The organism is Pseudomonas sp. ES3-33 (assembly GCF_000952175.1).
GTDB classification, from domain to species: Bacteria; Pseudomonadota; Gammaproteobacteria; order Pseudomonadales; family Pseudomonadaceae; genus Aquipseudomonas; species Aquipseudomonas gregormendelii.
Genome location: NZ_JZRI01000044.1, coordinates 287,937 through 345,607, shown reverse-complemented (window position 1 = coordinate 345,607; position 57,671 = coordinate 287,937). Strand labels below are relative to the sequence as shown.

Genomic DNA, 57,671 nt, shown 5'->3' with positions numbered 1-57,671 from the left:
AAGAAGCAAGTCTGGTTTTCGATGCGAACGGTCATGGCGGAGTCCTTATTTCTGCGGGGTCTGCAGCATTAGGCTATGGCCGGCCAGCATCGTTCGGTGCAACCGATTAATGGTTGGCGTGGTCCATCTTCCAGAACAATCACAAGGACAGCAGCATGAAAGCCTGGTGGCATGAAGTATGGGAAACCCTGCAAGCGGAATTCGCCGATATCGGCGATGCAGCACAATTGACACGAATCACTGTGAGACTGGTGATCGCCGCGATCCTGGGCGGCATTTTGGGGTTCGAACGGGAGCACAAAGGCAAGGCCGCCGGGGTGCGTACCCACATGCTGGTGGCATTGGGTGCCGCATTGTTTGTGCTGGTGCCGCAAATGTCCGGGTCGCAGGCAGATGCCATGAGCCGGGTGGTGCAGGGGGTAATTGCCGGCATCGGTTTTCTTGGCGCCGGGACCATTCTGAAAAATACCGGAGGCGAAGAGGGCCACGTGAAGGGATTGACCACCGCAGCCGGGTTGTGGATGACCGCTGCGATCGGAGTGTCGGCAGGCATGGGGCGTGAGTCGACTGCAGTGCTGAGTACGTTGCTGGCACTGGCGATTTTCAGCGTGATGCCGAGGATTTTGAAGTTGCTGGATAAAGATCGGGGTGATGCACCGTAACCATTGCCGAACCAGCAGACTCGGCCACCTGTTGTAACGGCTCACTGCTCGGCCATCAGCGACGATTACGGCCTACTGCTTTGCCATCGTCTACGATCGCGCGTCTACGATCGCTGCCAACTGTAGGAGCGAGCTTGCTCGCGAAGAACCTGAGAGCGCCGTTGGGTGTCAGGCTACCCTCGTCATCGTTAGCGCCCATCGCGAGCAAGCTCGCTCCTACAGGGTTTTCAGGGTTCGCGGGGCAGGGCTACACGACCACCGGCGGCATGGTATCTGGCGGGTCTTCCCGTGGCGGTGGGACCGTTCCAGGCGGCTCCTGCTCTGGCACCGGCTGCGGATCGGTTGGCGGAATAACGGGATTGTCGATATTTGGATCCGGCGTTTCAACAGGGTTGGGAATCGTCATCGCTGCATCTCCTGTGGCACATGGCTTGAGTCGTGCTTAAGTCTGTCGACCCTGGCTCTAATGAAATGATTCCCGTGATCGAAACAACGTGATCGAACTGAACAATCAGCGTGAACTTTACCTGCGCCGGTCGCTCGGAACCTAAGTGAGTTCATTCCGGGGCCGAGCGCTTTGCGATTGTCGGCCCAGTACAAGAGCGTCCATGGGGCGTAAAGGAGAGATGCTCGATGACGTCTGAAAAGCCTACAGAGTTGAGCTACAACCCTCATATACCGTTGTCGCAGGCACTTTTGCTGCCGCGAATCGCGATTGAAGACACCATGCCGATCCTCGATGGCGGGCAGTTCGCTGTCAAAGCAGTGGTGGGTCAGGACGTCGTGGTCACCAGCAAGGTGTTTGCCGACGGCCATGACAAGCTGGCGGTGCGGGTGCGTTGGCGCTCCGAGGGCGATGACAGCTGGCACAGCGCGGTGATGGGCGAACTGGGCAATAACGGCTTTCAGGGCCAGTTCCGCGTCGAGCGCCAGGGCCGATACGTGTTCTGCGTGGAGGCCTGGATCGATCAGTTCGCCAGCTTCTGTTATGAACTGGAGAAAAAGCACAGCGCACGGGTGCCGGTCAGCCTGGAACTGCAGGAAGGTCGTACTCAGGTCCAGCACGCCGCCGAGCGTGCCGAAGGGCCTCTGAGCGAAGCACTGGCGGCTTTGCACCATGAGCTGTCCGGGCTGCTCGAAACCGAGCAGGTTGCACTGTTTCTGCACCAACGTAGCGCCGACCTGATGGCTCAGGCCGACCATCGGGCCTTTGTCAGTTTCAGCCCCGAGTACCCGGTGGACGTTGAGCGTGAACTGTCGCAGTTTGCCAGCTGGTACGAACTCTTTCCCCGTTCCGTCACCGACGATCCAGCCCGGCATGGCACGTTCAACGACGTACACTCGCGCTTGCCGATGATCCAGGACATGGGCTTCGACGTCCTGTATTTCCCGCCGATTCATCCCATCGGTCGCAGCCATCGCAAAGGCCCGAACAATTCCCTGACCGCCGGTCCCGATGACCCGGGCAGCCCCTATGCCATTGGCAGTGCCGAGGGGGGGCATGAGGCCATTCACTCGCAGCTGGGCACCCGCGAGGACTTCCGTCGCCTGGTGGCGGCAGCGGCCGACCATGGCCTGGAGATCGCCCTGGATTTCGCGATCCAGTGTTCCCAGGACCATCCATGGCTGCAACAGCATCCGGGCTGGTTCAACTGGCGTCCGGACGGCACGATCAAATACGCCGAAAACCCGCCGAAGAAATACCAGGACATCGTTAACGTCGACTTCTATGCCGTTGATGCGATTCCGAGTCTCTGGGTCGAACTGCGCGACATCGTGGTGGGCTGGGTCGAGGAGGGCGTGAAGATCTTCCGCGTCGATAACCCGCACACCAAGCCCCTGCCTTTCTGGCAGTGGCTGATCGCCGACGTGCGTGCGCTGTATCCGGAAGTGATCTTTCTCGCGGAAGCCTTCACCACGCCCGCGATGATGGCGCGCCTGGGCAAGGTCGGTTACTCCCAGAGCTACACCTACTTCACCTGGCGCAACACCAAGTACGAGCTGTCGACTTATCTGGCCGAACTCAACGAATCGCCATGGCGGGAATGTTATCGCCCGAATTTCTTCGTCAATACACCGGACATCAACCCGGCGTTCCTGCACGAGTCCGGGCGTGCCGGGTTCCTGATCCGCGCGGCCCTGGCAACCATGGGATCAGGCCTGTGGGGCATGTATTCGGGCTTTGAGTTATGCGAAGCGGCGCCGGTGCCGGGCAAGGAGGAATACCTCAACTCGGAGAAGTACGAGATCCGCCCGAGGGATTACAACGCGCCGGGCAACATCATCGCCGAGATCGCCCAGCTCAACCGCATTCGCCGGCAAAACCCGGCCTTGCACTCGCACCTTGGCTTGAAGATCTACAACGCCTGGAACGACAACATCCTGTATTTCGGTAAGCGTAGCGTCGATGGCAGCAACTTCATTCTGGTAGCGGTCAACCTTGATCCGCACAACCCCCAGGAAGCGAATTTCGAGCTGCCGCTGTGGGAAATGGGTTTGCCGGACGACGCGCACACCCAGGGTGAGGACTTGATGAACGGGCACCGCTGGACCTGGCACGGCAAGTACCAGTTCATGCGCCTGGACCCGGCTCAGCAATCGTTCGGCATCTGGCGGATTTCCGTGTCCTGACCAACCGAGCCTGACGCCGGCCCCTACAGGGGTGATTTGCGAGATGCATCGCTTTATCGAATTCAACAGGAGTTTCAAATGGCGAAGAAACCCAAGGCTGCCACCTTTATCAAAGACCCGCTCTGGTACAAGGACGCGGTGATCTATCAGGTTCACGTCAAGTCATTTTTCGACTCCAACAACGACGGGATCGGCGACTTTCCCGGCCTGATCTCGAAACTCGATTACATTGCCGACCTCGGCGTCAACACCATCTGGCTGCTGCCGTTCTATCCGTCGCCGCGTCGCGACGACGGTTACGACATTGCCGAATACCGCGGTGTACACCCTGACTACGGGACAATGGCCGATGCCAGGCGGTTCATCTCCGAGGCCCATGATCGTGGCCTGCGGGTGATCACCGAGCTCGTTATCAACCACACCTCCGACCAGCACGCCTGGTTCCAGCGGGCGCGCAAGGCCAAGAAAGGCTCGGCCGCCCGGGACTTCTACGTGTGGTCCGATGACGACCAGAAATACGACGGCACGCGCATCATCTTTCTCGATACCGAGAAATCCAACTGGACCTGGGATCCGGTGGCCGGGCAGTACTTCTGGCACCGCTTTTATTCGCACCAGCCGGACCTGAACTTCGACAACCCGCAAGTCATGAAAGCCGTGCTGTCGGTGATGCGCTACTGGCTGGACATGGGCATCGACGGCCTTCGCCTGGATGCTATTCCGTACCTGATCGAACGTGACGGCACCAACAACGAGAATCTGCCGGAGACCCACGACGTCCTCAAGCAGATCCGTGCCGAGATCGATGCCAACTACCCAGACCGCATGCTGCTCGCCGAAGCCAATCAATGGCCCGAAGACACTCAACTGTATTTTGGCGACACCGATGCCCAGGGCCAAAACGGCGATGAATGCCACATGGCGTTCCATTTCCCGCTGATGCCGCGCATGTACATGGCGCTGGCCCAGGAAGACCGCTTCCCGATCACCGACATCCTGCGGCAGACCCCGGAGATTCCCGCCAACTGCCAGTGGGCGATTTTCCTGCGTAACCATGATGAGCTGACGCTGGAGATGGTCACCGACAAGGAGCGCGACTACCTGTGGAACTACTACGCCGCTGATCGCCGCGCACGCATTAACCTGGGCATCCGCCGGCGTCTGGCACCCTTGATGGAGCGTGACCGCCGCCGCGTGGAACTGCTCAACAGCCTGCTGTTGTCGATGCCCGGCACGCCGACCCTGTACTACGGTGACGAAATCGGTATGGGCGACAACATCTACCTGGGTGACCGGGATGGCGTGCGTACGCCCATGCAGTGGTCGATTGACCGCAATGGCGGCTTCTCGCGCGCCGACCCGGCCAGCCTGGTGTTGCCGCCGATCATGGACCCGCAATACGGTTACCTGTCGGTGAACGTCGAGACCCAGGCCGGCGACCCGCACTCGCTGCTCAACTGGACCCGGCGCATGCTTGCCGTGCGCAAGCAATCCAAGGCATTCGGGCGCGGCACCCTGAAAATGCTTTCGCCAAGCAATCGCCGAATCCTGGCGTATACCCGTGAATTCACCGGCGAGGACGGTAAACACGAGATCATTCTGTGCGTGGCCAACGTATCGCGCAGTGCCCAGGCGGCCGAGCTCGACCTGTCGGCCTACACCGGCATGGTGCCGGTGGAAATGCTCGGTGGGAACGCGTTCCCACCGATCGGCCAGCTTAACTTCCTCCTGACCTTGGCGCCGTATGGCTTTTACTGGTTTGGCCTGGCGGCTGAGAACCAGATGCCCAGCTGGCATGTGGAACCGGCGCAGAGCTTGCCGGACTTCACCACCCTGGTGCTCAAGCACCGCTTGGAAGAACTCCTGGAAGCGCCGTCTCGCGCCACGATGGAGCAGGGCATTTTGCCCAACTGGCTGCAAAATCGCCGCTGGTTTGCCGGCAAGGACGCCACCATCGAACAGGTAAAACTGGCCTATGGCGTGCGCTTTGGCGACGCAGAGCATCCGGTGTTGCTGAGCGAAATCGACGTCACCAGCAATGGCCAGACCAGTCGGTATCAGCTGCCTTTCGGCTTTATCGCCGAGGATCAGGTCGGTCCGGCGCTGCCGCAGCAACTGGCACTGTCCCGAGTTCGCCGCGGTCGTCAGGTCGGCATCATTACCGATGCATTTGCCCTGGAAAACTTCATTCGTGCGGTGTTGGAGGGTATGCACAACAACACCGTACTGGCGTCTGACGAAGGTGATATCCGCTTTGAACCGACCCCCGCGCTGGCTCAACTGGGCCTCAACGCGGAGTCGGAGGTGCGCTATCTGTCGGCCGAGCAGTCCAACAGTTCGGTCGTGGTCGGCAAAAGCCTGGTGCTGAAACTGATCCGCAAGATCGCCTCCGGGGTCCACCCTGAACTGGAAATGAGTGCGTACCTGACCAACGCCGGGTTCGCCAATATCTCCCCATTGCTGGGCTCGGTGATTCGTCGTGACGCCGAAGGCGAGGACACGCTGCTGATGATCGCCCAAGGCTTCCTGAGCAATCAGGGCGATGCCTGGGAATGGACGCAGAACAACCTCGAACGCGCATTACGTGACGAACTGGCGCAAGCCATTTCGGAACAGGAACAGCACTACAACGCCTTGGGCGAGCTGAAGGATTTTGCCGGCATGCTCGGCCAGCGCCTGGGTGAAATGCATCAGGTTCTCGCCGCGCCCACCGATGACCCGGACTTCGCGCCGCAGGTCACCACGCAAAAAGAAGCCCTGGCCTCGGCCAAGGACGTCGCCGCGCAAGTGGAACATGCTTTGAAGTTGCTCAAGCAGCATCAAACCGAACTGAACCCGGCCGACCAGGCGCTGGTCAGTCGCTTGGTGGACAACAAAAAGGCGATCCTGAGCCATGTTCAGGAGCTGGGCAAAAAGGCGGCAGGTGGCCTGCGGATTCGTGTACACGGCGACTTGCACCTGGGCCAGGTGCTGGTGATCAAGGGCGATGCCTATCTGATCGACTTTGAAGGTGAACCGGCCCGGCCACTGCATGAGCGACGGGGCAAGCACAGTCCGTACAAGGATGTGAGCGGGGTATTGCGCTCGTTTGATTACGCGGCAGCCATGACCATCAATGTGCACAATGTCGATAACACCGAAGCGGCACAGGCGGCGCGAGTCAGGGTCGCAGAGCGCTATTTAAATGAGGCTCGCCAGGCATTTGTCGACGCTTATCGGCTGGCGGCAGCTAGTCTTGGACATGCGTGGCAAGATCCGGCAGGCGAGGACGCTGCGCTGGCGTTGTTCGGTCTGGAAAAGGCCGCGTACGAGGTGGCCTACGAGGCTGAGAATCGCCCAACCTGGCTGCCTGTGCCGTTACATGGTTTGTATGGATTATTGAGTGGGCTTAAACCCTTTTCCGATCTTGGTGGAGAGTAGTCATGAGTTTCCAGAACAAGGAACTGGGTCACGCTAAAGAAGCGCTGCTGCCCGGATCGCAGGACCTCGACGCGCTGGTGCGCGCCGCACATCCCGACCCTTTTGCAATTCTCGGTCCCCATGCCGATAACGCCGGCGGGCAATTCATTCGGGCCTATCTGCCGGATGCCCTGAGCGTGCAAGTACTGGCGAAGGATTCCGGTGAGGAACTGGGCAATCTTGAGGCCACCCAGATCCCAGGCTTGTTCGTCGGGCATTTCGATCGCGCCCAGCCTTACCTGTTGCGCACCCGCTGGGCCGGAGGCGAGCAGGTTTCCGAGGATCCCTACAGCTTCGGTCCCTTGTTGGGCGAGATGGACCTGTACCTGTTTGCCGAGGGCAACCATCGGGATTTGAGCAGTTGCCTCGGTGCACAGTTGAAAACGGTAGACGGGGTCGATGGCGTGCGGTTTGCCGTCTGGGCGCCGAATGCCAAGCGGGTTTCGGTGGTGGGTGATTTCAACAACTGGGACGGCCGCCGTCATCCGATGCGCCTGCGGCATCCGACGGGTGTCTGGGAGCTGTTCATCCCGCGCATGCAGGCGGGCGAAACCTACAAATACGAAATCCTCGGCGCCAACGGTATCTTGCCGCTGAAGGCCGACCCGATGGCCCTGGCGACCACCTTGCCTCCAGACACGGCGTCCAAGGTCGCCTCGCCCCTGAGCATCGAATGGCAGGACCAGGCGTGGATGCAGTCGCGCATCGAGCGCCAGCACCCCAGTGCGCCGCTATCGATCTACGAGCTGCACGCCGGCTCCTGGCAGTGTGAGCTGGATGACCTGGGCGAAGTCGCCCGCCAGTACACCTGGCACGAACTGGGCGAGCGGTTGATTCCTTACGTGAAGGAACTGGGTTTCACCCACATCGAGCTGATGCCGATCATGGAACACCCGTTCGGTGGATCATGGGGTTATCAGCTGCTGTCGCAGTTCGCTCCAAGTGCCCGCTACGGTTCGCCGGATGATTTTGCCGCCTTCGTCAACGCCTGCCACCTGGCGGATATTGGTGTGATCCTTGACTGGGTACCGGCGCATTTCCCGACCGACACCCACGGCCTGGCGCAATTCGACGGCACCGCGTTGTACGAATATGGCAACCCGCAGGAAGGTTTTCACCAGGATTGGGACACGCTGATCTACAACCTCGGCCGCACCGAAGTGCACGGCTACATGCTGGCCTCGGGGCTGCATTGGCTCAAGCATTTCCACGTCGACGGCCTGCGCGTCGATGCGGTGGCCTCGATGCTCTATCGCGACTACTCGCGCAAGGCCGGCGAATGGGTGCCCAACCGCCACGGCGGGCGGGAGAACCTGGAAGCGATCGACTTCCTGCGCCACCTCAATGACGTGGTCAACCTTGAGGCCCCAGGTGCCCTGGTGATCGCCGAGGAATCCACCGCGTGGCCCGGCGTCAGCCAGAGCACGCAACAGGGCGGCCTGGGTTTCGACTACAAATGGAACATGGGCTGGATGCACGATTCGTTGCACTACATCCAGCAGGACCCGGTGTACCGTGGGCATCATCACAACGAGCTGAGCTTTGGCCTGGTGTATGCCTGGTCCGAGCGCTTCATCCTGCCGATTTCCCATGACGAAGTGGTGCATGGCAAGCATTCGCTGATCGACAAGATGCCCGGCGACCGCTGGCAGAAATTTGCCAACTTGCGGGCTTACCTGAGCTTCATGTGGTCGCACCCGGGCAAGAAACTGCTGTTCATGGGCTGCGAGTTCGGCCAGTGGCGCGAGTGGAATCACGACCAGCAACTGGATTGGTACCTGCTGCAGTACTCGGAACACAAGGGTGTGCAAAAGCTGGTGGGCGACCTCAACCGGTTCTACCGCGAAGAACCGGCGATGCACGACCAGGACGACGCGCCACAGGGCTTCCAGTGGTTGATTGGCGACGATGCGATCAACAGCGTCTATGCCTTCCTGCGCTGGAGCAAGGATGGCAGCCCGGTTCTGGTGGTTGCCAACTTCACGCCTGTGCCGCGCCAGGGTTATCGAGTGGGCGTGCCGTTTGCCGGTCGCTGGACCGAGGTCATCAACAGCGACGCGGCGATGTACGCCGGGTCCAATTATGGCAATGGGGGCGGGGCGTTTACCGAGGAAGAACCCAGCCACGGACAGCCGCTGTCACTGTCGCTGAATTTGCCGCCGTTGGCGGTGTTGATTCTGCGGCCTGAGGCGTAGGTCAGAAGGTAGATCAAAAGATCGTCCGATCGCGGCCCGAGCCTGCGGCAGCTCCTACACGCAATGCCCTGTAGGAGCTGCCGCAGGCTCGGGCCGCGTTCGGACGATCTTTTGCTGTTAAAAAAACCTCACCAACGCATCCGCACGCCTAGACTGCCGATCAACCCGTTCAAATCGTTGTCATCCACATCACTGCTGTAATCGGCACTGACATACAGGCTCACCGCCGGTGTCACCTTCGCCACCAATCCCAGCCCCAAATCCACGGTTGACGACTTGCGGCTGCTGCTGATTTTGTCGACCTGATCCAGCGATACCGTGTTGCCGGTATAAACCGTGTGCCACAAGTTGGTCCGCACATACGGCTCGACCCCCAGGCCATTGATGTCGTAACTCCCTTTCAACCGCGCTCCGACCCGGCCGCTCCATGAGTTGAGGTCGCTCGCCGAAGCATTGCCTGAACCCGAGTAGGGCGTGTCGAGGGTGATACGTTGATTGATCAGTTGCGCCTGGGGTTCAACCACCCAGTTATCGCTTAACCCAATGGGGAATCCGCCTTCCACCGAGAGTGTCAACGCGCTGCCTTCAGTCACTTGCCTCACGCCCTGTTCGTTGCGGCTGAAGCCGTTGACCCGGCCACCACTGGCCGTCAGGTCGACGTGCCAGCCTTGCGCTCCGGTGAGGCTCCAGTAGGCGCCAAGGCTCTGGCCTTGCAGGTTGAGGGTGTCCGTGGCGGGGTCGGCCTGGGCGCGACTGGTCAGCAGGCCATTGCCGTTACTCTGGAACTGGCTGACGCCGCCGATCAGCCCAACGCGCTGGGTATGCCCGCCGGCACTTTGCAACGTCAGTAGCGCCGGGCCCCAGGACTCGCTGGCACCGGGCCCGGAAAAGCCTTGCGCCAGCACGTCGTCCTGGGCCTGGCGCGAAGGCTTGCCGTAGAGCTGGTCCCAGGTCGAGGGTGCGGCGTCTTCGATGGTCAGGCGTGAACTGTGGGCGTCGGATGCTGCGCTGACATGCCCGGGGTAGGGGGCCGTGATATTGATTGCAGGTAGTGACATCGTTGGGACGTCCTGGCGATACCAGGGCAAGGTCTCATCTTCCGCCGGCCCGGCCTGTGCTCCCACCGATGAGCACAACAGCAGCGAACTCGAAAGGGTGTAGAAAGTGGCTTTGATCTCAAGCGGGGGGAGTGATGTTCTCATGGCGGTCTACCTTGCAATCGCATGCGCTGTCTCGCTTTGGCGTCTCTCCTACCCCGAATGAGGGGCGACCGAATGGAGTAGGCCAAACCTGCACCGGCCCCTGCATGAGCGGTGTGAGGCTTGTTCCTGGTAGTGTTCCGGGGGTAGTAACCTGTAGCTAAGAAGACCCTTGACATTGCGTCAAGAAAATGGCCGATAAATGGTAGGGCTAATTTAAGCCCCATAAGTGACTGATTTCCGCCGCGCTTGCAAGTGGTTGTTTGTACGAGGCATCGTCAAAAAACCGCGCGCCAGAGCCTTTATATGACGGCTACCAGCTAATTCTCACGCCGAAATTTCCAAACAGTCCGCGCAAGTCCTGGCTGTCGATATTGGTGCTGTAGTCGGCACCGGCGTAGACGCTGACGGATGAAGCCAGGCTCACATTCACGCCCACACCGATGTCGGCAGAGGAGGCTTTTTGTTCAGTGGTGACCCTGTCGACGTCGTCAAAGGTCACCGTGTCTGTCCCTGACAACGTATGCCACAGGTTCGCCCGCAGGTAAGGTTCGAGCGGGCGACCGCCGACCTGATAGTTGCCTTTGAGCCTTGCCCCCAGGCGCCCGGTCCATGCGCCGTTGGAGTCGAAGGAAACCCGGGAAATCCCGTCGTCCTGGCTGTCCAGCGAGATCTTCTGATGAATGATTTGCGCCTGGGGCTCGAGCACCCAGGTGTCATTGAGGGCAATGGGATAACCGGCTTCACTGGACACTGTGAGCCCGTGGCCACGGGTATCCAGTTTCAGGCCACGCTCTGAGCGGTTGTCGCCATCAAAGCGGGTCGACATGATCACGTTATCGAAGTACCAGCCGCTGTTGCCCACCAATGTCCAGTACAAGCCGACATGGTCGCCACGCAGGTCGATCTTGCCGGCGCGTTTGTCTTCAAAGCCCTCGTTGAAGCCGTCGACATTGCCCTTCATGCCGGTGTGCCCCACGAAGAACCCGATTCGCTGCGTGTGCCCGCCCGAGGTTTGGGAACCGTAGAGGTCATTGCCCACTTGAAAGCCCTTGAGCGAACCATCGAAGCGCGGCGTTACGGTGCCTGACCAGGTCTGGTCGAGATTCTTTCCGTAAGCCCGGCCCCAGCCCGCACCAAACGCCCCGGTTTCGGTGAGCAGGCGTTGATCGCCCTGGCGATCGTGGAAAGTGCCGAGCGCTGTCAGGGTCAACTGGGCCGCAGCAGGGGGCAGCACTGACCAGGTGGCGACTTCGGGACGGTAAAGGGGAATCGGCGCGGCACCCGCAACGGCTTCGGGCAACGGCGGCAGCGGTGCCGGTGCTGGTAGCGGCGGGCTTCCCGGTTCAGGAGTGGGAGCCGGAGGGGCGGGCGCGGCGACCGGTATCGCAACGACGGGTACCGTAATAGGCGGCAACGCCGGATCCGGATTGGGGATGGTCGTCACCGCAGGGGCGACCACCGCCGAGCGCAGGTACCAGCTGTTTTCCGTACCGGCGGTTACCCCGCCCTTGAACAGACGGTAATCGAAAGCGCCTGCGGAAATCAGGCCGCCGTTAAGGGCGAAGGCTCCGTTGCTGGCCACGGCCGAGCCTTGTGCCTCAACCAGCTGGATGCCGTTCTGTTGAGTGACCCCGCCGACTCCGCCCAGGTTCTGCACGGTAATGACGGTGCTGCCGGTCAAGGTACCGTTATTGACCACCAGTTTATCGCTGGGGGAGCTGTCATCGCCCAGCACGCTTTGCAGCAGCAGCTTGCCACCGTTACCGGCGTAATTGCCCTGTACCGTCAGTGTGTCGTTGCTGCGCGAATTGGCGCTGGTAAGGTCGATGGTCCCGGCATTGTTCAAGGTCGCGAGCTGGCCCGCAGTGAACGGCGCGATGCTGCCTTGCACCGAGGTGAGGGTGCTGCTGGCGTCGACGTTGATCACGCCGGTGCCACTGGCACTGTCACCCAGGATCAGCGAATCGCTGGCCAGGTCAAGGCGCGAATTATTGCTCAGGTTCAGCGACTCCCAGTTGATGTAGCGGGAGGCGCCGGCTGTGGTGGTCTGATTGAAATTCAGGGTGTCGGTGCCGGGACCACCGTCGATGCTCGGCGTCGGTGCCAGGCTGGTTTCAGTGAGGTTGGAAAGGGTGGCGAGGTCATTGCCTTCGCCCATCAGGATCGCCGAACGGATGATCCCGCCGCCGTTCCAGTTGAGGATGTCATCACCGACGCTGGCGCGAATCCCCCCGACGATTTCGCCGCCGGTGACAGTGATGCTGTCATTGCCACCGCTGACGCTGACGTTGCCGCCGATTTTGCCGCCGGAGATGATGATGGTGTCGAGGCCGAAGCCGGTCACCAGATTGCCGATGATCTCGCCGCCAGACATGTCGAAGATGTTGTTGTCGAGCTTCATGTCGACCCGACCGATAGTGCCGCCGGACATCCTCGCCACGTCCCCGTCCTCGAAGGCCCCGACTATGGTGCCATTGGTCATCAGGAAGGTGTCGCGGCCGTCGCCTTGGGCCAGGGACTGGATCCGCCCGCCACTCATGACGAAGTCATCGATCTGATTGCCCTGATTCACCGCGCCGGTGATCACGCCGTTGGTGATCAACACTGTGTCTGAACCATCACCCTGGTTCAGGGTGCCAGTCAATGTCCCGGAATTCATGACCAGGCCATCATTGCCCGCACCAAAATTCACGTTGCCGATGATTTGGCCCGTGCCGCTGGTGGGAAAGCTCAGGGTGTTGTTGCCGTTGAGATCGGTCAGTGCGCCGCCGATGCCGCTGTCGCAGACATGGTTATCGTTGCCGGCGGTGGGCGTGAAGGTACAGCTGGCTTGAGCGAATTGTGGCGATCCAAGGCTTAGACAAATGGAAACGGCGAGGGCACTGAAACGGTAGTCACTGATACGGTACTTAGGCAAACCTGTCGCAATGTCCATGCATATCTCCAGGTGTGTAAAGGCGTCCAACGCTTCAATTGTTACCGCACCAACAGAACTCGCCGATAACCACTGACACAAATGACAGCGGGTCGGATTTATTTATAGCTTACAGATGCACTTCCACCGCCAACGGCAAGTGATCAGAAAGGTGCGTCCAGGGTTTGTTTCCCAGTATTCGCGGGTCATGGCTGCTGGCATTGCGCAGGTAAATGCGGTCCAGGCGCAACAGGGGGAACCGCGCCGGGTAGGTCTTGGCGGGACGACCGTGATGACGTTCAAAGGCTTCATGCAGATAGTCGCGCCGGGCGAGGGCGGCGTTGCCTTGCAGCTGCCAGTCGTTGAAGTCCCCGGCGATGATCAGCGGTGCATCATCGGGGAGGGACTCAAGCAGTTGGCACAGCAGCTGGAGCTGCAGCTGGCGATGACTTTCCAGCAGGCTCAGGTGGACGCAGATCGCATGGACTTCGGCATGCCCCGGAACATCGAGCACGCAGTGCAACAGGCCCCGTCGTTCGGGGCCGGTGATCGACACGTCGAGGTTGCGGTATTCGCGAATGGGGTACTTGGACAGCAATGCGTTGCCATGATGACCGTCGGGGTAGACGGCATTGCGACCGTAGGCGAAGTCACTCCACATGCTGTCGGCGAGGAATTCGTACTGGGAAGTCTGTGGCCAGTCGTTGAAGCGTGAAGAATGACGCTCGTGTTCGCCCACCACTTCCTGGAGAAATACCAGGTCGGCCGAGGTACTGCGTACCGCTTCGCGCAATTCCGGAAGGATGAAGCGCCGATTGAGTGCGGTGAAGCCCTTGTGGGTGTTGACCGTCAGCACTCTGAGGCGGTGGATGGCCGGTGGCGTAGTCAGCGGCATGTCTTCAAGTGCCTGCTGCGTTGGATCACTGGTCACGTTGACTCCTGGTAGGCGGTTCCATATCTATGCGACTGATGGGGGCGCGCGCAGTTCAGCGAAAATCGGCGATCGATTGTTGTCCAGGCCCTTGGCTGTGGAAACAGGCTTTTGGTGGAGCATTTGCCGCCGTCATCGCGGGCAAGCCTTGCTCCCACAGGGATCGGTGTTCGGAGGGATTAGCCTTTCCCACAGGGATTGGTGTCAGACGAAGACGATTTCGTAAGGCAGGCGCATTCGTTCCAGCAGCACCCGGGGTAGCAGGGGGGCGAGGCCCAAGGCGGGCTCGCCATCGAGCTGGCTGGCATAGGCATGGGTGGCGTGGCTCTTGCGCGCCACGGTCCAGGTGTCGAGGCGCACCTTGCGCGCACGGTGCCAGGGGATTTGCTCGCGGTCGCGGATCGGTCGGTGCCAGGCGCGAATGGGTACTTCGTTGAAGGCCGCGCCGACTCTTTTCGCGGCCTTGGCCGCCGCACGGCCCACGGCATCGTGATCCAGATGGCGGTCCTCGCTCCAGGTGCTGAATACCACGTCGCCGGGACGCAGGTAGCGGGCGATGAAATCGGCCAGCTGGGCTTCGTGTTCTGCCAGGGCGTTATCGGTAAAGCCGCCACGAATCCATTTCAGGCTGTGCATCGGCATGCCCAGGCGGCGCAAGGCCTCGACGCTTTCCTGGGAGCGAAACACGCTCAGGCGTTTCTCCGACCACTGTTGCGAGCCCGGATAACTGGCACTGCCGTCGGTCATGGAAAGTAATTGCAGGGGATGGCCCAGGGCGCTGAGGAGTTGCAGCAGGCCCCCGCACATCATCACTTCGTCGCCAGGATGGGGCGAGATCACCACCGCGCGAGCGCCCGGTGGAACGAGGGTCTGGGTGTTGATGACGGGGATATTGTCCAGTTGCGCCGCGCTGTTCCAGATCTGCGCAGGCAGGCTGCTTTCGCTGAAGGAAACGGTTTTCATCGGGCTACGTCCTTGTTCCGGGTGTATGAGCGTGGGTGCGCACGCTCCAAACCATGGATTGCCGCGCAAGGAGTATTGCTCATGTATTGCGATTCGTCGCGTGCATGTTCTATCTGGTACGTATTTTTTGCCGATGTCGATCTCCCATGCAGGAGCGAGCGTGTTTGTGAATGGCCTGAGAGCGCCGCGTTACCGTTCAAGACCTTCGCGAGCGAGCTCGCTCCTACAGGTGGGGGCGTCGTCAGGTGCTGCTTCGCAGGCCTTCCAGGGTGGCCACCGAACGCGGTTCGCGACTCCATAGTTCCAGCAGGAAGTCGGCTTCCTGATGCAACACCAGGCGCGGCAGGTGCAGGTGCTCGTGCAGCAGGTCATGCACCTGGCGGGCATTCAGGGGACAACCTTCGATAGGCGGGCGCCAGTGGCATGCCAACAGTTGACCGTCGGCCGTGAGGGAATGGGAGGCTTGTTCGATCAGGCGCTTGAGGTCTTCGGCGTCCAGGTAGTAGCCAAGCTCGCTGATCACGATCAGGTCGAATTTCTCACTCGGCCATTGCTCGGGCAAACGTGCCTGATGCACCTGCGCATGGTTGAACGGACTCAAACGCGTACGCGCGAGGGCGACGGCGGCACTGGCGGTATCGCAACACAGCAGGCGGTCGCAGCGGGTGGCGAGGTCGGCGCTCAATTCGCCGTTGGCGCACCCCGGTTCGAAAATGGCGCGGTAGCGCGGACGGGGCAGCGCAGCCAGGGTAATGGCCCGTTTGCGTTGTTCGTACCAGCGCTGGCGGAATGCCCAGGGATCGTCACTGTTGGCAAACAAGCCGTCAAAATATCGATCATCGACGCTCATACGAACACCACCTCAAAGGGTTGTAGCAGCCGCTCCAGCACGTAGGGCGCGAGCACCGGTGGCAAACCGATCTGTGGGTCGCCCTCGAGCTGACTGGCGAAGGCATGGATCGCGTGGCGTTTGCGGGCAATCAACGGCGGCGACAACAGGATCTTGCGCGCTCGATGCCAGGGAACACTGCGGTCTTCAGGCGTTGCCCAGTGCCAGGTCCACACCGGCAGTTCATGCAAAGTCGCCCCGACACGCTGCACCGCTTCGGCACTGGCACGCCCCACCGCTTCGTGATCGCAGTGCCCGTCTTCGCGCCAGGTGGTGAACACCACATCACTGGCGCGCAGATGACGCTCGATAAATGTGCTCAATTCGTCCTCCCTGGCCGCCACCTGGCTGTCGGCAAAACCACCGCGCAACCACCTCAGGCTGTGCAATGGCAACCCGAGCCGCCGCAGCGCTTCCACCGACTCCTGGGGGCGGACGGTGCTCAGGCGTTCCACCGGCCAGCGTTTTGAACCCGGATGACTGGCGCTGCCATCGGTCACCGAAATCAACTGCAGGTCACGGCCCGCCTCGGCCAGCAGCTGCAGGAAACCGCCGCAGCCGAGGATCTCGTCGTCCGGGTGTGGTGCAATGATCACCGCGCGAGAGCCCTCGGGGACCAATTGCAGAACATCGATCACCGGCAGCTGCGCCAGTTGACTGGAGGCTTGCCACTGATACAGCGGCGTGCCCTGGCCGACAATTGGATTGGTTTTCATAACGTCCATGTCCCTTCACGCATTAAGTGGCCCAGACCCGCGAGATCGCGCTCGGCGTGACTCTGGCGCAGAAAAACCGGCAGGTCGGCGCTCAGTTGCGCGAACTGTCGGTCTTTGCAATAAGGGCCGGCGCCCAGCGCGCGGCCGACATGATGAATGACTTGCTCGGCAGCGTTTTCAACCACTGCACGGGCGCGTCGGGCGAGCAATTCGGCGTCTTTGAGAGGGGCGGCATCTATCGCCAGGGCGCTGGCACGCAACACCGCGGCAGCGCCTTGCAAGGCACTGTCGACGGCGCCCAGATGGGCCAGGGCGTGGGGTTCAGCGCGCTGCGCACAATGCTCGCGCAACCGCTCGGCAATGCTGCAGGCCGCGCCATACCAGCAGGCGGCAATGCCGATCCCGCCTTGCCAGAATCCGGGGCGTTGCAGGTAATCGCCGGGGTTACCGATGGCGGTCGCCTGGGCGTCGTCGAAGAGGACCTCGACGCTGCCGGTTGCACCCATGCCGACCGCTTGCCAGCCCACATCGGTCACGGTGACTCCTGGCTGATCAAGGGCGACTGCCACCAGTTGTTGACGGTCCTGTTCGTCCCAGGCAGTCAATAGCGCATGACTGAGCACGGCGGCGCCGGAGCACCAGGCCTTGCGACCATTGAGCGCGACGGCCTGCGCTGAATGAGTCAGCCGAACCCGGGCATTCGGCGGTTCGGCCGCCCACATGCCCCAGGTACTGCCAGGCGGCGGCGCAAACGCACCGAGTTGCTGGAAAATCGCCAGCGCGTCAGTGTGCCCTTCATACAATTTGCACAACCGCAGATCATGCCCGCCCACCTCGGCCAACCGCTGGAATCGCTCCAGCGTGTGGCCTTGCCCCGGTAGCGGCAGTCGATCCAGACCTGCCTCCACCAGTTGCTCCAGGCACTGTCCTAGTGCCCGGGTGCCGTCGTAGTCCGTCGACTGGCGATCAAGACAGGTCTTGAGCTCCATTTCACTCGTCTTCCTCACGCTGCAGTTCGAACAACAGCAGCGAGCGGCCAGTCACGGAATATTCATGGCCAAACTCGAAGCGTTCCTGACCACGGATCGAGGGTTGATTGGTGTCGACCATGCACGTCCAGAACACGCCCTCAGGGACTTCCGGCAAGGTGAAGTTGACGATGTCGTGATGCGCATTCACCACCAGCAGCAGGGTGGCATCTGCTCCCTTGCGGCGAATCCCGGTTTCCTGGGCGCGGCCGTCCAGCAGCATGCCGAGGCAGCGTCCATGGGCGTCTTCCCATTGCTCGATGGACATCTCGTTGCCATCCGGGGCCAGCCAGGTGACGTCCTTGACGCCGATGTCCTCGTTGTAGTTGCCCACCAGGAAGCGTCCGCGACGCAGGATCGGGTAGGCCAGGCGCAACTTGATCAAGCGCTTGACGAATTTCAGGAGGGCCTTGCCGTCTTCGCTCAGGTCCCAGTTGACCCAGCCGATTTCGCTGTCCTGGCAATAGGCGTTGTTGTTGCCGTCCTGGGTGCGCGCGAACTCGTCACCGGCAACCAGCATCGGCGTGCCTTGGGACAGCAGCAGCGTGGCGAAGAAGTTGCGCATCTGCCGCTGGCGCAGCGCGTTGATTTCCGGATCGTCGGTCGGTCCTTCGACGCCGTGGTTCCAGGACAGGTTGTTGTTGCTGCCGTCCTGGTTGTTCTCGTCGTTGGCCTCGTTGTGCTTGTCGTTGTACGACACCAGGTCGTTGAGGGTGAAGCCGTCGTGGGCGGTGATGAAGTTCACCGACGAATATGGGCGTCTGCCGCGCTGGTTGAACATCTCGCCGGATGCCGTCATGCGACTGGCGAAATCCGCCAGCTGGCCGTCATCGCCTTTCCAGAACGAGCGCACCGTGTCGCGGAATTTGTCGTTCCACTCGACCCAACCCGGCGGGAAGCCACCGACCTGATAACCACCGGGGCCGCAATCCCATGGCTCGGCGATCATTTTCACCTGGCGCAGTACCGGGTCCTGGCGGCAGGCGACCAGGAAGCTGTGGCGCTCGTCGAAACCGTCGTGGTAGCGCCCGAGGATGGTCGCCAGGTCGAAGCGGAAACCGTCCACGTGCATTTCCGTGGCCCAGTAACGCAAAGAGTCAGTGACCATCTGCAGGACGCAGGGGTGGCTCAGGTCCAGGGTGTTACCGGTGCCGGAGTCGTTGATGTAGTAGCGCTTGTCGTCGGGCATCAGGCGGTAGTACGACGCGTTGTCGATGCCGCGCATGGACAGGGTCGGGCCTTGCTCGTTGCCCTCGGCGGTGTGGTTGTAGACCACATCGAGTATGACTTCCAGATTGGCTTCGTGCAGGTGCGCAACCATCTCCTTGAACTCGGCGATCTTGCCACTGGCCAGGTAGCGCGGGTCCGGGGCGAAAAACGCAATACTGTTGTAGCCCCAGTAGTTGGTCATGCCCTTGTGCAGCAGATGCTGATCGTTGACGAAGGCGTGGATCGGCAGCAGTTCGACCGACGACACACCCAGTTTGCGGATGTGCTCCAGCACGTCGTCCACCATCAGGCCGGCAAAGGTGCCCCGCACGTTTTCCGGAACCGAAGGGTGACGCATGCTGATGCCGCGGACGTGGGTCTCATAGATGATCGTCTTGTCCCACGGCACGCTGACGCGGTGGTCGTGGCCCCAGGTGTGCGCCGGATCGATGACTTTGCACTTGGGTACGAAGGGCGCGCTGTCGCGTTCGTCGAAGCTGAGGTCGGCGTCGGGATGGCCGATGGTGTAGCCGAACAATGCTTCGGACCATTTCAGCTCGCCGACCAGTTGCTTGGCGTAGGGGTCGATCAGCAATTTGTTGTGGTTGAAGCGGTGACCATTGGCCGGGTCGTAGGCGCCATACACACGGTAGCCGTAGATCAGCCCGGGATGGGCGTCGGGCAAGTAGCCGTGGTAGATCTCGTCGGTATACTCGGGCAATTCGATGCGTTCGAGTTCGACCTCGCCCGAATCATCGAAAATACACAGTTCAACCTTGGTCGCGTTGGCGGAAAACAACGCGAAGTTGACACCCAGGCCGTCCCAGGTAGCACCGAGCGGGAAGGGCAGGCCCTCACGAATTCGCGAGGCCTCGGCGTGAGGTTCTGTCGCGGGTTTTTTTGGACTGCTCATAAATGCTCCTGCAAATGGGGTCGAGTACGGTGTGGCGATAGTGTTTTCAGGGCGAACGACCCCGACATGGCGAGCAAGCTCGCCATGAATCCAGTCAAAATCAGAAAGTCTGTCGTCAGACCGAAGGTTTTTTAGTCGATCGCGGCTTTTTCTCGGGAGCCTTTTCGCCTGGCGGTATCACTGAAGAAGCGGCTGCAGGCTTGGCCTTGGCGGCGGCCTTGGGCTTGGCAGCAGGTTTGTCTTCAAGCTTGCCGTTGGGCTTGGCAGCCTTGCCAGCAACACCTTTGCTGCCAGCCGCCTTGGGCGACTTGCTGGGGGCCAGCGCTTCAGCTTCGGCCAGTTTGCGAGCCATCTCCCAATGACGGGCTTCCTGGCCCTCGGGTTGTCCTTCCGACTCCCAGATCTGATAGGCAAATTCGCGAACGCGTTTATCGTCGGTACTCATCGCTATGCTCCTGAACTGAACTCAAGCTTGGGTAGAAAATTGGATAAAAAGATTGACCGGGAATTCGCCCAGCGCGGTGCTGATGTTCAGCTCCTTGTGATTTGTGACTGTGGCACCAGGAAAAAGTCCCTTCAGATTTTTTGCGGATGCCTCGAACGGTAATTTGACCCGGGTGTCGCCCCACTGCAGCGCATCGACCAAGGGCTGGGCACTGTTTTTCAGCAGTTCGGCGCAACGAATCGGTACGATCACTACCGCCCTGATGCCTGCATGTTCACGCATGAAGGCGAGCACTCTGTGGGCCTGGCTGCCGACCACTTCCAGTGGCTGATAGCTGCCACTGGCGAACAGTTGGGCATGCTCGGCGCGCAGGTTGAGGGTGCGGCGAATCAGCGTCTGCTTGATGCGCCCATCGCGCCAGGCCGCCAACAGCTCGGTCAGCTCCCGGGGTTGTGCCATGGCTTGCTGCCGGCTGTGGTAATCCACGGGCCTGCGGTTGTCCGGATCCACCAGCGAAAAGTCCCAGTAATCGTTACCCTGATACAAGTCCGGCACCCCAGGCACCGTCATGCGCAGCAAGGTTTGCGCCAGACTGTTCAGGGCACCCGGTGCCGCGAGTGCCTGGGCGGCCTTGGCCAGGGCCGAGCGCAACAGTTCACCCTCGGCACTCAGGAGCAAGCGCTCGATGAAGACCTGGACCGCTCGCTCGTAGGCGTCATTGGGCGCACTCCAGCTGCTTTGCAATTTGGCTTCGCGCAAGGCTTTCTGTTGCCACTGCCAAAGGCGCTTGGCGTAGTCCTCGAGGCCCGCCTGATCGTCACTGCGCAGGTCCAGCGGCCAGCTGCCGAGGACGGCTTGGTAGAGGATCAACTCGTCGCCGGCAGACGGCATCTGCTCGTCGTCACGCAACGGCCGGGCGAGGGTTTGCCACAGCGGCACCTGTTCGGCATACCAGGCGCTGCGCTCGCTCAATATGGCCAGTCGCGCGCGGGTGTCTTCACCGCGTTTGTGGTCATGGGTGGCCGTAGCCAGCAGATTGTCCGGGAAGGCTTCGAAGCGCTGCAGGCAAGCCTGGTGAAAATCAGCGACGGGCGCGCTGAACTGTTCGGTGCTGAAGCCCACGTCGTTGCGCGACAGCAATACTGCCGAACGATAGAACGCCGTGTCCTCGACCGCCTTGGCGGCCGCCGGTGACGTCAGTTGCTGGAAGCGTACGCAGGCATGCTTGAGAATCTTGCGCGAGCGCCCGATGGGGCGCTCACGCCATTGCTTGCCACCCAGCCACCCGGCCAGGCAGTCGAGCACCGGCCAGTCGGCCTCGCCGAGGGTCTGCCGCGCTCCTGCCAGGGCCTGCTGGAAGAACACATCGTCTTCGTCGGAACGTCCAAGCGGGCTGATGTAGGTGCGGTACACCGGAAAATGCACGATCAATTCCTGCAGCGCGCGGCGGATCGCGCCCAGAGTCAGGTCGCGGGTCATCAAGTCATCCCGGGCCACTTGCAGCAGTGCCTGGGCCACGCTTTCGAAATCGCCGGCCAATGAACCGTTGAGGATCTGCTGGCGCGCCAGTTGGGCTTCCTGGCGAAAGTCCGCAGGCCGTTCGCTGTACTTGCTCCACAGTTCACCTAAAGGTTGGGCGCCCTCGGGATCGTGTTGCAACAACGACAACTGGTTCATGAACTCGTAGCCGGTGGTGCCGTCCACCGACCAGTCGCGATGCAGCGCTTCGCCTTCACCGAGGATCTTCTCGACGTAGATTGGCAAGTGGCGCTCGGGCGACAGCGAGTCGACCCGACGCCGCAGTTTGCGGCAATAGCCACGCGGGTCGGCCAGGCCGTCAATATGGTCGATGCGCAGCCCGTCGATCAGGCCTTCGGCCACCAGCTCGAAAATCTTCGCGTGGGTCGCCTCGAAGACGGCCGGACGCTCGACGCGAAGGCCACCGAGTTCGTTGACGTCGAAAAAGCGCCGCCAGTTGATGTCATCGCCCGCTGTTCGCCAACTGGCGAGGCGGTAGCTCTGGCGCTCGAGCAGCAAGTGCAGGCGCTCAAAACCCTCAGGTGTCCGCGAGTCATAACCTTGCAGATTCTGCTCGATGCGCTGCCGGATGGCCGGGTCTCTGGCCAGTTCGCGCAGCTCTTCCTTGAGCGGTACTGCCAGGCTGTGGGCGTCGGTCTGGTAGCTCAGGGCAGAGAAGCGATCGGCGAGGAATTTGAGCGGCTCGTCATCGCTCCTGAGCAACTCGCCGTAGCTGTTCGGGCAGATCGGGAAGTGATGATCGTAGTGCTCGACATGGAACGAGCCGCGCAGGGGATCGAACCGCAGGGGCAAGGTGCCTTCCTGCAATGCCACGCCGTAGTCGCTGCCCAGAAACGGCAGCAGCAACTGGCCTTCCATCAAGGGGTCGGGGGAATGCCACTGGATATCGAAGAACTCGCCGTGGGGGCTCAGGCGTCCCCATTCAAGCAAGTCCAGCCACCAGGGATTGTCACTGCCGCCGACGGCCATGTGATTGGAAACGATGTCGAGGATCAGCCCCATGTTCTGTTCACGCAAGGCCGCTACCAGGCGGCGCAACGCAGGTTCGCCGCCCAGTTCCGGGTTGACCTGGGTCGGGTCCACCACATCGTAGCCATGCATGGACCCGGCGCGCGCTGCGAGCAGGGGCGAGGCGTACACGTGGCTGATGCCCAGACTGGCGAAATAAGGCACCAGGGGCACCGCCTGATCCAGGGTGAAGTCTTTATGGAACTGCAAGCGCAAAGTCGCGCGCAACGGTTGGATTAATGGTTGGTTCATTGGTCACGCTCACCGGCTTGAAGTCGCGCACAGGCGAGCAGTTCCAGACGCCGGGCGGCATCGGGGTCATCGAGTAATGCCTCGCTGTAGCCCGGCAAACGCCGGCTCCAGTTTGGATGGGTGTTAATGGTGCCGGGCAGGTTGGCCTGCTGCTCGATGCCCAAGGCGTCTTCCAGCGGCAACAGCACCAATGGCGCGCGCGTATGGCCCAGGAAGCGCACACTGGCGTCGAGCACCTGGTCGGTTTCATGGGACTCTTCGCGAAAGTTCTGCGGGTCTTCGCCCAGCACTCGGCGCAAGCCTTCACGCTCACGTTCGCGGTGGCGACGCCATTCGATTTCACTGCTGGCGTCGGTCATGCCGAGGCGGGCATTCCAGTCGATGTCGCGGCCGTGCCACCAGCCGTTGAGCGTCGGCAGGTCATGGGTGCTGGTGGTGGCCAGGGCATTGTCCGGCCAATCGAGGATCGACTTGAACTGCGCGTTATCCTGTTCAAACAGCAACACCCGCATTCCGAGTATCGAGCGGGCGATGAGTTTTTCCTGCAGACCCTCAGGCACTGTGCCGAGGTCTTCACCGAGGACGATGGCCTGGTGCCGATGGGATTCCAGGGTCAGCAGGCGCAGCAGGTCATCCACCGGATAGTAGAGGTAGGCACCATCGGCAGGCGACGCGCCATTGGGGATCACCCATAACCGTTGCAGGCCCATCACGTGATCGATGCGCAGGCCGCCGGCGTGGGCAAAGTTGGCCCGCAGCATTTCAATGAATGCGCGAAAGCCGTTGCGCACGAGACCTTCCGGCGAGAACGCGGAAATGCCCCAGCCCTGGCCGGTGCGATTCAAAATGTCCGGTGGCGCGCCCACTGTCAGGGACGCGAGCAACTCATCCTGGCGACTCCAGGCCTGGCTGCCACCGCCATCGGCGCCTACAGCAAGGTCGGCGATCAGGCCGATGCTCATGCCGCTGCCGCGGGCCGCTGTTTGTGCGCGTTCCAGGCAACGGGTAATCAGCCATTGGCAGAAAGCGAAAAAGCCGATGCGTCCGGCATTTTCTTCGGCAAATTCGGCCAGCGCAGCGCTGCGCGGGTCTTGCCATTGCTCGGGCCACTCGCGCCAGTCGAGCGCTTCACCCTTGGCTGCGCGAGACTCCTGGATGGCTTCGAAACGGCAATGATTTTCCAGAGCCTCGCCGCCGGCGTGGCGAAAGCTGCTGAAGTCGGGATGCAATGGATGCTCACCCTGCACAAACCCTTCGTACAATGCCTGCAACAGTCGATGCTTGGCCTCGGCGGCAACCGGCCAGTCGATCAGCGCCAGTTCTTCGAGGTGCTTGAACTCGGCGGCCAGGCCGGTGGCGTCGATGGCGGCGCGCACCGCCCGCTCACCCAGAATGGCGCCGGGCGCGGCGTACAGGCTGTTCAGGAACAGGCGGCTGGACGGCGAATACGGGCTGTAGCGTTGGGTGTCGCTGCTGAACATGGCGTGCAGCGGACTAATCGCCAAGGCGTCGCTACCCCGTTCCCCGGCCACTCGGGCCAGGTCTTCGAGGGCCTGGGTATCACCGAAACCGCCATCGCCCGGGCGGCGCAGGGAGTACAACTGCACGCTCAAGCCCCAGGCGCGGGGAATCGGGTTGTCTACCGCATCGCCGACGCTGTAACAGCGGGCTGGCGCGACGGCCAAAGTAAATTGCTGGCCATCGATGCTGACGTGTTGATAACCGACCGGTACCAGGCCCGGCAACACTGAATTGGCATCCAGCTTCAGGTTGAGCCGAGAGCCGTCCTCGAGGTGGATTTCACACGGGGTCTCGGGCTCGAAGTAGCGCGCCAGATCGACCCCGACACCCACATCCGCCGTGAGCATCGGCGGCAGGTGGCGGGTTTGCTGGACTTCCTGCAACTGCAGCAGGCTGGCGTCAATTTCCAGGGCGGTGCCGGCGGGGTGGCCGAGACCGGTCAGGACATTGCGTAGTACTGCAGGGGCAACTTTTTGCGGGCGGCCGTTGGCGTCGATCCAGTCGACTGCCAGACCGGCGCGGCTGGCAAGTATTTCCAGTTGCGCATCACTCATTGGCGCTCTCCATCCGGGGGTAGCAAAGGGGCTGCGGCCTTGAGGCTGACTAGCGCGCTATACGGGGCGAGTTGCCCCTGATCCAACAGGCTGGTCGCGTGTGCCGGGTGTTCGAACAACACCTGGGCACCGGCCTGAGAAGTGTGGACCACGGGCGTGTTGCCGAGGTTCAGGTCAATGCGTAGCTCACTGCCATCGCCCATGCGCCATCGTGCGCTCACCGCGGCGTGGGCCAACACTTGGGCGCCCAGGGAGCGCGTGCCTGGCAGGCGCGGCACGATCTGCGCATGGCGCAGGCTTAGCAGGCGCCGATACAACGCATGGATGGCCGGGGTTTCAGCGGGTGTCAGGTCTGGAATCGATGCTTCGAATGTCTGCGGTGCATTAGGGTCGGGGATGCGCTCGCGTTTTTCCGGGTCAGCGAATGCACTGAAGGCTGCGAACTCGTTACGCCGGCCTTCGCGTACCACCTCTGCCAGTTCGCCGTGGTGATCGGTGAAGAACAGAAATGGCTCTTCGGCACCGAACTCGTCGCCCATGAACATCAGCGGAATCATCGGCGACAACAGCAGCAACGCGGTAGCAGCGTGCAGGGCATCCGGGTGTGCGAGCTGGTGCAGGCGTTCGCCGAAGGCACGATTGCCGATCTGGTCGTGGTTCTGCAGGAACAGCACGAACGCAGTGGGTTCCAGGTGGCCGCTGGGTTCACCGCGGGTTTGGCCGTGGCGGTTGACATGGCCCTGGAACACAAAGCCTTCGCTCAGGCAGCGCGCCAATTGCCGGGTCGGCTGTTCGGCGTAGTCGGCGTAATACGCATCGGTTTCACCAGTGATCAACACGTGCAGGGCGTTATGGCCATCGTCGTTCCACTGGGCATCGAATCCTTCCTCGAGGAGGCTGGCCTGATTGTGTTCGTTCTCCAGCATCAGCCACACGTGCCTTCCGGGAGCCGTCTGCTGGCGGATGCGTTGTGCCAGTTCCTGCAGGAAATCCGGGCTTTCGATGGCGTGCACGGCGTCGAGCCGCAAGCCGTCGAAGCGGTACTCCATCAGCCACATCAGGGCGTTGTCGATGAAGAAGTCGCGCACTTGGCGGCGACGGAAGTCGATGGCGGCCCCCCAGGGCGTGTGTTTGTCTTCGTTGAAGAAGCCCTTGGCGTAACGATGCAGGTAATTGCCATCCGGGCCGAAGTGGTTGTAGACCACGTCGAGAATCACCGCCAGGCCAAGGCCGTGGGCGGTATCGATCAGGTGCTTGAGTTGTTCCGGAGTGCCGTAGGAGGCTTGGGGCGCGTAGGGCAAGACCCCGTCGTAGCCCCAGTTACGCTCCCCGGGGAATTGCGCCAGGGGCATCAGCTCAATTGCAGTGATACCCATGTCGACCAGCCGCGCCAGGTGCTGCTCGACGCCACTGAAGCCACCGAGTGCACCCACGTGCAGCTCGTAGATCACCGCCTCGTGCCACGGCCGACCTTGCCAGCGGGTGTGTTGCCACTGATAGGCAGCGGGGTCGACCACCACGCTGTGCAGGTGCAGGTCGCCGGACTGTGCCCGGGATGCCGGGTCAGGCACTTGCAACTCGCCGTCGATGTTGTAGCGGTAACGCGTGCCGGGGGGGCAGCGCGTCTCGATCACGAACCAGCCATGGGCCTGGGGCAGCAGCGGTAAGGATTGTCCATCTTCCAGTTCGACGCTGACGTCAAACGCATCTGGCGCCCACAAGGCAAAACGCGTGTGTTGTGCGTCCAGCATAATTGCGCCGTGGGGCCAGGTTTCAAGGGTCCGTAACGGCATCTGGTAAAAACCTCTTATTGTCGGTGCGATTTTCCCAGCGCCTTGGCGACCAGTTGTTCGTAGAGTTCGGCGTAGGGTTCAACGGCCTTGCACCAGTTGAAGGGTGCAGCCATGGCACGGCAGCGCATGGCGTTGAGCAGGTCCGGGTAGGCAAATACCTTGAACGCGCGGCTCAGGGCCTCCTGATAGCTTTCTGCGGTGGATTCGTCGAAGAGGAAACCGGTGACGCCGTTTTCAATGGTGTCGGCCAATCCACCGGTATTGCGTGCCACCGGCAAGGAGCCGAAGCGTTGGGCGTACATCTGGCTCAGGCCGCAGGGTTCGTAGCGCGAAGGCATCAGCAGGAAATCGCTGCCGGCAAACATGCGCCGGGCGTCGGTTTCATTGAAGCCGATGCGCACGCCGATCTGGCCGGGGAAGCGCAGGGCCAGCTCGCGCATGGCTTGCTCTTCTTCCGGTTCGCCACGACCGATGATGGCGATCTGGCCGCCGGATTTGACGATGTATTCGGAGACGGCTTCGGTCAGGTCCAGGCCTTTCTGGTAGACCAGCCGCGAAACCACCGCAAACAGCGGGCCTTCGGAATCGTCCAGGCCAAACAGCTCGCGTACATGGTCGGCATTCACCGCCTTGCCGTCCCAGTCGCCAATGGTGAACGGGCAGAACAGATGCGGATCGGTCGCCGCGTCCCAGCTCTCGTCGATGCCGTTTGGAATGCCGCTCAGCAGGCCTTGCTGGGTCTTGGCAGCGAGGAAACCGTCGAGGCCACAGCCGAAGTCCGGCGTAGTGATTTCCTGGGCGTAGGTCGCACTGACCGTAGTGATGTGGCTGGCGTAAGCCATGCCAGCCTTGAGGAACGACATCTTGCCGTAGAACTCCATGCCTTCCTGTTGCAGGGCATGGGTGGGAATCCCCAGTTCAGGGCACGAACCCAGGCTGGTGACACCTTGATAGGCCAGGTTGTGGATGGTGAATAGCGTCGGGGTGCGCTGTCCACGCCAATGCATGTAGGCCGGCGCCAGGCCGGCTGGCCAGTCGTGGGCATGCACCAGGTCCGGGCACCAGTGAATCTGCGCCAGGTTGGCTGCGATATCTGCAGCGGCCAGGCCCAGGCGGGCAAAGCGAATATGGTTGTCCGGCCAGTCGCGACCGTTGTTGGCGCCGTAGGGCGAACCTTCGCGCTCGTAAAGCTCGGGGCAGATCAGTACGTAGATGACCAGGCCATCAGGCATGTCCATGCGCCCGATCTTGCAAGGCGGCAGGGCAGCATGACCGCCCAGCTCACCGATGATGTGAATCGGGTTTTCGCTGTGGAGCACCTGCGGGTACCCGGGGATCAGCACGCGCACGTCGTGCAGATGCGCCATCGCCCGCGGCAGAGCGGCGGAAACGTCGCCCAGGCCGCCAGTCTTGACCAGATCGGCGATCTCGGAGGTCACGAACAAGACGCGTTTCTTGTTCGGATTCTGACTGGTTACCGGTGGCAGTTTGCGTGGACTGGTCACGTTAACCGGTGCAGCGGATTGCGCATTGACTACGGTGCTCGACTCGCCGACCTGCTGATGAGCACGTTCTCCCTGAATATCTAAAGCCGCACTGATCATATGAATCTCCCGTGTTGTTGATCTAATTCTCGGTCTGGCACCAACGATGTTCGATGGCCTGTCCCTATGGCCGGGCGCAAACGCGCTACGCATCGGTGAGCAAACGCTGCCAACGCGTTAAAGCACAGTGGCTGGAGAGGGCTGTTGCAAAGATCGAACCAGTCGCAACACACCCACCTTTAAGCTGACCTTGCGCCAGCGGCAAAAGTTTCTTCTAATTTTCCCGGTTGTGACTAACCGGTTTTAACCGGCAAAAAGGAGTCTAGGCCAGAACCTAGAGCGGGCCAGTCCATTTGGGAAAATTGTTCGACAATCCTTTTCAAAGAGTAACGGCTGAGCCTGACGAAGGGTGATCGCACCGACGAAGGGCAGTTTTATTTTGCGTGACGCCTCACAATGTGACCGGCTAGTCACAATAATGGACCAGGTGTGACAGTTTCGTTGCACTGTTGTGGTGCGGGTTGGCCAGTCCCGCATTTGGCTGAAGCGCTGCCTTACTGCAGCACCGGGTGCCTTGTTATAGTTCGGGCCTCTTTTTTGCCAGGTAAAGGATCACTGCCATGTCCCAGTACACCGCGTTCACCGTAGAACTGGCGGATAAAGTCGCCCATGTGCAGATCAATCGTCCAGAAAAGATCAACTCGATGAACGCGGCGTTCTGGAGCGAGATCATCGAGATCTTCCAGTGGATCGACGACACCGACGAAGTGCGCGCAGTGGTGATCAGTGGTGCAGGCAAGCACTTTTCCTCGGGCATCGACCTGATGATGCTGGCCGGCGTCGCCAACGAGCTGGGCAAGGACGTCGGACGCAATGCGCGCCTGCTGCGACGCAAGATCCTGGCCCTGCAAGCCTCATTCACGGCTGTCGATAACTGCCGCAAACCGGTGCTCGCGGCCATCCAGGGTTATTGCCTGGGCGGCGCGATCGACCTGATTGCCGCCTGTGACATGCGCTATGCCGCGCAGGACGCACAGTTTTCGATCAAGGAAATCGACATCGGCATGGCGGCCGACGTTGGCACCCTGCAACGCTTGCCGCGCATCATCGGTGACGGCATGCTGCGTGAACTGGCTTACACTGGCCGCTCATTTGGCGCCGAGGAAGCGCGCGACATCGGCCTGGTCAATCGCATCTACAGCGACAAGGACAGCCTGCTCGACGGCGTGCTGGGCATTGCCCGCGAAATCGCCAGCAAGTCGCCGATCGCCATCACCGGCACCAAGGAGATGATCAGCTACATGCGCGACCACCGTATCGATGATGGCCTGGAATACGTTGCCACCTGGAACGCTGCAATGCTCCAATCCACTGACTTGCGCGTGGCCATGGCGGCCCACATGAGCAAACAGAAACCCGAATTTCTGGATTGAGTTAACCATGACTTCACGCTGGACCACTGCAGTACTGGACACCGACAAACCCGGGGGCTGGGCCGTGGCTCGCAGCCCCGAAGGCTTTCTGTATGACGATAATGGCGCGCTCTTCCCTCGGGAATGGCTCAAGCGCCAGGACCTGCCGATCCTCGCCGAGCATGGGATCGGCCATCTCGACGGCGAGCCGGTCTATCTGCTGGAGCTGCGGAGCACCAGTGAAGTGCCCGGCTGTGGCTGGAAGGGCTTGCGCGCCTTCATGCTCGAAGGCGATCACACGCTCTACAAGGTGCTGGGCTACGCCGCGCAAATTGGCACCTGGGCACGCGAGCACCGTTTCTGTGGCAATTGCGGGCAGGCGATGGTGCAGGTGCCTCGGGAACGCGCGATGTATTGCCAGCCCTGCGATTTGCGCAGCTACCCGCGCATCTCCCCGAGCATGATCGTACTGATCACCCGCGGCGATGAAATCCTGCTGGCGCGCTCACCGCGTTTTGTTGCCGGGGTCTATAGCACGCTGGCGGGGTTTGCCGAGCCCGGGGAGTCGGCCGAAGAGTGCCTGGTGCGCGAGGTGCGCGAGGAAGTGCAGATCGAAGTGAAGAACATCCAGTACCTGGGCAGCCAGTGCTGGCCGTTCCCGCATTCGATGATGCTGGGCTTCCACGCGGAATACGCCGGGGGCGAAATTGTCTGCCAGGAGGACGAGATCGAAGACGCCCAGTGGTTCAACGTGCACGAGCTGCCGCCGTTGCCAGCGTCACGCTCGATTGCCCGTTACCTGATCGACGTTTATGTGGCGCGGCGTTTAGGCCACGCTGAACCAGTGCTGCCAGGCTAACCGCACGGTCAAGCCCAGCACCACGGTGATGAACACCGGGCGAATGAACTTCGCGCCGCCGCTGATGGCGGTGCGAGCACCGAAAAACGCCCCGACCATCACCGACAGGCCCATGCTCAGGCCGATGATCCAGTCCACCTGCCCGGAAAACACGAACACCGACAGCGCCGCAATGTTGCTGACGAAGTTCATGCTGCGCGCCACGCCACTGGCCTTCACCAAGTCGATGGGATACATGAGCAGACTGCTCACGGTCCAGAACGCGCCCGTGCCTGGCCCGGCCACGCCGTCGTAGAAACCGAGGGTGAAGCCTTGGGTCGACTGCCACTTTTTCCTGATCGGCGCGTTGCTGTCCAGCGGCGCCTTGGGCGTGCCCCCGAACAACAGGTACAGGCCGCAGGCAAACACGATCACCGGGAGCATCTTGTTCAGCCATTCGGCCGGCAGGTAGTGCGCAACCACGGCGCCGGTCAGCGCGCCGATCAGTGTGCCGACAATCGCGTGCACCCATTGGCGCGGGTGGAACAGCTTGCGCCGGTAGAAAGTGAAACTGGCCGTGGCCGAGCCGAAGGTCGAGCTGAGCTTGTTGGTGCCCAGTACCAGGTGCGGCGGCAACCCGGCCGTGAGCAGGGCCGGAGTGGTCAACAGCCCGCCACCGCCGGCAATGGCGTCGATGAAACCGGCAATAAAGGCTACGACGGCGAGAATGGCCAGGGTGGTAAGGTCAACGCTGAGTTCGAAAGGCATGGAGTCGGCTTATTCGGCAGGTGCAGAGCAGGGCTGCGGGGAAGGGGCGACATATTACCCAATTATCTGGCCGGTTGGGCACCTGCCGGGATTCTGTGATGGAGGTCCAGCAGCTGGCGAGGTTCTGTAGGTGGAGGTCCAGCAGCTGGTGAGGTTCTGTGGGAGCAAGCTTTGCTCCCACAGTTGATCAACTGATCAAGTGTTGAGGCTGCGTTCCATCCGGGCGATACCTTCTTCGAGCAACGAACGCGGGCAACCGAAGTTGAGGCGCACGAACTGTTGGTGGTCGTCACCGAAGTCCAGCCCTGCACTCAACCCGACCTTGGCCTGCTGCAGGAAAAACTGCTGCGGATTGGCCAGGCCCAGCGCCGAGCAATCGAGCCAGGCCAGGTAGGTGCTTTGCGGCACGTTCATGCTGATACCCGGCAGGCGCGTGCGAACCGCGTCCACCAGCCAGTCGCGGTTGGCCTGCAGGTAAGTCTTGAGCTCGGCCAGCCAGGGTGCGGCTTCGCTGTAGGCGACGCGCGTGGCTTCCAGCCCCAGCGGGTTGACGCTGTCGACCATGCCACAGCGCGCGTGATTGACCTGGGCACGCACAGCCGCGTCATCAATGATCATGAACGAGGTCTTGAGGCCGGCGATGTTGTAGGCCTTGCTCGCCGACATCAAGGTGATGGTGCGCCGGGAGATGGCCTCGCTCAGGGACGCCGTGGGCACGTGCACCCGACCGTCAAAGCACAGTTCGGCGTGGATCTCGTCGGAGATGATCCAGGCGTCCTGCTCCAGGCAGATGTCGGCAATCGCTTGCAGTTCTTCGCGCGGAAAAGCTTTGCCCAGCGGGTTGTGCGGGTTGCTCAACAGCAGGGCGCCGCCGCCTTGCAATGACTGGCGCAAGCTGTCCAGCGGCGTGGTGAAGCTGCCATCGGCCTGCAAGTCGAACCCCAGTTCAACCTTGTTCAGCCCCCAGTGGCCCGGTGCATGGCGCAGCGGCGGGTAATTGGGCACCTGCACCACGACATTCTGCTGCGCCTTGACCAGCGCTTTCAATGCCATGTTGAAACCCGACTCCACGCCCGGCAGGAACACCAGGGCCTGAGGATCGACGCGCCAGGCATATTTGTGCCACAGATCGGCAACGATGGCCTCGCGCAGATTATCCTGGCACACGCTATACCCCAGCAGAGGATGTTCCAGGCGTTTTTGCAGCGCCTGGATGATCACCGGCGGCGCGGCGAAGTCCATGTCGGCGACCCACATAGGCAAGACATCGTCGGGGTAGCGGCTCCATTTGGTACTGCCGGTAGCGTGGCGGTCGTGGACCTGATCGAAATCGAAAGTCATGCAGGTGCTCATAGAAGGCAGGGGTGGTATGGCGCCCATGATAAACGCCCAACCCTCGTGGGGGCGAGCCTTGGGCGCCTTTGTCTGCAATCACTGCATCACATAGCGTCCAGGGGCCGGCTCCAGTGGCGGGTATTGGGCATTTCCCATCTGCTGCATCGCCGGCTCGCGCTCGGCGGATTGATCGGCCAGCCACGCAAACCAGTCGTTCCACCAGCTTCCGGGTTGCTGCCGGGCATTGTCGAACCAGACGTCAGGGTCGCTGGTGATCTGCTCCTGGGTCCAGTAGTGGCGTTTTTCACGGGCAGGTGGATTGATTACGCCCGCAATATGGCCGGATGCCCCCAACACGAATCGGGTGGGGCCGCTGAGCAATTGGGTGCTGGCGTAGGCGCTGCGCCACGGCACGATGTGATCGTCGTGGGTCGCGAGGATGTAGGCGGGCGCGTCAATCGCGCGCAGGTCCAGCTTGACTCCGCAGCACTCCAGTTCGCCGGACTTGAGGTCATTTTGCAGATAGGTATGCCGCAGGTACCAGCAGTACATGGGGCCAGGCAGATTGGTGCTGTCGTTGTTCCAGAACAGCAGGTCCAGGGCATTGGGTTTCTGGCCCTTGAGGTATTTGTCGACGTTGTAGTTCCACCACAGGTCGTTGGGGCGCAGCAGCGAGAAGGTGTTGCCCATGTCCTCGCCCTTGAACAGGCCGATCGGGCCGTTGCTGCCGCCAATGGTGCGCTCGCGGTAAGCCACCAGTTGTTCGTCGACGAATATGTCGATGGGGCCGGTATCCAGGTAGTCGAGGAAGGTGGTGAGCAGGCTCACGCTGGCAATCTCCCGGTCGCCGCGCGCCGCCAGCACCGCCAGTGCCGTGCTGAGCAGGGTGCCGCCGATGCAAAAACCTACGCAATGGGGGCGCTGCTCGCCGCTGATTTCACGGGTGACCTGCAGCGCCTTGACGATGCCGGTGTCGATCAGATCGTCCCAGGTAGTGCCGGCATGCGCCTGATCGAAGTTGCGCCAGGACATCAGGAACACCGGATGGCCTTGCTGCAGCAGGTGACCGACCATGGAGTTGTCCGGGCGCAGGTCGAGGATGTAGAACTTGTTGATCGACGGCGGGACGATGAAGACGGGGCGCCGGTAGCCGGTTTGTGCTTGCGGGTAGTACTCGATCAGCTGGAACAACTCGTTCTCGAACACCACCTCACCCGGCGTGTTGGCCAGGTCGACGCCTACTTGAAATGCATCGCGGTCGCACTGGCGCATCTTGCCTTCCTGCAGATCGCTTGCAAGGTGCAGCAAACCTGTCAGCAGGCTGCTGCCCCCTGTCTCGACCACCCGTTGCAGCGCGTCGGGGTTGCTTGCCAGGCAATTGCTCGGTGCGCCCGCTGCGATGGCTTGCTCCACCAGATAGAGCAGGCGCTGGCGCGGCTTCCTGGTTTCGATCGGCAAATGTTCAAGCAGCTTGAGCAGGAAGCCGGCGTTGAGCAGGTAAAACGCGGCGAGGGAGCCGTACAGCGGCTGGCTCCAATTGTCGCTGGCGAAACGCCGGTCCTGGAAACTGAAGGGCTGCCCGCTCAGCACCCGCTGGCCGAGTTCTGCCCATTGCTGCTGGTAGTCGGATTGGAGGGTGTCCAGCGTTGCCCGAGGCAGGTCGAACCAGGCGTGGTAATCCTGCCCGGTGAACCAGGGATTGGTGCTGACCCACAGGCGTAACTGTTGCAGTGCAAAATTGGCGATAAAGGGCACCTGGCCGGACCAGTAACTGTTGAAGGTTTGCGCTTTGCTGTCCATTAATTTCCACCCATAACAGTCGTGAACAACGCAATACGACCAACCGACTTCCTGACGTCCGTTGCTTTTGTTGTTTTGCGCTGCAAGATGGGGGATTGTTGGTGATGGGCGGGCCGTGCGGAAGTGTTGCCAGGTGACTGTCTGGTGTCCAACGGCGCCAAGCAGCCAAGTGGTGTTGCCGGTGCCAGCGGCCTGGTCCGCGAGTGTGCGGTCAAGGATCAATGGGTCGCAGAAACCGACGCAGATCAATACCCCCAACCAGGCCGCCGCTTATCATCCCTTGAAAGCGCCCAGTACTTACGTCATCGAGAACGCCATGTACAGAATGAGCTCGGGCTATGCCAATGTGCTGGTCAATACGCTCTCGGCCGAGGGACTCGACGTTGCCAGCCTGTGCCAGGTCGCCGGGCTGGACATGAGCCTCGCCAGTGTCCCTGGAGCGCTGTGCGAGCGCAGGGTGATTTATCGCCTGTGGCAACTGGCGGCCCAGGCTGCCGCGGACCCGGACATCGGCCTCAAGGCGTACGGGCATTTTCATCCAGGCAGCTTCCAGATTGTCGGCTACACCATGATGTCCAGCCTCAACCTGAAACGCGCCCTTGAGCGCCTGGTGCGATTCAGCCCATTGATCGGCACCGGCTTCAGCCTGTTTTTCGTCCCGGAGCAGGGACACTATCGCCTGGCTTCCCTCGATCATCAACAATCGGGCTCGATCAAGCCCCGGCAGTACGCCGATGCCGGTCTGGCATCATTGCTCGGCATCTGCCGCTGGCTGGGTGATGGCAAATTACCGCAACCGCTGAGTGTGGAATTCAGCTATCCCGAACCCGAGGACACCTCGGAACATAAACGCCTGTTTGGCTGCGACCTGCAGTTTGGCTCGGCTTACGACAGCATCCTGTTCGACGGCCAGGAGCTGCTGCGGCCGTTGAGCATGGCCAACGAAGCGTTGGCGGTCCTGCACGACAGTTTTGCCGAGGCGCAACTGGACCTGCTGTTCGGCTTCACCATCGTCGGCAGGATTCGCGCGCTGATCACCGAGCGCTTGAGTCAGGGGCAGGGGCTTTGCGACATGGAATCCATTGCTGCAGCGCTGAATTTCAGCAAGCGCACCCTGCAACGGGCCCTGGAAAAGGATGGGACGCAATTCAAGGATGTGCAGAATGCAGTGCGCCGACAATTGGCGGATTTCTACCTGCGTCACTCCCACTTCAACATGAAGCGTGTGGCGTATCTGCTGGGTTTTCATGACCACAGCAGCTTCAACAAGGCCTGCAGCCGCTGGTTTGGCATGACGCCGGGGCAGTACCGCGCCGATCAATCGTTCGAGATCGAGCGAGCCGCGCCGGTCTGACGCGGCCCTGGTGCGTCAACGATCGCCGAGCAGGCCATTGAGGGCGCCATACACCCCATAGAAGCTCATTTCCTGGGCAGCATCACGCTGGTCGCGGTAGCCGTTCAGGGAATCCTGCAGTTGATCCGAATACAAGTCCTGCCACGCCAGCAACGGGTTGTTCGCGCGGACGCACTGGCGATCCCGGCGGGCCTTGGCCGCGCCTGCCGCCACCCACCACAAGGCAGGGTTGAGGCTGCTCCAGAGAAATTGCTGCTGATGAAAAGGATGGGCCCGGCGGATGAGTTCGGCGCCGGGTTCGTTGATCAACTGGCGCAGCCACGGACGAACGCAGGCATCGTAGAGGTTGTTGTTGAAGGTCGAGGTGCGTTCGACCAGGGCGAATTCGCGATCGTCAGCCTGCGGTGTTTCAACATCGCCATGAATGTCGGCGATCCTGCGCGGTTCGAAGCTGACGCGATAGGGATTCGGCGCATCTTCTGGCAGGTCCTCGATCAACATTTCATACAGGCCAGGGGGCAGGGCATTGATGGTATCGACCGCTCCCAGCAGCTCGCGGTGCTCGCGCCGGGCCACTTCGCCGGAGACAAAGATGCCCAGGTGCCCGATGCTGGCATGGCGCAGATAAACGATAGTGCGACCGGCGTCGTCCAGGGCGAGATCGCTGGGATAGAGGTCGGTGATCCAGTCCAGTGCCTGTTGCGGCGAAGTGATGTTGTCGCCACAGGAGCAGAACACCACCACCGGCACTTCGATGCGCTTGAGGTCCAGGCCATTGCTTTTGCGCCCGACTCCGCCGGACAGCTGATTGCCGATGAACAGTTGGTCAACGATCATCTCGATTTCTTCGCCGTTGAGCAGGGTCGGGCTGCCCCACCAGCGTTCAAAGTCGAGGAAGCGCTCGGCCTCGCCATCGACTTCGCTGAACAGGTGATAATACTTGCCCCACCAGGCATTGGCCGGGTCCAGGCTTTCGAAATTGCTTACCAGCCAGGCGCCGTCGAAACGCGAGTTGCCCAGGTCGCTGCCCAGGCGCGCCATCCAGCCACCGCCCAACAGCCCGCCGCAGTAACGCAGCGGATTGCGCCCATGGGTGCCAGCCCAATAGGACAGCGGCGCGCCATTGATGATGATCAAGCCCGGCAGCTCCGGCCTGGAGGCCGCCAGGCTCATTAAGGCCCAGCCTGCCTGGCAGTTGCCGATGACCACCGGCTTGGCACTGTCGGGGTGTCTGGCGCTGACCATCTCGATGAATTGCGCTTCGGCCTGAACGATGTCTGCCAGGGTTTGCCCGGGGCTTGGCGCATGACTGAACGAGATGAAGTAGGTGGGGTGACCGGCGCGCAGGCTCTCGCCGATCAGCGAATCCTGTTTGAAGCCGCCAATGCCCGAGCCATGGCCGCCCCGCGGATCGATGATCACCACTGGCTGCTGGTCGGGGTCGCTTGCTGGTGCCGATGCATCGACGATTTTGAGCAGCGAATAGTTGACCGGGCGGGGCAGTTGCTCGCCGGCCTGTAGCACTTCGTACTCGAACTTGAGCAGCAGTGGACGCCCGGCGCGTTCGTGAGCCAGGGTGTTGTCGCCGCGCTGGCGCAAGGTATCCCAGAACAACAGGCTGCGTTGGCCAAGGTCGGTCAGGTAGTCCTGCCAGTCGGCAGCCGAGGGCTGCCTGAGTTGTTCCAACCGTGAGGACGCCAGGGTGCTGGCCTGGCGCGCGTTCACGGCGCCCAGCACATTGTGCAGGTTGAGTTGCTGCAGATGACTCAGGTGATCGAACAGACCGGGCGCTGCTGTAAGGTCTTTATCGTGCGCTGCAATATTTCCTGCCTGGTTCATGGTGTGCTCCTGCCGACCTGCATGGAAAGCGCTCCGAAAACATTGCTGCGATTAATGGGGGCTTGTCGGAAGCGCTCAGTGGCTGGAGTCTATCGTCAAAACACTCAAGGTCACCACGATTTATTGTGCGCTGCACAAAATACTCATTGCCAAACAGATTTGTGCACTGCAATATCGCCGCTATCGCGATGACTGGCAGGATCGCCGTCGCGCCCTTGGCCCTCTCAGGGCATTCAGTACCAGGAGATTCCAGCATGTCTTTTTTCAACCCGGAAAAACTGCAAACCGCCCAGAAAGCCAACCTCGACCTTTTGCAGCAGATCAGCGGCAAAGTCTTCGCCAGCGTCGAGCAGCTGAGCCAGTTGCAGTTCAAGGCCCTGCGCGACTCCACCGAGGAACACTTCGAAGGCGTTCGCAAGTTGCTGTCTGTGCGTGATCCTCAGGGTTTTGCCGAGCTGCAGGCTTCGTTGACCCAACCAAGTGCACAGGGCGAACGCCTGGCCGAGTTCAACCGTCAGGTCCAGGCGCTGATCGTCGACACCCAGTCGGACATCGCCAAACTGACCTCCAGCCAGGTCGAATCCGGCACCCGGCAGGTTGAAGAGTTCGTGGAAACCTTGAGCAAGAACGCGCCAGCGGGTTCGGAACCGGTAGTTGCCGCTTTCAAGTCGGGCCTGGCCAACGCCGGTACGGTCTTTGAAAGCGCACAAAAAGCCGCGAAGCAGGCGGCCGATGTGGCTCAGAGTGGTTTCGACGCCGCGAGCGCAGCGCCGGGAAAAGCCGCGCCAGGAGCCGGCGGCAAGGCTACCAGCGGTAACAAGTAAGTCAGTTCAGGCCAGCTGCACCGATGGCGACGGGTTTATTCCCCGTCGCCATTTTTTTTCGGGCCGCCTTTGGCATCCGGCGTTGCGCCAAACATGCCAAACAGATTCTGGGTATTGAGGTACAGCGCCTTGGACTGATCGACATACTGGCGCATCAAGTCCTGCATCACGGGAGCCTGCTGGTGCATGAAGGTACTCCAGGCTTCGGAAGACTGCGCGCCCGTCTGGGACTGGATGTCGATAACGGTCTGGATGCTCTTGTCCAGGTAACTGCCGAGCACACCCTGATAGGGCCCGTAGAACTGGATAATGCCCATCAGCATCTCGCTGGTGAAGATCGGCTCGCCACCGCTTTCAGCTTCCAGGATCACCTGCAGCAGGATGCTGCGCGTCAGGTCTTCGCCGCTTTTGGCGTCGACGACCTGGAACGGCACCTTGTCGACGACCAGTTGACGAATGTCCGCCAGCGTCAGGTGACTGCTGGTGTGGGTGTCATAGAGTCGGCGGTTGGGGTACTTCTTGATCAGGCGGGGGGTGATATCGGTCATGCGGGGCGTCTCGCGGCGAGCCTGGTTTGCAGGCATCTTATCCTACTCTCATCGCCCGTGCCCTCGAGAGCGCCTTTACCAGCCGGTGCGCCCCCGGTAAATCGTCCCCTAAGGGTGGGGACGAGGCATTGCTTACCAGATCGGCAGGGTATAACTGACAATCAGGCGGTTTTCATCCAGGTCACTGCCAAAGTTGGTCGAGCGCACTGTCGCGTTGCGCCATTTCAGCCCGACATTCTTCAGCGGCCCACTCTGCACCACGTAGCCGATATCGGTATCGCGCTCCCATTCCTTGCCTTCAGGCCGGTTGTTGCCCAGGTCGATGTCCGAGCCGGTGAGGTAGCGGGTCATGAAGGTCAGGCCGGGAATACCCATGGCCGCAAAGTTGTAGTCGTAGCGCGCCTGCCAGGATTTTTCGTCCTTGCTGGCGAAGTCGCCGATTTGCACGAAGTTCACCAGGAACGCGTCGGTGCCGTTTATGTAGGCATAACCGGTGTCGCCGCTCATGCCCTGGTAGCCGAGGCCAAAGGCATGACCGCCCAGGGTGTAGGTGAACATCGCGCCCAGGGCATTGTTGTCGACATTGCTGCCGCCGTCGTCGGTGGAGCGGGCGAAGCGCAGGTCGGTTTTTAACGACTGGCCCACGGTGATCGGCAGGACGTACGTCAGGTTGACCAGATGCTGGCTGTAGAAATTATCCAGATGACCGTAGCTGTATCCGGTGGCCAGATCAGGCGTCCATTTGTAGTTGAGGCTGGCGAAGTCGAAGCTGTCGCTGGCCAGGTGGCGAGTAATGATGCCCTTGGCGCCCGTACGGGTGATGCCCATGTCCTCGTAGTTCGAGGAATCACGTTGATTGACCTGGGTCAGGCGCCCGGCGTCTGCGGTCAGGCCCTGGATGTCCAGCGAACTCAACTGGCCGCCCTGGAAGGTCTGCGGCAACAGGCGTGAGTCGTTCGCCAGCACGGTTGGCAGCTTGGGCAACAGTGTCCCCAGCTTCAGTACACTTTTTGCCGCGCGAACCTTGGCCGTCAGGCCCACTTCAGCGTACTCGTCATGGGCGCCCTGGCGGGTATCGGCATGGCGCTTGAGCAAACCGGAGCCGGCACGATCAGGGCTGGAGTCGAGCTTGACCCCGAGCAGGCCGATGGCGTCGAACCCGACACCAATGGTCCCGGCAGTGAAGCCCGATTCGAAGCGCATCAGGAAACCCTGGGCCCATTCTTCCTGCTTCGATTGTGCGGCGCTGTCCTGGCGAAAGTCGCGGTTGAAGTAAAAATTGCGCAATTCCACGCTGGCTTTGCTGTCCTTGATGAAATCAGCGGCAGCGGGGGCCGAGAGGCTGATGACGCCACCGGCCAGCAGCAGTCGGGTCGCGAGATTGCAGGTGTGACGATCCATGGTGAAGCCCCTTTGTTTTTATTATGAGAAATCGGATCTGGCGACCCTCGCCGAGCTGGCGAGGGCTGCTGAATAAAAAACGCGACGCCTGAATGAGAGGAGCAAGGCGCCGCGCGCGGTTCAATCGTTAGAACTGCTCAGCCGTCAGGCCGTACAGCGAGGCGCTGCCGGCGCGTATGGACTGCTCAAGGCTCAGGATGCGCGGCAGCAGGCGGTGAATGTAGAAGTCGGCGGTGGCGATCTTCGCGCCATAGAACGCCTCATCGGTGCTGCGCTGCTTGCCGGCCACGTGCGCCATGCGTGCCCACAGCCAGGCATAGGCGACGTAACCGAACAGGTGCAGGTACTCCACCGACGCGGCGCCGACTTCGTTGCGGTTGGTCTCGGCCCGGTCCTGTACCCAATCACTGAGGTTTTCCAGGCGCCGTACCGCATCCAGCAGTTGTGTCGCGTAGGGCGCGTCGGGCTGGTCCGTGAAGCGGCGGATCTCGTCAGTGAACTGGCGCAGTACCACGCCATGATTGGCCACCACTTTGCGCCCGAGCAGGTCAAGCGCCTGGATGCCGTTGGTGCCCTCATAGATCTGCGCGATGCGAACGTCGCGAACCAATTGCTCCTGACCCCACTCGCGGACGTAGCCGTGGCCACCGAAAACCTGTTGTCCGTGAATGCAGCTTTCCAGGCCGCTGTCGGTGAAAAACGCCTTGGCCACTGGCGTCAGCAAGGCCACCAGGTTTTGCGCACTGTCGCGCTCGCTGGCATCGTCGGAGAACTTTGCCAGGTCCAGTTGCTGTCCCACGTAACTGGCGAACGCCCGGCCACCTTCGGTCATGGCTTTCATGCTCAACAGCATGCGACGCACATCCGGGTGGACGATGATCGGGTCGGCCACCTGGGTGGGGGCCATGGCGCCAGTGGGGGCACGGCTTTGCACGCGCTCGCGGGCGTAGGTCACCGCGCTCTGGTAGGACGCTTCAGCGCAACCGATGCCCTGGATGCCGATGGACAGCCGTTCGTAGTTCATCATCGTGAACATGGCTGCCAGGCCTTTGTTGGCCTCGCCCACCAGCCAGCCGCTGGCGCCGTCGAAGTTGATCACGCAGGTGGCCGAAGCCTTGATGCCCATCTTGTGTTCGATCGAGCCGCAACTGACGGCGTTGGCGGCGCCGAGGGAGCCGTCGGCGTTGACGCGAATTTTAGGCACCACAAACAGCGAGATGCCTTTTGGCCCGGCGGGTGCGTCAGGCAGCTTGGCCAGCACCAGGTGGATGATGTTTTCGGTCAGGTCCTGGTCGCCGCCGGTAATGAAGATCTTGCTGCCGGTGATCTGGAAACTGCCGTCGGCCTGGGGTTCGGCGCGGGTGCGGATCAGGCCCAGGTCGGTGCCGGCGTGAGCTTCGGTCAGGCACATGGAGCCGGCCCAGCGACCTTCGTACATGGGCGGCAGGTAAAGGTTTTTCAAGGTGTCGCTGGCGTGTGCATCCAGCGCCAGGCAGGCACCGGAACTCAGTGCCGAGTACAGGGCGAAGCTGGAGTTGGCACCGTAGAGCATTTCCTCGAACTGCACGGCGAGCATCTTCGGCATGCCCATGCCGCCGAACTCGGCGTTTCCCGACAGGCCCACCCAGCCTCCTTCGATATAGGTGGCGTACGCCTGTTTGAAACCGGTCGGCGTGCTGACCTGGCCATCCTGCCACTGGGCGCCTTCTTCGTCGCCGCTGCGATTAAGCGGTGCAATCAGGTGCGAGGTGACCTTGGCCGCTTCCTCGAGAATGGCATCGGCGGTGGCGGCGTCGACGTTATCGGCCAGGGCTGGCAGGCGCGCCCACAAGGCCGGGGCTTCGAACACTTCATGCAGCACAAAGCGCATATCGCGCAGCGGGGCTTTGAATTCGGGCATTACGTGAACCTCACAGGGTTAGGCGATGGGCGCGGTCCGTCATGGACGGTCGCGCCCGTTCAATCAGTGGCTGGACGCGCTGGCGGCACCCAGGCCGGTCTGGGCCCGGACAAACTGGTCGGCGTAGGCATCACGCTCTTTGCCGGCCCGCACGCTGCGGTCGAGTTTGGACACCACGACGATCACCAGGAACGCCAGCGGCATGGAGAACAGGGCAGGGTGGTCGTAGGGGAAGATGGCGTGGGCATGGCCCAGCACGGTCACCCAAACGGCAGGCGACAGGATCACCAGTACCAAGGCGCAAATCAGACCGGCAAACCCGCCGATGATCGCGCCTTTGGTGGTCAGGTCTTTCCAGTACATGGCCATGATCAGCACCGGGAAGTTGGTCGACGCGGCGATGCCGAACGTCAGGCCCACCAGGAACGCGACGTTCATCTTCTCGAACAGGATGCCCAGCAGGATTGCGATGATGCCAAGACCGACGGTGGCCATGCGGGTAACGCGCATTTCCTGTTTCTCGGTCGCCTTGCCTTTCTTGAAGACCGTGGCGTAAAGGTCGTGGGAGATCGCCGAAGCGCCGGCCAGTGCCAGGCCGGACACCACCGCCAGGATGGTGGCGAAGGCCACCGCCGAGAGGAAACCGAAGAACAGGTTACCGCCCACTGCCTTGGCCAGGTGCATGGCAACCATGTTGCCACCACCTATCAGGGTGCCGCCGACTTCGCCGTTGACGTAGTACTGCGGGTCGGTACCGATGATCACCATCGCGGCGAAACCCAGGGTGCAGACCACCAGGAAGAAGAAGCCAATGAAGCCGGTTGCGTAGAACACCGACTTGCGCGCTTCCTTGGCATTGGGCACGGTGAAGAAGCGCATCAGAATGTGCGGCAGGCCAGCAATGCCAAACACCAGGCCAAGGGACATGGAGGCGGTGTTGATCGGGTCGGCGAGCATCGAGCCTGGGCCCATGATGTTCCAGCCGCTGGCATGTGCCTCGACCGCCCGGGTTGCCAGGGCTTCATAGCTGAACCCGAACTGCGACATGGCCATCACCGCCAGGGTCGTTCCGCCTGCGAGCAGCAACACGGCCTTGATGATCTGTACCCAAGTGGTGGCGATCATGCCGCCGAAGATCACGTACACCAGCATCAATGCACCGACGATCACCACGGCCACCGGGTAGTCGAGACCGAACAGCAGCTTGATCAACTGACCGGCACCGACCATCTGCACGATCAGGTAGCAGCACACCACGGTCAGCGAACCGAACGCGGCAAAAATCCGTACTTTGTTCTGGTCCAGCCGATAGGAAACAATGTCGGCGAAGGTGTAGCGCCCCAGGTTGCGCAACCGCTCGGCCATCAGGAAAGTAATGATCGGCCAGCCGACAAAAAAGCCGATGGTGTAGATGAAGCCATCATAGCCCTTGGCAAATACCAGGCTCGACAGCCCCAGCAGCGTGGCTGCGGACATGTAGTCGCCGGCAATCGCCAGGCCGTTCTGGAAGCCGGTGATGCCACCGCCTGCGGTATAGAAGTCAGAGGTGGATTTGGTCTGGCGTGCGGCCCACCAGGTGATCGCCAGCGTCCCCAGGACGAACACGAAGAACATGCCGATCGCATGCAGGTTCAGTGGCTGCTTTTCGGCGACGCCGGTCAGGGGCGCGGCCAGTGCCAGGCTCGCAGGCAAAAGGCCGGCAGCGCCAATCAGGAATTTACGCAGGATGCTCATCACTTGCTCTCCTCGAGAATGGCTGCGCCCAGCGCGTCGAAGCGGGTGTTGGCGCGGTACACGTACCATCCCGTCAGCAACCAGGAAAACACGATGATCGCTGCGCCCACCGGCATGCCCAGGGTCATCATCCGGTGCTCGGCGAGCGGGGCGTGCAACCACTGTGGGAAGAACGCCACCACCGCCATGAACATGTAGTAGGTGCCCAGCACCGCTGCGCTGAGCGACCAGGCCAGGCGTGAACGGCTGCTGACCAGCTGGAGGAATTTCGGATTGCCGCGTATGCGTTCACAGCGCTGGGTATCGGTTGAATGGATGTCGATCATGGGAAGCTCCACCTTGTCTTGTTGTTATCGGAGTGAAAGGCCAAATTCGGCTTGCACGAGCCCGAAGCGGCAGGAAATCGACCTGCCGCCTGAGGGGTAGTGCTGGTTCGGGTTAGAGTGCCTTGGCCCTGTCGCGCAGGACGTACTTCTGGACCTTCCCGGTCGAGGTCTTGGGCAGCAGGGTGAAGATCACCGTGCGCGGGACTTTGAAACCGGCGAGGTGTTCGCGGCAGAAACTGATGATGTCGGCCTCGCGCACATCCTGGTAATCGGCCTTGAGCGTGATGAAGGCGCAGGGGGTCTCACCCCATTTCTCATCAGGACGTGCAACGACTGCGGCTTCCATCACACCCGGATGGCGATACAGCACGCCTTCCAGTTCGATGGTGGAAATGTTCTCGCCACCGGAAATAATAATGTCCTTGAGCCTGTCCTTGATCTCGACGTAGCCGTCGGGATGACACACCGCCAGGTCGCCGGTGTGAAACCATCCACCTTCAAATGCCTCGGCGGTGGCCGTCGGGTTTTTCAGGTAACCCTTCATCACGGTGTTGCCGCGCATGAACACCTCGCCGATGGTCTGGCCGTCGCGCGGCGTCGGTTCGAGCGTTTTCGAGTCGCCGACCATGACCCCTTCAAGCGTCGGATAGCGCACGCCTTGGCGGGACTTGATCTGCGCCCGTTCTTCCAGAGGCAGCTCATCCCATTCGGCGTGCCAGGCGCAGAGTGTTACCGGGCCGTAGGTTTCGGTCAGGCCGTAGACGTGAGTGACCTTGATGCCCATCTGTTCAACGGCACCGATGACCTTGGCCGGCGGTGCCGCGCCGGCGACCATCGCGTAGACCGGATGATCAATCGCGGCCTTGGCCGACTCTGGCATGTTCACCAGTGCGTTGAGCACGATCGGCGCACCGCACAGGTGAGTGACCTGATGTTCGCGGATCAGCGTAAGGATTCGTTGCGGGTCGACCCGACGCAGGAACACGTGCACCCCGGCCAGGGCGGTGATGGTCCAGGGGTAACACCAGCCGTTGCAATGGAACATCGGCAGGGTCCATAGGTACACCGGGTGATTGCCCATCGCCCAGGTCATCTGGTTGCCCAAGGCGTTGAGATAGGCGCCGCGATGGTGGTAGACCACCCCCTTGGGGTTGCCGGTGGTGCCGGAGGTGTAGTTCAGCGAGATGGCTTGCCACTCATTGACCGGCCATTTCCAGTCGAACGCCGGATCGCCTTCGGCCAGCAGCGCCTCGTAGTCCAGCTCGCTGACGGCCTGGCCCTCGCCGTATTCCGGGTCGTTGACGTCGATGACCAGCGGCGGATGGTCGAGCATGCCGATGGCGGCGTGGATCACGTCATGGAATTCCCGATCGGTGATCAGCACTTTCGCTTCACCATGCTGGAGCATGAACGCGATGGCTTCGGCGTCCAGGCGCACGTTGAGGGGGTTGAGCACCGCACCGATCATCGGCACCCCGAAGTGCACTTCAAGCATCTCGGGGATGTTTGGCAGCATCACCGCCACCGTGTCGTCCTTGCCGATGCCGCGCCCGGCCAATGCCGACGCCAGGCGCCGGCAGCGGGTGTAGGTCTGCGCCCAGGTGCGGCGGATCGACCCGTGGATCACGGCGGGGTAGTGGGGATAGACGTTGGCAGTACGCTCGAGGAAGCTGAGCGGAGACAAAGCGATGTGATTGACCGCCGAAGGGCCTAGCCCTTGTTCATAGATCGACATGTTCGGATACTCGGTGGCTGATTGTTAGCTCTACAGATGGCTCGTCGGCGTCGCCGCCGCGTGCATCTTTTATGTCTGGTTTGCTTTATATAACATTCAGCCATCGATATGGAAGTACAACCTATAGCGTATAGTATATGTACTATATTATATTCATCCTGCTCTAAATGAATGCCGCCGAGCCGCCAGTGCCGGTATATCCTTGGACGCCACCCCGATGCGGACCCGCGATGACCCCGACTCCTGTTCGACTGCACAGCTGGTTGCGCCTGCAACGCGAGGGCGTGCCGATGGCCGCCCGCGCCGACGCCTTGTGTCGGGCCTTGCAAGACTGTCCCGAAGTGCGGCGTGCGGTGTACCTGAGCTGGCAACCGCTGGCCGGCATTTACAGCCATGAGGGCGGCGCCCAGCATTTCCCGCCGGGGCAGGGCGATCCGGTGCTGGCCAGTGACCGGCTGCTGTTCGAGACCTTGACGGCTGCCGGGCGCCTGGACCTGGCGCAAGTGCGCCGGCTCGATTGCTGGTTGGCCGGTCGCCTGCGCCGCGCTGCCATCAGCCACGGGCAGGTGTTCGACCTGGCATTACAGCCGGGGCAGGCCGGGTTGCTGCTGGTGGAAGTCTGCGAAGGGGTGAGTTTTGACTGGCTGGGTTGGGTTCGCGACTTGCTGACGACCCTGCTCAGTAGCGTCAACGGCATGTTGCGTGGCTCGCCGCTATTGGGGCACGACCCACAACCGGGCCTGCTGCTCGATGCCCAGGGCCGTCCGCAGGAATTTAATGCGGCGCTGCTGGCCCTGCTGGCGGAAAAACCCCTGACCGACGTGCTGGGTTTTCTGCCGGTCAATCATCGGGTGCTGGTGCGCGCCTGTCTCGACCAGCAGCGCGCCATCGAGGGCGTCGAAGCCCAGTTCGAGGACCAGGTGCTGATCTGGACCTTTATTCCAGACCCTCAGGACAACCGCGTGCTCGCCCGTTGTCGCGACGCCACCGTGCAGGTGCTGGCTGAGCGAGAGGCCGCCACGGCGCGCCGCCTGTACCGGCTGATCATCGAAAACACCACCGACCTGATTTCCCGGCACTCCCCTGACGGACGCTTTCTGGATGCCTCGCCCGCGTCCTGGACTCTGCTTGGCTACTGGCCCGAAGAACTGCGCGGGCAAATGGCCCAGGGCCTGTTCCACGGCCAGGACCTGGCGAGCCTGGTGCAAAGGGCGCGTGACGCGCTGGAGCAGGACGGTTATCACACCATGACCTATCGCATTCGTCATCGGGACGGCCACTACCTGTGGTTCGAAACCGCGAGCCGGGCCATCCGCGAGACCTACACCGGCACCGTCGTCGAAGTGGTCAGCGTCTCCCGTGACATCACCGCCCGGGTCCAGGCCGAAGAAAACAATCGCCGCCTGGCCGAAGTGGTCGAAGCCAATACTGACCCGGTGCTGTTCATCGACCCCGACGGGCACGTTACCTACCTCAATCCCGCTGCGCGTCGCATCCTGGGCATCAACCCGCCACAACCGATGCCGTCCATGGAGGACCTGTTTGCCAGCGCCGACCTGCTGCGCGTGCAACGCCAGGGCTGGGCCGCAGCCGAGCGTGATGGGGTGTGGAGCACCGATGCCCGGCTGCTGCCGCCGGCTGGGGGCGCAGGTGTTCCGGTATCCCTGGTGTTGCTGGCCCACCGCGCGGCGGGGGGGGAGCGTTATTACTCGCTGGTGGCGCGGGACATGACCGAACGCGAACTGCGCGAGACCCAGCAGCGCCGCCACCAGGACGAACTGGCGCACACGGCGCGGCTGGTCACCCTGGGTGAACTGGCCTCAGGCATCGCCCATGAAATCAACCAGCCACTGGCCGCGGTGGTCAACTATGCCAACGCCAGCCAACGTTACCTGCAGTCCCTGGGCTCCAATCCCCAGGCTGCCGAACGCGTCGCCCAGGGGCTGGAGCGCATCACCCACCACGCCACCCATGCCTCCGAGGTGATCCGTCGCCTGCGGGCCTTCCTGCGCAAGGGCCAGCGCCGCATGCAAGCCCTGGACATCGCCGATGTCGCCCGCGAGGCGATGCGCTTGTGCGCCTGGGAAGCGAGCAATTGCCAAGTGACAATCGAGGATCGGCTGCCGGATAATCTGCCGCCAATTTATGCCGACCGCGTATTGCTCGAACAGGTCCTGCTCAACATTCTGCGCAATGCCATCGATGCCAATCGCGAACAACATCCCGGCCAGCCTTCGCTGATCGTCATGGCCGCGGGACTGTGCGGCAGTGCGACCGTGGAATTCAGTGTGCAGGACCAGGGCCCGGGGGTGAGCGAGGCACAACTTGAGCAGATATTCACGCCGTTCTACACCAGCAAGGCCGATGGCCTGGGTCTGGGCCTGTCCATGAGCCGCAGCATCATCGAAGGCTTCGGTGGGGCGCTGCAGGCCAGGCGCCAACCCCGCGGGCTGCTGATGATGTGCCGCTTGCCGCTTGCCGGCCCGACCAAACAACAACAGGAATAACGCAATGGCAGCTGTGATGGAGCACGTGGTGTACGTGGTCGACGATGACCAGGGGATGCTCGATTCCACGGTGTGGCTACTCGAATCCGTTGGCCTCAAGGCCCTGGCATTTACCAGCGGGGTTGCCTTTCTTGACGCCTGCGATGCCAGCCTCGACGCCTGCGTGCTGCTTGACGTGCGCATGCCGGGGATGGGCGGCCTGAACGTACAGGAAGAAATGCGCACCCGTGGCCTGAACCTGCCCGTAATCTTTGTCAGCGGCCACGCCGATGTGCCGATCGTGGTGCGCGCCTTCAAGGCTGGTGCGCACGATTTCATCGAGAAACCCTACAACGAGCAGTTATTGCTGGACAGCGTGCAACAAGCGCTCAGCAACAGCGCCGTTAATCGTTCTGGCGTCCAGGGCCATGAAGCCCTCAAGGCGCGACTGCTCACGCTCACCCCACGCGAGCGCGACGTGCTGGTGCCGCTGGTGCAAGGCTATACCACCCGGGAAATAGCCGAGCAGCTGGGGGTCAGCGCCAAGACCGTCGACCTCTACCGATCCCGCGTGATGAAACGCATGCAAGCCACCACCTTGCCTGACCTGGTCGGCATGGCCATCGCGGCCGGGTTGGTCGATCCGCTGAAACTACGCTGACCTCTCACACCGCCCACTGTGGGTCTATGCTGAGCGAACCACTTTCGCCACCTGCATGGAGCCCGTCAATGGTGCCCACCCCGATAAACGAGAAGGCGCTGACCCGCACCCTGCTCGACGTGCTGATTCGAGCAGGGCTGATTACCGTCCTGGTGCTGTTCTGCTTCGAGATCTTCAGGCCGTTCCGCGACCTGATGCTGTGGTCGCTGATCCTGGCGATCACTCTCTACCCGCTGCAGACGCGGTTGATGAGGCGAGGCGGACACAAGCCGGGGCACGTCGCGACCCTGCTCGTGCTGGCCGCGATCGTGATCCTTATGGTGCCGATCTACCTGTTGGGCACCTCCATTGCCGACTCAGTCGAGCGAGCGATGGTGCTGGTCAAGGGCGGCGCCTTCCATGTGCCGCCGCCGAATGCCGCGGTGGCCGACTGGCCGCTGGTCGGCAAGCCGCTGACGGAACTCTGGCTGCAGGCCTCCACCAACCTGCCTGACCTGACCGCCAAATACCTGCCGCAGATCAAGCATTTCAGCCTCGGTTTATTGAGCAAGCTGGCCGGGGTCGGCATGGGTTTCCTGATGTTCATTTTCGCCCTGATCATCGCCGGAGTTTTCATGGCCTACGGCGAAGGCGGCAGCCGCAGCGCGGTGCAGATCGCCGCGCGGGTTAGCGGCCCTGCCAAGGGCCCGAAAATCGCCGAGCTGTGCACGGCGACGATTCGTGCAGTGGCCCTCGGCGTGGTGGGCATCGCTTTTATCCAGATGCTGCTGGTGGGGTTGGGTTTTGTCTTCAAGGGCGTGCCCGGTGCCGGCCTGCTGGCGCTGGCGGTATTGCTGCTGGGCATCATGCAGCTGCCGGTGACCCTGATCACGCTGCCGGTGATTGCCTTTGTGCTCACCACCGAGGGCGCGAGCACCGGGACGATCGTCTTTTCCATCTACGTGTTCGTCGCCGGATTGGTAGACAACGTGCTCAAGCCTTTGCTGCTGGGGCGCGGCGTCGATGTACCGATGCCGGTGATCCTGATCGGCGCCCTGGGCGGCATGGTGTCCAACGGGATCATCGGGTTGTTCGTTGGGCCGGTAGTGCTGGCAGTGGGGTATCAACTGTTCTGGCAGTGGGTGCAGGACCGACCGGAACCAGAGCCGCAACAGGGGCCGCTGCCCTGAGGCCGTACATTCTTTAAACCTTCTGATGACGCGAAGTGTCGATAACTGCAGAGCCCACACTTCGCCCATCCGAGGGGACGCCAATGATCGGTGTTGTCATACCCGCCCACAACGAAGAACAACACATCAGCGCTTGCCTGGCGTCCATCCTTGTGGCGGCACGCCACCCGCAGTTGCAGGGGCGCGAAGTCAGCATCCTGGTGGTGCTGGACGACTGTTCGGATGCCACCGGCACGCGGGTGCGCGCCATGGACGTGCCGACACTCGATGTCTGTTTCAGGAACGTCGGCAAGGCGCGGGCTACAGGGACCGAGGTACTGCTGGAGGCGGGTGTGCAATGGCTGGCGTTCACGGATGCCGATACGGTTGTACCGGCCGACTGGATCGCCCGCCAACTCGACTGCATGGCTGACGCCGTGTGCGGCACGGTTGAAGTGGACAATTGGGATGAGCACGGGGAGGGCGTTCGCAGCCGCTACCTGGAGCGCTATCAGTTCATCGAGAATCACCGGCATATCCACGGCGCGAACCTGGGGCTGAGCGCTGCGGCTTATAAAAACGCCGGCGGCTTTCAACACCTGGCTGCCCATGAAGACGTACACCTGGTGGCCGACCTTGAGCGCATCCGTGCGCGTATCGTCTGGACCGCGTCCAACCCGGTGGTGACCAGCGCACGCAAGGATTACAAATGCACCGGCGGTTTTGGCGAGTACCTGACATCGCTAGGCCAAGCCCTGGGTGCGGCGGCCTGCAACCACCCGCCAGCATCGATGCGCTGCCCTGAAATGGATGCGTAAACGCCTCAGTGACACGCGTCGCTGACGGCTTTCGCGGCGCGGCGCAACTCCTGTTTGACGTCCACCGGGATTCGCTGGCGCACCAGCCGCTGCTCAAGGAACGCCTGGTCACCCCCTGTCCCCACTTGCGCGTCGATGGCTGCCCCCTTGGCCTCCAGGGCTGCCGCGTGCGCGTCGATCACGGCATCGACCTCGGCATCATTACGGGCTGCATCCAGTCGCTCGATCAGTGCCGCCACTTCATCGGCTTCAGCCTTGGCATAAGCCTCGACGGTCATGCCGGAGGCGAGCGCCCGCGCGCGGATCTCAAGGTTCTTCATGGTCTGCTTGGCGTCTTCGCACAGTGCCGCTTGCTTGCGGCTGTCGGCGACTTGCCAATGAATCAATTGAAAGGTCAGGACGCCGACCATGGCAAGCGCCAGGCCACTGAGCAGCAACGCGATCTTGAAGTTGTGGTGTGCCGTCATGGCTCGTCCATGGTGGGGTCTTTAGCGGGCGCTGCAAATAGATTAGAGGGGCGATTGAAAGTTTGCATTGAGTTAAGCAACTACCGACGACTGACAGCCATCGAGTGGATATTTGCCGCCGGTCGCCAGCCATCAATCTTTATCAAATTATCCCACGTGCAATTGCTTCAGATATCTGTGGGCGGCGCATTCGGTGAGTCACCGGATGAGTCAACTCAGCTCGCCACAGCTGGTGCCCTTTCTTTCGAGCAGGAAGCGCTGCGCAGCTCAAAACAGTTGCTACCGGTCGCCTCCCGGGCGCCCAATAAGCGGGCCAACCATCGATAGGAGTTTTTATGTCCGATCCCGTCTCATCGAGCAGCGGCGCTTCGCGCTCCTGGCTTGAATTGGCCCGTGGCAGCAGTTGGTCGGGGTTGCTGTTTTGGTTGACGTTAATCGTCGTGACCTGCCTGCTGCTGTTCAGTGGCTACAGTGCATTGACCGAAGCCGACTCGGACGTTCTGCATTACGCCATGCTGGGCGGCACCGCCGGATTTGCCGCTACGGCACTGGGCGCATTAATGGCACTGGTACTGCGGGACGTCGCGGTCCGTACCCAGGACATCATGCTCGGCTTTGCTGCGGGAATGATGTTGGCGGCCAGCTCCTTTTCGCTGATCCTTCCAGGCATCGCCGCCGCCGACGCCATCACCGGCAGCAAACTGGTGTCTGCCGCGGTAGTGGTGCTGGGCATGGGGCTGGGCGTGGCCTTGATGGTCGGCCTTGATCGTTTTGTGCCCCACGAGCACCAGAAAAGCGGTCGGCGCGGCCCCGAGGTAGAACGCCTCAACCGGGTCTGGCTGTTTGTCCTGGCCATCACCCTGCACAACTTGCCCGAGGGCATGGCCATCGGCGTCAGTTTCGCGGACGGCGACATGAAGGTGGGTTTGCCCCTGACCACGGCCATCGCCATCCAGGATATTCCCGAAGGGCTTGCCATTGCGCTGGCGCTGCGGGTCACAGGCATCTCGGCTTTGAAGTCGGCCCTGGTGGCGATAGGTTCCGGGCTCATGGAACCGTTGGGCGCGATCATCGGCCTGGGCGTTTCATCGGCATTTGCCCTCGGCTATCCCGTAGCCTTGGGTCTGGCGGCCGGGGCGATGATCTTCGTGGTGTCCCACGAAGTGATTCCCGAAACCCACCGCAACGGCCATGAAACGCCAGCTACGCTTGGGTTGATGATGGGCTTTGGGGTGATGATGTTTCTTGATACCGCGTTGGGGTAAGTCCCGGCAGGCAGGGAGGCTCGGTGCATGACGCCACGTTAATTCAGTCTGCGAGACTCACCCACCGCTAACCTTCCAATGCTTGATGTCTTCAGCAAAGACTACCTGGCGCATCTCATGGGCGATGCCATAGGCCAGGGACTCATGGGCTGCGATGACTTTTTCCTCCGCCGACAGGCAATGAAAAATATCCAGCTTGGTATCCGCATTGGCGGTCTCCAGGGCATAGATTTGCACGTAACGCGCCAGGTCGTTATCCAGACTGGACAGGTACTCGCGCAGGCGCTGGTGGTCCACCGAGCTTTGACTGAAGTACCAGTTCATCGGATGAATCAGAAATCGCGAGTGAGGAGAGGTGATTCGTCGGTCTGCCGCCAGGAACATGATGATGCCCATGGACTCAATGTTGCCGGCGTTGATCGCGCACAGCGGTACCGGCAGTGATTTCAGGAAGGTATACAGCGTGAAGCCGAAGTTGGTGCTGCCGCCGCTGGTCGACAGGTTCAACAGCAGGGAAGTCGCACCCTGTTCAATGGCTTCCAGGCAGCAATCGCGAAAGCGCTCGGTGGTCGACTGATCGATCTGGCAGTGAAAATGAATAATGTGTTCGGTCATTGGTTTTCCTCCGGTCGCAAGCCCGTCGAGCCCCCATCGGTTCACCCGGATTAAGAAACTATAGGCCCGGTTCCGTTCGTCGTGAAGCAGGCCTATTTATTCAAACTTTCGAATCCCCCTGTCCTCGGAACTATACGAGCCCTGGCGCTCGTAACCCACAATAAGAGGTATGCAGAGATGGCTAACAGCGGAAGTGATAAACCCGGCAACTTCGCAAATGACCGGGAAAAAGCCTCGGAAGCCGGCAAGAAAGGCGGCCAGGCTTCGGGCGGACGCCAGTCCGGTGAGGCCGGTAAGTCGACCGGCGGCGGCCAAGGCAGTGGTCGTGGCGGAAACTTCGCCGACGATCGGCAAAAAGCCTCTGAAGCAGGCAAGAAAGGAGGAGAAGCCAGTCATGGCGGCGGCGGGCGTAAATCCTGATGCCGTTTGAGCCTGATCAAGCCCTGCAGCCATGCGGGGCTTGATTCATTCAGTTGTGTTTTTTGCAGGTCATTTCCTTCGCTCCGTAACCCCAGGTCACCCGTGCTTCGCCCTGATGCTCCCAGAAGCTCCCGTTGCGCCCCTGGTAACGTGCCCCGCTGGCCGATTGGTCGATGAGCATTAATGACTGCTCACCCTTGTAAGTGGCCATCATCGATGCAGGTTCGGTCTGGAAAAACGTCGCGCTGAGCGTACCGTCCTGAGCACATTCAAAAGTCACGGGGCCGGTGGCTGGCACCAGTCCATATCCGGCTTGCAGCTCGACCATCCGCTGGCGATAGGCGTCCTGGATGCAGGCCTGTTTGTTATCAGATTTCCAGCATTCGTCACGCCCCTTGATCCAGCCGCGCTGCTCGGCCTTGAGGGTATTGGCGCGGTTGCCGGCTTTCTTCAGCGCCCCGTTATAGGCGGCCGCCAAGTCTCGGTCCTGGGTTGCCAGCTCGGGACTTTTGCAGATCAGGTCTTCCATCGAGCCTGGCTTTACGCAAGTGCACTTGAAAGACGGTCCCTCCTGGGCTGAGGTGTGAATGGCGACGACTAACATTGTCAAACCGGCGCTGGCCTGCAGCATGCGGTGGCTGAAGATCATGGACGGCTATTCCTGGGTAAAGGTTGTGATGATTATTTCAAACTCAGCCGGCATTGGTCATGCACGTGTGGCTTGAAGTGCCCGGATCCTCAGGTACTGCTTTTGCGGCTTCAAACACAAAGCCTGCATCGACGATATGAGCCGGAGTTTAACAGCGGTATCTAGAAACTGCCTGCCAAGTACCATTGGGCATAGGGTGTGTTGGCAACTTTGAATCGGTTGTAGTCGGGGCTGCCGTCGTTCCACCAGACCGGCCCACGTTCCCCGAGTGCAACTTTGGCCGAGTTGACTTCCGCCCGGGCGGACTGCAACTGTTCGAGATCGCCGCTGGCCTTGGCAGCCTTGACCTGGCGTCGCGCGTTCATCAACAGATTGACCAGAAGTTGGCGCTTGTCAGCGGCCAGCGACGGGTCTGAACATCGCCACAGCTGACCTTTGACGACAAAGTAGCGGCCGTCCGGGGTGGTGGGGTTCATGGGTGCAGCTCCCTGTCGCTTGATGTCGGCGCGCAATCCGCAACATTCCCCACAACATGGCGATTGCTATCGCCATCCAGGAGGCGATCATGCTGAAGATTGTCATTGCAAGGCTCATAAATTCCTCCGCTGCTTTGTCGTCTCCGTGCTCTCCCGATAGATGACCGCGGAGTGTCCGGGGGATTCAAATTTTCGTTAAATGACAACTAAGTCATCTGTAACTAATTCAAACTCTATTTTTTGGTGTAATGTTAGGGAACTCATCACGTAGAGATCTCCCATGTCCAAACTCGCAGAATTTCGCCAACTGGAAAAACACCTGGCAGAACAACTCCAGGCGCTGGAAGCATTGAAAGGTGATGCTGGCCTCAAGCAGGAAATTGAATTCGAAACCAAACTGCGTGCGCTCCTTGCCAAGTATGGTTACAGCTTGAAAGACATCGTCAACCTGCTCGACCCACAAGCCGGTCGCCGTGCACCTGCTGCCGAAGCCAAAACCGGCACGCGCAAGCCGCGTCAGGTCAAAGTCTACAAAAACCCGGAATCGGGTGAAGTTGTGGAAACCAAAGGTGGCAACCACAAGACCCTGAAAGAATGGAAAGCCAAGTACGGCTCCGAAAAAGTCGAGTCGTGGCTGGCCAAGTAATTCCGGTGCGCGCCTGATTTGCGTGCAACCGCTTAAGTTGCAGCACACACCCACATTAGCCCGCGAAAGCGGGCTTTTGTTTTTAGCCGCCTGACCCACGTTTGGCGGTTTTGTCTCGTTCTGATAACTTCAAGGACTGCGTGCAGAGCGTCTTTAAAATGTACGCTTATGTACATCGCGTGTACGCCATGGATCTGCGGGTGTACAGTGATCAGGAATTTTCAGTAAAAGGTGCACCCCAGTGTCCCAGGCAGGACGAGCGAAGACCAAGGCGCAGGATGCGGGCTGGCGGGGCTCGGTTGATGTCTGGCTGGATGCTGCCTATGACGCGCTGAAGGAGTCGGGGGTGGACGCCGTGCGGGTGATGCCGCTGGCCAAGCGCCTGAATTTGTCCCGCACCAGCTTCTATTGGTTCTACGAGGACCGCGAACAACTGCTAGCGGCGCTGCTCGCCCGTTGGCGGGACAAGAACACCGGCGGCATGCTCAGCCAGTGCGAAAGTTACGCAGAGAGTATTTCCGAGGCGATTCTCAACGTTTTCAAGTGCTGGCTGAACCCGGAGCTGTTCGATTCACAATTCGAGTTCGCGGTGCGCAGCTGGGCGCTGCAGTCGGATGAAGTGTCTGGAGAAATCGCCTTGGCCGATGAGGCGCGCATCGGCGCACTGGCGGCGATGTTCCGCCGATTTGGCTACGACAACGAAGGGGCCGATGTACGCGCCAGGACGATCTACCTCACGCAGATCGGCTACATCTCGATGAAGACTACCGAAGATATCGTGGTGCGCTTCAGACGCATTCCACAGTACGTCAGCGTGTTTACCGGCAAGGCGCCCAAGCGGCGTGAGCTTGACCGTTTCTACGGGACCTTTGGCTACGCGCAAACAGAACCCGGCGTGTTCGTGCCCCTGGCTGAAACCTTCGAGGGAACCCCGATCGATGACGAGTAAGACCGTGGGAATCATCGGCGGTACCGGCTGGCTGGGGCGAGCCCTGGCCGAGGCTCTGCTCGACAGTCAGTTCATCGCGCCGCAGCATCTGTTGATCTCCAATCGCTCGGGCGTGACTGCGTTTGAACCAGGCGTACGGCTGCTCGCTGACAATCAGCACCTGGTGGATGAGAGCGATATCGTCGTGCTGTCGATTCGCCCGGAGCAGTTTCGGGAACTGCGCATCAACGCTCGGGGCAAGCAGGTGATCTCGCTGATGGCGGGCGTGTCGGCGCAAGCCATCAGTCTGGCGACCGGGGCGCAAGTCGTGGAGCGGGCGATGCCCAATGCGGCGGTGGAAATTCGGCAGTCGTTCACGCCCTGGTGCAGCAACGTCAGCCTGGATGAACAGGAAGCCTTGTGGATTCAAGGTCTTTTCGAATGCGTAGGCAGCGCAGACGCAGTGCCTGATGAAGCCTGTGTCGATTATCTCAGTGCGTTGTCGGGAACCGGCCCGGCACTCCCGGCCATGCTGCAACTGGCGCTGACACGGCAAGCAGTGGCTGCAGGCATTCCTCCGGATATCGCGCAACGAGCTGCTCAAGGCGTTGTCGTGGGTGGCGGGCAAATGTTGGTCCGGCACGATCCGCAACAGCTGATCGATTCGTTGATGGCGTACCGGGGCGTGACAGCGGCAGCCCTGCAGTCGATGGTCGATGATGAGTTCGAGTCGCTGGTGGGGCGGGCGGTGGAAGCCGGCGCGCAGGTCGCACGCCGGGGCATGTAGAAGCGGCAAAAGCCTGCGCGCAGGTCTCCGTTTTCAGATGTCCTTCACCAGCCGCAGTGCGTCATAGATGGCCGCATGGGTATTGCGTGCCGAGACTGCGTCGCCAATGCGGAACAACTGGAA

At 61.3% G+C, this 57,671-nt stretch carries 46 protein-coding genes and 2 pseudogenes (2 of these 48 cut by a window edge); 17 read left to right on the top strand and 31 right to left on the bottom strand.

Features of this window, described 5'->3' with window-relative positions:
• On the bottom strand, positions 1–35 hold the start of the coding sequence (locus UB23_RS07150) for a DUF3203 family protein (protein WP_045058618.1). 199 nt of this gene lie to the left of the window's left edge; the window shows 35 of its 234 coding nt (coding positions 1–35); the start codon lies at positions 33–35; its stop codon lies off the left edge, out of view.
• 120 nt (positions 36–155) lie between these two features.
• On the opposite strand from UB23_RS07150, the gene UB23_RS07145 reads away from it, so the two are divergent.
• The gene (locus UB23_RS07145; protein WP_045058617.1) at positions 156–662 is read left to right on the top strand and encodes an MgtC/SapB family protein; all 507 of its coding nucleotides are present in this window, start codon (positions 156–158) and stop codon (positions 660–662) included.
• A 118-nt stretch (positions 663–780) separates the two neighbouring features.
• Here UB23_RS07145 and UB23_RS30205 read toward each other — a convergent pair.
• Both UB23_RS30205 and UB23_RS29890 read right to left on the bottom strand, forming a co-directional pair.
• Positions 781–861, bottom strand: a pseudogene (locus tag UB23_RS30205) (outer membrane lipoprotein carrier protein LolA); the annotation flags it as partial.
• 48 nt (positions 862–909) lie between these two features.
• Positions 910–1,068 (bottom strand): hypothetical protein, encoded by a 159-nt coding sequence (locus UB23_RS29890; RefSeq protein ID WP_163019444.1) that lies wholly within the window; start codon positions 1,066–1,068, stop codon positions 910–912.
• Between the two features lie 227 nt (positions 1,069–1,295).
• Here UB23_RS29890 and UB23_RS07140 point away from each other — a divergent pair, with 227 nt between their 5' ends.
• From UB23_RS07140 to glgB, 3 genes are all read left to right on the top strand, one after another.
• Complete coding sequence (locus UB23_RS07140) at positions 1,296–3,293, top strand: alpha-1,4-glucan--maltose-1-phosphate maltosyltransferase (protein WP_045058616.1); 1,998 nt, start codon at positions 1,296–1,298, stop codon at positions 3,291–3,293.
• A gap of 78 nt (positions 3,294–3,371) precedes the next feature.
• A complete protein-coding gene (gene treS / locus UB23_RS07135; RefSeq protein ID WP_045058615.1) occupies positions 3,372–6,713 on the top strand; it encodes a maltose alpha-D-glucosyltransferase in 3,342 nt (1,113 codons plus the stop codon).
• A 2-nt stretch (positions 6,714–6,715) separates the two neighbouring features.
• Positions 6,716–8,947, top strand: a complete 2,232-nt coding sequence (gene glgB, locus UB23_RS07130; RefSeq protein ID WP_045058614.1) for a 1,4-alpha-glucan branching protein GlgB — start codon at positions 6,716–6,718, stop codon at positions 8,945–8,947.
• 128 nt (positions 8,948–9,075) lie between these two features.
• On the opposite strand, the gene UB23_RS07125 is transcribed toward glgB, so the two are convergent.
• The 13 genes from UB23_RS07125 to glgA form a co-directional block, all read right to left on the bottom strand.
• Positions 9,076–10,149, bottom strand: coding sequence for an autotransporter domain-containing protein (locus tag UB23_RS07125; protein WP_045058613.1), 1,074 nt, complete (start codon positions 10,147–10,149; stop codon positions 9,076–9,078).
• A 310-nt stretch (positions 10,150–10,459) separates the two neighbouring features.
• Positions 10,460–13,084: an autotransporter family protein gene (locus UB23_RS07120; RefSeq protein ID WP_045058612.1), complete on the bottom strand. Its 2,625-nt coding sequence runs from the start codon at positions 13,082–13,084 to the stop codon at positions 10,460–10,462.
• 109 nt (positions 13,085–13,193) lie between these two features.
• Positions 13,194–13,994, bottom strand: coding sequence for an endonuclease/exonuclease/phosphatase family protein (locus UB23_RS07115; RefSeq protein WP_045058611.1), 801 nt, complete (start codon positions 13,992–13,994; stop codon positions 13,194–13,196).
• Positions 13,995–14,198: 204 nt separating this feature from the next.
• Entirely contained in the window at positions 14,199–14,957 is a 759-nt protein-coding gene (locus UB23_RS07110; RefSeq protein WP_045058610.1) for a PIG-L deacetylase family protein, read from the bottom strand.
• A 241-nt stretch (positions 14,958–15,198) separates the two neighbouring features.
• Entirely contained in the window at positions 15,199–15,807 is a 609-nt protein-coding gene (locus UB23_RS07105; RefSeq protein WP_045058609.1) for an SAM-dependent methyltransferase, read from the bottom strand.
• On the bottom strand, positions 15,804–16,562 hold the full coding sequence (locus tag UB23_RS07100; protein WP_045058608.1) for a PIG-L deacetylase family protein: 759 nt from the start codon (positions 16,560–16,562) through the stop codon (positions 15,804–15,806). Before UB23_RS07100 ends, UB23_RS07105 begins: the two co-directional genes overlap by 4 nt.
• The gene (locus tag UB23_RS07095) at positions 16,559–17,551 is read right to left on the bottom strand and encodes an acyl-CoA dehydrogenase (protein WP_045058607.1); all 993 of its coding nucleotides are present in this window, start codon (positions 17,549–17,551) and stop codon (positions 16,559–16,561) included. The genes UB23_RS07100 and UB23_RS07095 overlap by 4 nt, the downstream gene beginning before the upstream one ends.
• 1 nt (position 17,552) lies before the next feature.
• Positions 17,553–19,712 (bottom strand): glycogen debranching protein GlgX, encoded by a 2,160-nt coding sequence (gene glgX / locus UB23_RS07090; protein WP_045058606.1) that lies wholly within the window; start codon positions 19,710–19,712, stop codon positions 17,553–17,555.
• A gap of 115 nt (positions 19,713–19,827) precedes the next feature.
• A complete protein-coding gene (locus UB23_RS07085) occupies positions 19,828–20,157 on the bottom strand; it encodes a DUF2934 domain-containing protein (protein WP_045058605.1) in 330 nt (109 codons plus the stop codon).
• Positions 20,158–20,178: 21 nt separating this feature from the next.
• Positions 20,179–22,956, bottom strand: coding sequence for a malto-oligosyltrehalose synthase (locus tag UB23_RS07080; RefSeq protein ID WP_045058604.1), 2,778 nt, complete (start codon positions 22,954–22,956; stop codon positions 20,179–20,181).
• Positions 22,953–25,031 carry a 4-alpha-glucanotransferase gene (gene malQ, locus UB23_RS07075; protein ID WP_045058603.1) on the bottom strand — a complete coding sequence of 693 codons (2,079 nt, stop codon included), beginning with the start codon at positions 25,029–25,031 and terminating at the stop codon, positions 22,953–22,955. Before malQ ends, UB23_RS07080 begins: the two co-directional genes overlap by 4 nt.
• Positions 25,028–26,824, bottom strand: a complete 1,797-nt coding sequence (gene treZ, locus UB23_RS07070) for a malto-oligosyltrehalose trehalohydrolase (RefSeq protein ID WP_045058602.1) — start codon at positions 26,822–26,824, stop codon at positions 25,028–25,030. Before treZ ends, malQ begins: the two co-directional genes overlap by 4 nt.
• A gap of 14 nt (positions 26,825–26,838) precedes the next feature.
• Positions 26,839–28,428, bottom strand: a complete 1,590-nt coding sequence (glgA, locus tag UB23_RS07065; protein ID WP_045058601.1) for a glycogen synthase GlgA — start codon at positions 28,426–28,428, stop codon at positions 26,839–26,841.
• Between the two features lie 560 nt (positions 28,429–28,988).
• Here glgA and UB23_RS07060 point away from each other — a divergent pair.
• Together UB23_RS07060 and nudC are read left to right on the top strand one after the other, a co-directional pair.
• Positions 28,989–29,801, top strand: a complete 813-nt coding sequence (locus UB23_RS07060; RefSeq protein WP_045058600.1) for a crotonase/enoyl-CoA hydratase family protein — start codon at positions 28,989–28,991, stop codon at positions 29,799–29,801.
• Positions 29,802–29,808: 7 nt separating this feature from the next.
• Positions 29,809–30,639: an NAD(+) diphosphatase gene (nudC, locus tag UB23_RS07055; protein ID WP_045058599.1), complete on the top strand. Its 831-nt coding sequence runs from the start codon at positions 29,809–29,811 to the stop codon at positions 30,637–30,639.
• On the opposite strand, the gene UB23_RS07050 is transcribed toward nudC, so the two are convergent.
• The 3 genes from UB23_RS07050 to phaC form a co-directional block, all read right to left on the bottom strand.
• Positions 30,607–31,386: a TSUP family transporter gene (locus UB23_RS07050; protein ID WP_045058598.1), complete on the bottom strand. Its 780-nt coding sequence runs from the start codon at positions 31,384–31,386 to the stop codon at positions 30,607–30,609. The genes nudC and UB23_RS07050 overlap by 33 nt on opposite strands.
• Positions 31,387–31,581: 195 nt before the next feature.
• Positions 31,582–32,727 carry a MalY/PatB family protein gene (locus tag UB23_RS07045; RefSeq protein WP_045058597.1) on the bottom strand — a complete coding sequence of 382 codons (1,146 nt, stop codon included), beginning with the start codon at positions 32,725–32,727 and terminating at the stop codon, positions 31,582–31,584.
• A 90-nt stretch (positions 32,728–32,817) separates the two neighbouring features.
• The gene (gene phaC / locus UB23_RS07040; RefSeq protein ID WP_045058596.1) at positions 32,818–34,521 is read right to left on the bottom strand and encodes a class I poly(R)-hydroxyalkanoic acid synthase; all 1,704 of its coding nucleotides are present in this window, start codon (positions 34,519–34,521) and stop codon (positions 32,818–32,820) included.
• A gap of 316 nt (positions 34,522–34,837) precedes the next feature.
• On the opposite strand from phaC, the gene UB23_RS07035 reads away from it, so the two are divergent.
• Complete coding sequence (locus UB23_RS07035) at positions 34,838–35,875, top strand: AraC family transcriptional regulator (RefSeq protein WP_045058675.1); 1,038 nt, start codon at positions 34,838–34,840, stop codon at positions 35,873–35,875.
• 15 nt (positions 35,876–35,890) lie between these two features.
• Here the strand turns inward: UB23_RS07035 and UB23_RS07030 are convergent, their stop codons facing one another.
• Positions 35,891–37,714 (bottom strand): DUF3141 domain-containing protein, encoded by a 1,824-nt coding sequence (locus tag UB23_RS07030; RefSeq protein ID WP_045058595.1) that lies wholly within the window; start codon positions 37,712–37,714, stop codon positions 35,891–35,893.
• Between the two features lie 254 nt (positions 37,715–37,968).
• Here UB23_RS07030 and UB23_RS07025 point away from each other — a divergent pair, with 254 nt between their 5' ends.
• Positions 37,969–38,538: a phasin family protein gene (locus UB23_RS07025; RefSeq protein WP_045058594.1), complete on the top strand. Its 570-nt coding sequence runs from the start codon at positions 37,969–37,971 to the stop codon at positions 38,536–38,538.
• 35 nt (positions 38,539–38,573) lie between these two features.
• On the opposite strand, the gene phaR is transcribed toward UB23_RS07025, so the two are convergent.
• The 6 genes from phaR to UB23_RS06995 form a co-directional block, all read right to left on the bottom strand.
• Positions 38,574–39,122, bottom strand: coding sequence for a polyhydroxyalkanoate synthesis repressor PhaR (gene phaR / locus UB23_RS07020; protein WP_122839770.1), 549 nt, complete (start codon positions 39,120–39,122; stop codon positions 38,574–38,576).
• A gap of 96 nt (positions 39,123–39,218) precedes the next feature.
• Positions 39,219–40,487 carry an OprD family porin gene (locus tag UB23_RS07015; protein ID WP_045058593.1) on the bottom strand — a complete coding sequence of 423 codons (1,269 nt, stop codon included), beginning with the start codon at positions 40,485–40,487 and terminating at the stop codon, positions 39,219–39,221.
• A gap of 127 nt (positions 40,488–40,614) precedes the next feature.
• A complete protein-coding gene (locus tag UB23_RS07010; protein ID WP_045058592.1) occupies positions 40,615–42,387 on the bottom strand; it encodes an acyl-CoA dehydrogenase C-terminal domain-containing protein in 1,773 nt (590 codons plus the stop codon).
• A 63-nt stretch (positions 42,388–42,450) separates the two neighbouring features.
• Positions 42,451–44,121, bottom strand: a complete 1,671-nt coding sequence (locus UB23_RS07005) for a cation acetate symporter (protein ID WP_045058591.1) — start codon at positions 44,119–44,121, stop codon at positions 42,451–42,453.
• The gene (locus tag UB23_RS07000; RefSeq protein WP_045058590.1) at positions 44,121–44,447 is read right to left on the bottom strand and encodes a DUF485 domain-containing protein; all 327 of its coding nucleotides are present in this window, start codon (positions 44,445–44,447) and stop codon (positions 44,121–44,123) included. The genes UB23_RS07005 and UB23_RS07000 overlap by 1 nt, the downstream gene beginning before the upstream one ends.
• A 112-nt stretch (positions 44,448–44,559) precedes the next feature.
• Positions 44,560–46,182, bottom strand: coding sequence for an acyl-CoA synthetase (locus UB23_RS06995; RefSeq protein WP_045058589.1), 1,623 nt, complete (start codon positions 46,180–46,182; stop codon positions 44,560–44,562).
• A 230-nt stretch (positions 46,183–46,412) separates the two neighbouring features.
• Here UB23_RS06995 and UB23_RS06990 point away from each other — a divergent pair, with 230 nt between their 5' ends.
• From UB23_RS06990 to UB23_RS06975, 4 genes are all read left to right on the top strand, one after another.
• Positions 46,413–48,689 carry a PAS domain-containing sensor histidine kinase gene (locus UB23_RS06990; RefSeq protein WP_045058588.1) on the top strand — a complete coding sequence of 759 codons (2,277 nt, stop codon included), beginning with the start codon at positions 46,413–46,415 and terminating at the stop codon, positions 48,687–48,689.
• Positions 48,690–48,693: 4 nt separating this feature from the next.
• On the top strand, positions 48,694–49,329 hold the full coding sequence (locus tag UB23_RS06985) for a response regulator transcription factor (RefSeq protein ID WP_045058587.1): 636 nt from the start codon (positions 48,694–48,696) through the stop codon (positions 49,327–49,329).
• Between the two features lie 68 nt (positions 49,330–49,397).
• Complete coding sequence (locus tag UB23_RS06980; RefSeq protein ID WP_045058586.1) at positions 49,398–50,498, top strand: AI-2E family transporter; 1,101 nt, start codon at positions 49,398–49,400, stop codon at positions 50,496–50,498.
• 83 nt (positions 50,499–50,581) lie between these two features.
• Entirely contained in the window at positions 50,582–51,295 is a 714-nt protein-coding gene (locus UB23_RS06975; RefSeq protein ID WP_045058585.1) for a glycosyltransferase, read from the top strand.
• A 5-nt stretch (positions 51,296–51,300) separates the two neighbouring features.
• On the opposite strand, the gene UB23_RS06970 is transcribed toward UB23_RS06975, so the two are convergent.
• Positions 51,301–51,762, bottom strand: a complete 462-nt coding sequence (locus UB23_RS06970; protein ID WP_045058584.1) for a hypothetical protein — start codon at positions 51,760–51,762, stop codon at positions 51,301–51,303.
• Between the two features lie 335 nt (positions 51,763–52,097).
• On the opposite strand from UB23_RS06970, the gene UB23_RS06965 reads away from it, so the two are divergent.
• Positions 52,098–53,027: a ZIP family metal transporter gene (locus UB23_RS06965; protein WP_045058583.1), complete on the top strand. Its 930-nt coding sequence runs from the start codon at positions 52,098–52,100 to the stop codon at positions 53,025–53,027.
• Between the two features lie 57 nt (positions 53,028–53,084).
• On the opposite strand, the gene UB23_RS06960 is transcribed toward UB23_RS06965, so the two are convergent.
• Positions 53,085–53,642: an ATP-dependent Clp protease proteolytic subunit gene (locus UB23_RS06960; RefSeq protein ID WP_045058582.1), complete on the bottom strand. Its 558-nt coding sequence runs from the start codon at positions 53,640–53,642 to the stop codon at positions 53,085–53,087.
• 177 nt (positions 53,643–53,819) lie between these two features.
• On the opposite strand from UB23_RS06960, the gene UB23_RS06955 reads away from it, so the two are divergent.
• Positions 53,820–54,062 carry a general stress protein gene (locus tag UB23_RS06955; RefSeq protein ID WP_045058581.1) on the top strand — a complete coding sequence of 81 codons (243 nt, stop codon included), beginning with the start codon at positions 53,820–53,822 and terminating at the stop codon, positions 54,060–54,062.
• Positions 54,063–54,111: 49 nt separating this feature from the next.
• Here the strand turns inward: UB23_RS06955 and UB23_RS06950 are convergent, their stop codons facing one another.
• Complete coding sequence (locus tag UB23_RS06950; protein WP_045058580.1) at positions 54,112–54,711, bottom strand: MliC family protein; 600 nt, start codon at positions 54,709–54,711, stop codon at positions 54,112–54,114.
• A 161-nt stretch (positions 54,712–54,872) separates the two neighbouring features.
• The gene (locus tag UB23_RS06945) at positions 54,873–55,187 is read right to left on the bottom strand and encodes a hypothetical protein (RefSeq protein ID WP_045058579.1); all 315 of its coding nucleotides are present in this window, start codon (positions 55,185–55,187) and stop codon (positions 54,873–54,875) included.
• A gap of 280 nt (positions 55,188–55,467) precedes the next feature.
• On the opposite strand from UB23_RS06945, the gene UB23_RS06940 reads away from it, so the two are divergent.
• The 3 genes from UB23_RS06940 (at position 55,468) to UB23_RS06930 (ending at position 57,548) form a co-directional block, all read left to right on the top strand.
• Positions 55,468–55,833 (top strand): histone-like nucleoid-structuring protein, MvaT/MvaU family, encoded by a 366-nt coding sequence (locus UB23_RS06940; RefSeq protein WP_045058578.1) that lies wholly within the window; start codon positions 55,468–55,470, stop codon positions 55,831–55,833.
• 241 nt (positions 55,834–56,074) lie between these two features.
• A complete protein-coding gene (locus tag UB23_RS06935) occupies positions 56,075–56,782 on the top strand; it encodes a TetR/AcrR family transcriptional regulator (protein WP_045058577.1) in 708 nt (235 codons plus the stop codon).
• Positions 56,772–57,548, top strand: a complete 777-nt coding sequence (locus UB23_RS06930; protein ID WP_045058576.1) for a pyrroline-5-carboxylate reductase family protein — start codon at positions 56,772–56,774, stop codon at positions 57,546–57,548. Before UB23_RS06935 ends, UB23_RS06930 begins: the two co-directional genes overlap by 11 nt.
• A gap of 33 nt (positions 57,549–57,581) precedes the next feature.
• Here the strand turns inward: UB23_RS06930 and UB23_RS06925 are convergent.
• Positions 57,582–57,671 (bottom strand): annotated as a pseudogene (locus tag UB23_RS06925) (FAD-dependent oxidoreductase) (its annotated part continues 1,068 nt past the right edge of the window); the annotation flags it as partial.

What these genes read in the sequence shown, in the direction of transcription:
- UB23_RS07145 (WP_045058617.1), top strand. Translation starts at nt 156, where the DNA reads ATGAAAGCCTGGTGGCATGAAGTATGGGAAACCCTGCAAGCGGAATTC.
- UB23_RS29890 (WP_163019444.1), bottom strand. Translation starts at nt 1,068, where the DNA reads ATGACGATTCCCAACCCTGTTGAAACGCCGGATCCAAATATCGACAAT.
- UB23_RS07140 (WP_045058616.1), top strand. Translation starts at nt 1,296, where the DNA reads ATGACGTCTGAAAAGCCTACAGAGTTGAGCTACAACCCTCATATACCG.
- treS (WP_045058615.1), top strand. Translation starts at nt 3,372, where the DNA reads ATGGCGAAGAAACCCAAGGCTGCCACCTTTATCAAAGACCCGCTCTGG.
- glgB (WP_045058614.1), top strand. Translation starts at nt 6,716, where the DNA reads ATGAGTTTCCAGAACAAGGAACTGGGTCACGCTAAAGAAGCGCTGCTG.
- UB23_RS07125 (WP_045058613.1), bottom strand. Translation starts at nt 10,149, where the DNA reads ATGAGAACATCACTCCCCCCGCTTGAGATCAAAGCCACTTTCTACACC.
- UB23_RS07120 (WP_045058612.1), bottom strand. Translation starts at nt 13,084, where the DNA reads ATGGACATTGCGACAGGTTTGCCTAAGTACCGTATCAGTGACTACCGT.
- UB23_RS07110 (WP_045058610.1), bottom strand. Translation starts at nt 14,957, where the DNA reads ATGAAAACCGTTTCCTTCAGCGAAAGCAGCCTGCCTGCGCAGATCTGG.
- UB23_RS07105 (WP_045058609.1), bottom strand. Translation starts at nt 15,807, where the DNA reads ATGAGCGTCGATGATCGATATTTTGACGGCTTGTTTGCCAACAGTGAC.
- UB23_RS07100 (WP_045058608.1), bottom strand. Translation starts at nt 16,562, where the DNA reads ATGAAAACCAATCCAATTGTCGGCCAGGGCACGCCGCTGTATCAGTGG.
- UB23_RS07095 (WP_045058607.1), bottom strand. Translation starts at nt 17,551, where the DNA reads ATGGAGCTCAAGACCTGTCTTGATCGCCAGTCGACGGACTACGACGGC.
- glgX (WP_045058606.1), bottom strand. Translation starts at nt 19,712, where the DNA reads ATGAGCAGTCCAAAAAAACCCGCGACAGAACCTCACGCCGAGGCCTCG.
- UB23_RS07085 (WP_045058605.1), bottom strand. Translation starts at nt 20,157, where the DNA reads ATGAGTACCGACGATAAACGCGTTCGCGAATTTGCCTATCAGATCTGG.
- UB23_RS07080 (WP_045058604.1), bottom strand. Translation starts at nt 22,956, where the DNA reads ATGAACCAACCATTAATCCAACCGTTGCGCGCGACTTTGCGCTTGCAG.
- malQ (WP_045058603.1), bottom strand. Translation starts at nt 25,031, where the DNA reads ATGAGTGATGCGCAACTGGAAATACTTGCCAGCCGCGCCGGTCTGGCA.
- treZ (WP_045058602.1), bottom strand. Translation starts at nt 26,824, where the DNA reads ATGCCGTTACGGACCCTTGAAACCTGGCCCCACGGCGCAATTATGCTG.
- glgA (WP_045058601.1), bottom strand. Translation starts at nt 28,428, where the DNA reads ATGATCAGTGCGGCTTTAGATATTCAGGGAGAACGTGCTCATCAGCAG.
- UB23_RS07060 (WP_045058600.1), top strand. Translation starts at nt 28,989, where the DNA reads ATGTCCCAGTACACCGCGTTCACCGTAGAACTGGCGGATAAAGTCGCC.
- nudC (WP_045058599.1), top strand. Translation starts at nt 29,809, where the DNA reads ATGACTTCACGCTGGACCACTGCAGTACTGGACACCGACAAACCCGGG.
- UB23_RS07050 (WP_045058598.1), bottom strand. Translation starts at nt 31,386, where the DNA reads ATGCCTTTCGAACTCAGCGTTGACCTTACCACCCTGGCCATTCTCGCC.
- UB23_RS07045 (WP_045058597.1), bottom strand. Translation starts at nt 32,727, where the DNA reads ATGACTTTCGATTTCGATCAGGTCCACGACCGCCACGCTACCGGCAGT.
- phaC (WP_045058596.1), bottom strand. Translation starts at nt 34,521, where the DNA reads ATGGACAGCAAAGCGCAAACCTTCAACAGTTACTGGTCCGGCCAGGTG.
- UB23_RS07035 (WP_045058675.1), top strand. Translation starts at nt 34,838, where the DNA reads ATGTACAGAATGAGCTCGGGCTATGCCAATGTGCTGGTCAATACGCTC.
- UB23_RS07030 (WP_045058595.1), bottom strand. Translation starts at nt 37,714, where the DNA reads ATGAACCAGGCAGGAAATATTGCAGCGCACGATAAAGACCTTACAGCA.
- UB23_RS07025 (WP_045058594.1), top strand. Translation starts at nt 37,969, where the DNA reads ATGTCTTTTTTCAACCCGGAAAAACTGCAAACCGCCCAGAAAGCCAAC.
- phaR (WP_122839770.1), bottom strand. Translation starts at nt 39,122, where the DNA reads ATGCCTGCAAACCAGGCTCGCCGCGAGACGCCCCGCATGACCGATATC.
- UB23_RS07015 (WP_045058593.1), bottom strand. Translation starts at nt 40,487, where the DNA reads ATGGATCGTCACACCTGCAATCTCGCGACCCGACTGCTGCTGGCCGGT.
- UB23_RS07010 (WP_045058592.1), bottom strand. Translation starts at nt 42,387, where the DNA reads ATGCCCGAATTCAAAGCCCCGCTGCGCGATATGCGCTTTGTGCTGCAT.
- UB23_RS07005 (WP_045058591.1), bottom strand. Translation starts at nt 44,121, where the DNA reads ATGAGCATCCTGCGTAAATTCCTGATTGGCGCTGCCGGCCTTTTGCCT.
- UB23_RS07000 (WP_045058590.1), bottom strand. Translation starts at nt 44,447, where the DNA reads ATGATCGACATCCATTCAACCGATACCCAGCGCTGTGAACGCATACGC.
- UB23_RS06995 (WP_045058589.1), bottom strand. Translation starts at nt 46,182, where the DNA reads ATGTCGATCTATGAACAAGGGCTAGGCCCTTCGGCGGTCAATCACATC.
- UB23_RS06990 (WP_045058588.1), top strand. Translation starts at nt 46,413, where the DNA reads ATGACCCCGACTCCTGTTCGACTGCACAGCTGGTTGCGCCTGCAACGC.
- UB23_RS06985 (WP_045058587.1), top strand. Translation starts at nt 48,694, where the DNA reads ATGGCAGCTGTGATGGAGCACGTGGTGTACGTGGTCGACGATGACCAG.
- UB23_RS06980 (WP_045058586.1), top strand. Translation starts at nt 49,398, where the DNA reads ATGGTGCCCACCCCGATAAACGAGAAGGCGCTGACCCGCACCCTGCTC.
- UB23_RS06975 (WP_045058585.1), top strand. Translation starts at nt 50,582, where the DNA reads ATGATCGGTGTTGTCATACCCGCCCACAACGAAGAACAACACATCAGC.
- UB23_RS06970 (WP_045058584.1), bottom strand. Translation starts at nt 51,762, where the DNA reads ATGACGGCACACCACAACTTCAAGATCGCGTTGCTGCTCAGTGGCCTG.
- UB23_RS06965 (WP_045058583.1), top strand. Translation starts at nt 52,098, where the DNA reads ATGTCCGATCCCGTCTCATCGAGCAGCGGCGCTTCGCGCTCCTGGCTT.
- UB23_RS06960 (WP_045058582.1), bottom strand. Translation starts at nt 53,642, where the DNA reads ATGACCGAACACATTATTCATTTTCACTGCCAGATCGATCAGTCGACC.
- UB23_RS06955 (WP_045058581.1), top strand. Translation starts at nt 53,820, where the DNA reads ATGGCTAACAGCGGAAGTGATAAACCCGGCAACTTCGCAAATGACCGG.
- UB23_RS06950 (WP_045058580.1), bottom strand. Translation starts at nt 54,711, where the DNA reads ATGATCTTCAGCCACCGCATGCTGCAGGCCAGCGCCGGTTTGACAATG.
- UB23_RS06945 (WP_045058579.1), bottom strand. Translation starts at nt 55,187, where the DNA reads ATGAACCCCACCACCCCGGACGGCCGCTACTTTGTCGTCAAAGGTCAG.
- UB23_RS06940 (WP_045058578.1), top strand. Translation starts at nt 55,468, where the DNA reads ATGTCCAAACTCGCAGAATTTCGCCAACTGGAAAAACACCTGGCAGAA.
- UB23_RS06930 (WP_045058576.1), top strand. Translation starts at nt 56,772, where the DNA reads ATGACGAGTAAGACCGTGGGAATCATCGGCGGTACCGGCTGGCTGGGG.